Genomic DNA, 50,839 nt, shown 5'->3' on the forward strand with positions numbered 1-50,839 from the left:
GAACTCGGCGGAGTTGGTGTAGCTGCGGCCCTTGGCGAGCCCGCCATACCAGGGCCAGACCGCAATGTCGGCGATCGTGTAGTCGGGGCCCGCGAGATATTCGCTCTCCGCCAGCCGGCGGTCGAGCACATCCATCTGCCGCTTGGTCTCCATGGCGAAGCGGTCGATGGCGTATTCGATCTTTTCGGGCGCATAGGCATAGAAATGGCCGAAGCCGCCGCCGAGATAAGGCGCCGAGCCCATCTGCCAGAACAGCCATGAGAAGGTTTCCGCGCGCGCCGCGCGTTCGGTCGGCAGGAATGCGCCGAACTTCTCGGCGAGGTAGGTGAGGATCGAGCCGGATTCGAACACGCGCACCGGCTTCGGCTCGCTATGGTCCATCAGCGCCGGGATCTTCGAATTAGGATTGACCTCGACAAAGCCCGAGCCGAACTGGTCGCCGTCGCTGATCTTGATCAGCCAGGCATCGTATTCCGCACCCTTGTGGCCGAGCGCCAGAAGCTCCTCCAGCATGATCGTCACTTTCTGGCCATTGGGCGTGGCCAGCGAGTAGAGCTGCAGCGGGTGCTTGCCGACCGGCAGTTTCTTGTCATGCGTGGGGCCTGCGATCGGCCGGTTTATCGAGGCGAACTCACCGCCATTTGGCTTGTTCCAGGTCCAGACTTTCGGCGGGACGTATTGGTTCATGTTGAAGGCCTTGTGTTTCGTGAAGGGCGGCATCTGCCACGGATGCCGATAGACTTAGGTGCGGTTCCGCGCGCGTCAAAGAAAAAAGTTCAATCTTCATTGAACTAGCGCTTATGCCAGCTTGGGCGAGGGGGAATCCGCCCTTGCACGGCGCTCCTTCGGCCATACTTATAGGCAGAGACCCGCAATGCAGGATGGATCGATGACCATCGAGAAAATTTCGCGCTCCGTAATCGCCGTGCGCGCCACGGTTCCGGACGACGCCTTCACCGCCAATGCGCTGGGCACGCGCCGCGAGGGCAGTGGCGTGGTGATCCGCGACAATGGGCTGGTGCTCACCATCGGCTACCTCATCACCGAGGCCGAGGAAGTGTGGCTGACCGACCAGGATGGCCGTGTGGTGGCCGCGCATGCGCTGGCTTACGACCAGGAGACCGGCTTCGGCCTCGTGCAGGCGCTGTCGCCGCTCGGCCTGCCGGCTGTCCAGCTCGGCAATGCCAGGAAAGCCAAGATCGGCGATGCCGTGACGCTCGCCGACGGAATCGGCCAGCAGGTCGATGCCCACATCGTGACCAAGCAGGAATTCGCCGGCTATTGGGAGTATCTGATCGACGAGGCGATCTTCACGGCGCCCGCGCATCCGTCCTGGGGCGGCGCCGCGCTGTTCGACCGCGCCGGCAAGCTGCTCGGCGTCGGCTCGCTGCGCCTGCAGATGAGCCGCGCCGGCGAGGTAGCCGACATCAACATGGTCGTGCCTATCGATCTTCTGACGCCGATCCTCGACGATCTGATCAAGCGCGGCCAGGCGGCGAAGGCGCCGCGTCCGTGGCTCGGCGCCTTCTCGGCCGAGTCGAACGGCATGGTGGTGGTGATGAGCGTCGCCGAAGGCGGCCCGGCCGCACAGGCGGGCCTGCGCCAGGGCGACATCATCTCCGATGTGCGCGACGGCGAAGTCGATGGTCTGGCCGATTTCTACAGAAAACTCTGGCAGAACCCGGCCGGTGCGGAAATTCCGCTGCGCGTCGTGCGCGACGGCCGCGAGACATGGCTGCGCGTCAAATCCGCGGACCGCAATTCCTTCCTGAAGAAGCCGCAGCTGCAGTAGGCTCGGAGCGCCGGTGCATCCCAGGTTGCTGAAGACCTTTCTCGCGGCCGCGCGTACCCGCAACGTCACGCGCGCGGCGCAGGAGATCCATCTCGCCCAGTCGAGCGTCAGCGACCAGATCCAGGCGCTGGAGACTGAGCTTGGCGCCAGTCTCTTCACCCGCTCGCGGCAGGGGCTCACCCTGACGCCGGCCGGCGAGGCGCTGAAACCCTATGCCGAGGAACTGCTGGCGCTCGCCGGCGACGCGCGGGCCGCCATCGATGCCACGAGGGCCGGGACGGCCGGCACAGTGTCGATCGGCGCGCTGGAAACCATCGCCTCGGCAACGCTTGCCGGCTGGCTTGCCGGCTTCCGCGCCGGTCATCCGGACATCGACATCAAGCTGAAGATAGCCGGAAGCGGCGAGTTGCTGCGCAGGCTGGGCGACGGCGAGATCGACGTCGCTTTCTGCTTCGAGCGGCCCCCAGAGATCGATGTTGGTGAGACGGACCGCCGCCTTGCCAGGCGCGTCGTGGCGGTCGAGCCGCTGGCGCTGATAGCGCCGCCCGGCGACAACCGGGCGGATGTCGATCTGGCGACGCTGGCCGAGAAGCATTTCGTCGCCACCGAGACAGGCTGCGTCTACCGCGCCATGGTCGACAAGGCATTCGCCGAAGCAGGCCTCGGCAATCCCAACCTCGCCGCCGAAGCCGGCAGCATCGACGCCATTGCCGGGCTGGTGGCGGCCGGCGCCGGCTTCGGTCTCGTTCCGCGGATCGCGGTCGCCGCCGCGATCGATCGCGGCGAGGTGTCCGAGCTTGCCTGGCCTGGGGCGGTCCGCTCGGCGGACGTGGTGATGATCTGGCGCCGCCGGCGCGTCCAGCCGCCGGCGCTTAAGGCACTGCTCATCGCTTTACGGGAGGGGTTCGCCTTGGTCACGCCAGGCGGTGCCCGCCCTCGACATGCAGCGTCTCTCCCGTCGTAAAGCCATTGCCGATCAGGAAGCGGATTGCGTCGGCGATGTCCTCCGGCTTTCCGACCCGACCTACCGGCAGTCGTTTCGCCATCGCCGCAAGCGTGTCGTCCTTTTTGTCGCCGGCGACGAACTCCCAGATCGGCGTGTCGACCCAGCCGGGCGAGACGGCGTTGACCCGGATCGGCGCCAGTTCGACGGCCAAAGCCCGCACCAGCCCTTCCAATGCGGCGTTTACGGCGGCGACGACCGAGCCGCGCGCCGCCGGCCGGTGGGCGGCAATGCCCGAGACGAAGGTGAGCGAGCCGGCTGACGGCAGCTTCGGCGCGCCGTGCTTGGCGAGCAAAAGCGGCCCGTAGAACTTGCTTTCCACCACCTTTTGCGCGGCTGAAAGCTCGATGTCGGGCAACAGCCGGTAGGCGCCCTCGATGTCGGCCGCCGTGCTGACGATGTGGTCGAGCCTGCCGATGCGCTGAAACAGTGCGGCGACCTCATCCTCGCGGCTGATATCGACCACGGCTGTTTCGAGCGTGCCCGGCTGGCCGAGTTTTTCCCGCGCAGCGTCCAGCTTCGCTTCGCCGCGCCCGGCGATGATGACGTGCGCGCCTTCCTCAAGGCATCGCCTGGCGAGCGCCAGCCCCATGCCCGAGCTGCCGCCGACGATCAGGATTTTTTGCTTCTCCATGTCCATGCCTTTCCTTTGCATGGAGGAGGTTTGGCAGACCCAGGCGCGAAGCGGAAACGGAAGAAACCGATGGTGGTATCGGAGCCTCCGATGGCGGTTCAGCCGATCTCCCCTTGTGGGGGAGATGCCCGGCAGGGCAGAGGGGGGCGCGAAGGAATGCGACCTTTCAGTTTCGTCTCGATCGGATAGAACGAACGTCATTGTCGGTCGGCGGGACAGCGCCCCCCTCTGCCCTGCCGGCCATCGCCCCCACGAGGGGGGAGATTAGCAGCTTCGGCGCCGCGCAAGGAGGAACAACGATGGCCCCCATCAAGGTGGATCCGAACAAGGTGCGCGAATTCGCGGATGCCGAAAGCTTCTATGCCTGGCTTGCCGACAACCACGCCAGCGAAAGCGAGGTCTGGATCAAGATCCACAAGGTCGGTTCTGGTCTCGCCTCGATCACGCCAAAGGAGGCGATCGACGTCGTGCTTTGCTTCGGCTGGATCGACGCGGTGCGCAAGTCGCTCGACGAGAAGAGTTTCCTGCAGCGCTACACGCCGCGCGGCAGGAAGAGCATCTGGAGCAAGATCAACATCGACAATGTCGCGCGCCTGATCGAGGCGGGCCGCATGACCGAGCATGGCCTCAAGCAGGTCGAGGCCGCCAAGGCCGACGGTCGCTGGGACCGCGCCTATGGCGGATCGAAGGAGATGACCATCCCGCCCGACCTGCAGGCCGCGATCGATGCCGAACCGAAGGCGAAAGCGATGCTGGAGAAGCTTTCGGCACAGAACCGCTTCGCGCTCGCCTTCCGCGTCCACAACATGAAGACCGAGGCCGGCCGCAAGAAGAAGATTGCTGATCTGGTGGCGATGTTGAAGCGCGGCGAGACGATCCACCCGCAGAAGAAGTAAGGCATGATCCCGAAATGGTTGCAGGGTTGCCCACTAAGTCCCGCAAACAAAAACGCCGCCCGGGAGGGAGGGCGGCGTTTTCGGGAAGCGATGATCCTGAACCCTTAGCAAGCGGTCTCGGATCATCCGGTCATGAAGGCCGCAACGCGTCAGGCCTTATGCGGCCTTCTTCGCAACATGCTTCTTCATCACATGGTGCTTGCGCACGTGGTGCTTCTTCACGTGATGATGCTTGCGAGCATGATGACGGTGGTGCTTCCTGAGCTTCTTGTGCGGGCCATTGGCGGCAGGCTTCGCCGTCTCGGTGGCCGAGGCCGGAGCAGTGGTCGTGGCAGTCGTCGTGGTCGCAGCGGGTGTGGTTGCTGCGGCGTTGGCTTCGGTGGTGCCGAGCGCCGGCACCGCGAAAGCGAGAGCGACGGCGAGGCCGAGTGCGGAAAGAAGGGTCTTTTTCATAATCGGCATTCCTTGGGTTCGGATCAATGTCTGTTGTTGCGCGCCGTAGTGGGTCGGCTGCTGCGGGTACCGTTATGACACCGGCTCTTTTCGGGAGTTTTTCCCGACTGTTGAATCTTGTTTCCGGATTGTGTCTGGCGCTTTCCTCTTGTGGAATAGGATGGCCGCTTCGCAAGCGCGGGCCGCAACGGTCGCCTGGCGATCAAGCACCCACTTGTGATGAAGGCGGCGGTGCCCGGCTGGGAGCTTTCATGAACCCAATCGCACGACGCGTGCGAATTCCGCGCCCTAATCATTCGATCCGATCGATGCCATCTTGCTGCCGACATACCGAACAGGAGCAAGAACAATGACCACCAACACAGATCATTCCGGCAAGGTGGCGCTCGTCACCGGCGGCAATCGCGGCATCGGTCTGGAGACGGCGCGCCAGCTTGCGGAAATCGGCTTCACCGTGCTCATCGGTGTGCGCGACCTCGCCAAGGGCGAGACGGTGGCAAGGACACTTGGCAGCGCCGTCGAAGCCATCGAGCTGGATGTCGCCGCGTCCGAGGCCGCAGACCGCGCCGCGGCCGAGGTCGGGAGCCGGTTCGGCCGGCTGGACGTTTTGGTCAACAACGCCGCCATCCATTACGACCCTTCGGCGCAGGCGCTCAGGCCCGACTGGACGGTGATCCGCGAGGCATTCGAGACCAATGTCTTCGGCGCCTGGCGCGTCGCTGCCGCCTTGGCGCCGCTGCTTGGCGCTTCCGGCCACGGCCGGCTGGTCAACGTTTCGTCCGAGGGCGGCTCGCTCGCCTCGATGGGTGCCGGCGCGCCGGCCTATTCGACCAGCAAGGCGACGCTCAACGCGCTGACTCGCATCCTGGCCGCGGAATTGCGCGGCGCCGGCGTCCTGGTCAATGCGATCTGCCCTGGCTGGGTCGCGACCGACATGGGCGGCCCAGGCGGCCGTCCGGTCGCGCAAGGGGCGGCCGGCATCGTCTGGGCCGCTACTCTGCCGGACGACGGTCCGACCGGCGGCTTTTTTCGCGACGGCAAGCGGCTGGCATGGTGAGCAGAAAATAGAAGCTTAAGACAAGCCGTTGAAAAGTATAAATTTTCCACTCGGGCGTCGAAAAGTGAGCGTGAGAGTGGAAAAGCCAGACAATGCAAGCACTTAGCCTGCATATCGCCTGTCTGCTTGGTAAACGCTGGTCTGCCGATAGCCATGCTACGAAAATAGCATTCTCGGCCCGCGACATGTGGTGCTAGGCTCGCGCCCGTGCACCCAAGGCACGCTGCGGCCCAGCCCGCAAACAGGAGGGCCCGCCAGAGGAGGAGCGGCAGAGCGGGATCGAGGCTCCAATCCAAAATCCGAAGGAACTGTTGAACCATCGCGAGGCAGCCGCGTTTCCCGTGGTTGCCACATGGGAGGAACCACCAGTGAAAGCATCCTATCTCGTCTCGGCCGCGCTCCTTGCGGCATCCGCAATGCCGGCCGCGGCTGGCGAAATCTCCGATGGCAAGGTCAAGATCGGCATCCTCAACGACCAGTCGGGCGTCTATGCCGATTTCGGCGGCAAGTGGTCGGTCGAGGCCGCCAAGATGGCGGTCGATGATTTCGGCGGCAAGGTGCAGGGCGCGCCGATCGAGATCGTCAGCGCCGATCATCAGAACAAGCCTGACATTGCCTCCAACATCGCGCGCCAGTGGTACGACACCGAGCAGGTCGACGCGATCATGGAGCTCACCACCTCGTCCGTGGCGCTGGCCGTGCAGGGGCTTTCCAAGGAAAAAAAGAAGATCGATATCGTCACCGGGGCGGCTTCCACCGACCTCACCGGCAAGCAGTGCTCGCCCTATGGTTTCCATTGGGCCTACGACACGCACTCCCAAGCGGTCGGCACCGGCGGCCAACTGGTTAAGCAGGGCGGCGACAGCTGGTATTTCATCACCGTCGACTATGCCTTCGGCTATTCGCTGAAGGACCAGACCGCCAAGCTCGTCGAGGCGAGCGGCGGCAAAGTGCTGGGCGAGGTGCGCTATCCGCTCGGCTCCACCGACTATTCCTCCTTCCTGCTGCAGGCGCAGTCCTCCGGCGCCAAGATTGTCGGGCTCGCCAATGCCGGCCTCGACACCTCGAACTCGATCAAGCAGGCAGCCGAATTCGGCATCGTCGCCGGCGGCCAGCGGTTGGCCGCGCTCCTCTTCACGCTCGCCGAAGTGCATGGGCTGGGCCTGCAGGCAGCCCAGGGCGTGGTGCTGACCGAAGGCTTCTACTGGGATCGCGACGACAAGAGCCGTGAATTCGCCCAGCGCTTCTTCAAGCGCACAAACCGCATGCCGAACATGATCCAGGCCGGCACCTATTCGGCCGTGACGCAGTATCTGAAGGCCATCGACAAGGCCGGCACCGACGGGACCGAGGCGGTTGCCAAGGAGCTGCATGAGATGCCGGTCAACGACGTCTTCACCGCCAACGGCAAGGTGCAGGCCGACGGCTCGATGGTGCACGACATGTATCTCTACCAGGTCAAGAAGCCGGAAGAGTCGAAGAAGGACTGGGACTATTACACCTATCTGGCGACCATTCCGGGCGACAAGGCCTTCATGAAGGCCGAGGACAGCGGCTGTCCGCTCGTCGCCAAGTGACGCTCGACACCGCCACCGCTGTCCGCCCGGACAGCACGGACCAGATGCCGCGGGTGGTGCTTTCCGCCCGCGGCCTGCGGCGCGACTTCGCCGGCTTCGTCGCGGTGAAGGATGTCGACCTCGACGTCCATCACGCCAAGATCCATGCGCTGATCGGCCCGAACGGCGCCGGCAAGACGACCATCTTCAACCTGTTGACCAAATTCCTGCAGCCGACCAGCGGCAGGATCGAATTGCTCGGCACCGACATCACCCGCACGCCGCCGGCGAAAGTGGCGCGCATGGGGCTCGTCCGCTCCTTCCAGATATCGGCGATCTTTCCGCACCTCTCCGTGCTCGACAATGTTCGCGTGGCGCTGCAGCGTCCAAGCGGGCTGGGCTACCAGTTCTGGCGCCCGGTCTCGGCGTTGGATCGGCTTACGCCGAGGGCGCGCGAGCTGCTCGCCATCGTCGGCCTCGATGACGCCGCGCATCGTCTCGCCGGCGATCTCTCCTATGGCCGCAAGCGCGTGCTGGAGATCGCCACCACGCTGGCTCTCGAACCGAAGGTGCTACTGCTTGACGAGCCGATGGCCGGCATGGGGCATGAGGATGTCGGCACCATCTCCGGCATCATCCGCGCGCTGGCAAAAGACCGCGCCGTGCTGATGGTCGAGCATAATCTGACCGTCGTTGCCGATCTCTGCGACTGGATTACCGTCATGCAGCGCGGCCAGGTGCTGGCGGCTGGCGACTACGCCGCCGTCAGCCAGGACGAGCGCGTCCGCGTCGCCTACATGGGAACCGAGCATGAGTGAGCCGCTGCTTGCCGTGCGCGATCTCCACGCCTGGTACGGCGAGGGCCATGCGCTGCATGGCGTCAACCTCGACGTCATGCGCGGCGAGACCGTGACGCTGCTTGGCCGCAACGGCGTCGGCAAGACGACGACGCTGCGCGCCATCATGGGCCTGATCCGCAAGCGCACCGGCTCCGTAACCTTCAACGGCAAGGACCTGATCCGCCTGCCGTTGCACCGCGTCGCGCATCAAGGCATCGGCTTCGTGCCGGAGGAGCGCGGCATCTTCGCCACGCTGACGGTGGACGAGAACCTGATCCTGCCGCCGGTCGTGGCCAAGGGCGGCATGAGCGTCGAGGAGATATTCGAGCTTTTCCCGAACCTCAAGGAACGCCGCAACAGCCAGGGCACGAAGCTGTCTGGCGGCGAGCAGCAGATGCTTGCCATCGCCCGCATCCTGCGGACCGGCGTCGAGATGCTTTTGCTCGACGAGCCGACCGAGGGCCTGGCGCCCGTCATCGTCCAGCGCATCGGCGAGTTGCTGGCGACGCTGAAGAAGCGCGGCATGACCATCCTGCTGGTCGAGCAGAACTTCCGCTTCGCCGCCCGCATCGCCGACCGCTTCTACCTGATGGATCACGGCAAGGTGGTGGAGGGTTTTGCCGTCGGCCAGCTGACCGCGCATACCGACAAGCTGCACGAGGTGCTGGGGGTATGATGGTGCCATGACCATGATCTTCGGCATCCCCATCCAGGCGCTCCTCGGCCAACTCCTCGTTGGCCTGATCAACGGCTCTTTCTACGCCATGCTCAGCCTCGGGCTCGCCGTCATCTTCGGCCTGCTGCGCATAATCAATTTCGCCCATGGCGCGCTCTATATGCTGGGCGCCTTCATCGGCTATCTGCTGCTGGTGCATTTGGGCATCGGCTACTGGCCGGCGCTGGTCCTGGTGCCGCTTGGCGTCGGCCTGTTCGGCATGGCGGTCGAGCGCCTTGCTTTGTCGCATCTCTACCGCCTCGACCCACTCTATGGCCTGCTCTTCACCTTTGGCCTGGCCTTGGTCATCGAAGGCGTATTCCGCTATTATTACGGCGTTTCCGGCAATCCATACGCCGTGCCCGCGCTGCTTGCCGGCGGCACCAATCTCGGCTTCATGTTCCTGCCCAACTATCGCGGCTGGGTGGTGGCGGCTTCGCTCATCGTCTGCATCGGCACCTGGCTGCTGATCGAGAAGACCAGGCTAGGCTCCTACCTGCGCGCCGCCACCGAGAACCCGGAACTGGTCCAGGCCTTCGGCGTCAACGTGCCGCTTCTGCTCACGCTCACCTACGGGCTGGGCGCGGCGCTTGCGGGCTTAGCCGGCATCCTCGCCGCGCCCGTCTACCAGGTCAGCCCGCTGATGGGCTCGGACCTGATCATCGTCGTCTTCGCCGTCGTCGTGGTCGGCGGTATGGGCTCGATTCTCGGCGCCATCGTCACTGGCTACTTGCTCGGCCTCGCCGAGGGCCTGACCAAGGTCTTCTATCCCGAGGCCTCGAACCTCGTCGTCTTCGTCATCATGGCGATCGTGCTTTTGCTCAGGCCCGCCGGCCTGTTCGGAAGGGACGCCTGAGATGAGCCAAGCGACCCTTCACGCAGAACGCGCCGCCGCCTCCTTGAGGCTCGAACGGGCGCTGGCGGTGCTGGGCATCGTGGCGCTGATCGCCGCGCCCTTCGTCATCTACCCGATCTTCGTCATGAAGATGCTGTGCTTCGCGCTGTTCGCCTGCGCCTTCAACCTGCTCTTGGGCTACACCGGCCTGCTTTCCTTCGGCCATGCCGCCTTTTTCGGCGGCGCGGCCTATTTTTGCGCCTATGCAGTGAAGGCCTGGGGCTGGCCGCCAGAGGCCGGCATCCTGCTCGGCACCGCAGGTGCCGCGGGCATGGGCCTCGTCATGGGCTTCCTCGCCATCCGCCGGCAGGGCATCTATTTCTCGATGATCACACTGGCGCTGGCGCAGATGTTCTATTTCTTCTGCGTCCAGGCGCCCTTCACCGAGGGCGAGGACGGCATCCAGGGCGTGCCTCGCGGCCACCTGTTCGGCGTCGTAGACCTCAACGTCACGATGAACATGTATTTCTTCGTGCTCGCCGTCTTCCTGATCGGCGTCTTCGCCGTCTGGCGCATCGTCAACTCGCCTTTCGGCATGATCCTGCGCTCCATCCGCGAGAACGAGAACCGCGCCATTTCGCTCGGCTACTCCGTCGGCCGCTACAAGCTCGCCGCCTTCGTCATGTCGGCCGCGCTCGCCGGCTTTGGCGGCGCGACCAAGGCGATCGTCTTCCAGTTCGCCACGCTCACCGACGTCACCTGGCAGATGTCGGGCGAAGTGATCCTGATGACGCTGCTCGGCGGCATCGGCAGCATGGCCGGCCCGGCGGTCGGCGCCGGCCTTGTCGTCGGACTGGAGAATACGCTCGCGACATCCGGCTTTCCGGTGACCATCGCCACGGGGCTGATTTTCATGGTCTGCGTGCTGGTATTCCGGCGTGGGATTGTCGGAGAGATCTATGCAAGATGGCTGGGGCGGAGGGCGGGCGGCAAGAACTCCTAAGCTGCGGCCGCCCCGAACCGCTCAATCTCTTTGAGTTCATCCCGTATGGAGGTGCCCTCGACGGCGAGGTCATAGCTGGCCTGCATGTTCATCCAGAACTGCGGAGTCGTTCCAAAGAACTTTGCGAGGCGCAAAGCGGTGTCTGGCGTAACAGGCGTGGTCTCGTTGGCAAGGCGTTCGATACGCGTACGTGGGACGTGAAGCTTCTTCGCCAAAGTGTAGGGCTTCAGGCCAAGTGGTTCGAGGAACTCGGCCCTCAATATCTCGCCGGGATGGATAGGCTTGTCGAGGTTGATCATTTGGTTCCGCTCATGTCGGGATAGAGCTGGTTGGTTCAGCTAATGATAGTCGGTGATCTCTACATCGTCCGCTCCGCCATCCGTCCACCGAAAGCAAACGCGAAATTGGTCGTTGATACGGATCGAGTACTGACCGGCGCGATCGCCCTTCAGCGCTTCAAGCCGGTTTCCCGGTGGGACCTTGAGGTCGGCCAGTTCGAGAGCGTTGTCCAACATGAACAGTTTCCGTTGAGCGACACGAACGAGATCTGCCGGGAATCCTTTCGGAGCTTTGCCTGTCGAAACCGCCTCAGTGATCCTGTCTCTGAACGAGCGTATCATCCACTTCCCCCGAAACGTATCTTCTCATGATGCGGCTCCAAGATCAAGCGTAAAGTATCATGTCGTGATACGAAACGCCTCGAAGGGATTATATTGAGGCAAGGTGCGCCCGCCGGCACTTCCAGCCACCTTCACCCGGTCCATCGCCATAAACGTGCGACAGCCAAGGTGGTGCCCGGCTACGCCGCGCGCTTCGGTTCGACCGCGAACGGGCTGAGCCCGAGCCAGCTTTGCATCTTCCTGCCAATAGCCTTGTCGCCGGTCAGGACGACCTTCACGCCGGCCTTCTCGACAGTCAGCACGCCCATCCAGATTGCGGTCATCGTGTGGAGATCGGTCGAGACGTAGAGGTCGACCTCGAAGCCCGGATCGTACCAGCACAAATCGACCTCACCATGCTTCTCGACGATCAGCCACCACGAGCGTTTCGAGGCTGGGAGGTCCTGATACAGAAATTGTATCACGGTTCTTCCATCAGGCAGCGGCGAGGGGTTCAGATTACGCCGCATATCCCACATCAGCAGCGACGGATCGAGGTTCTTCAACGACAGCCGGGACTCGACCCATTTCTGTCCCCAAAAACCCATCGCCTCGACAACAGGGCGCAAGTCGCGTCCCGCCTCGGTCAGCCGGTAGTCGAAGATACCCTTCTCGCCGGGGACTTCCCGCCGCTCCACGATCCCTGCCAACTCCAGCTCCTTCAGCCGTTGCGACAGAAGGGTCGGCGACATTTTCGGCACACCGCGGCGCAGGTCGTTGAAGCGGGTCGAGCCCGCCACCAGCTCGCGCATCAACACCATCGTCCAGCGGGTGCACAGCACCTCGGCGGCCATCGATAGCGGGCAGAACTGCTTGTAACCGTGCTGGGTCATGATCGGCGCCTCCTCCAGAGTTGGCCGGACATTAGACCTTCATGAATGAAGCGGCGAGTACAGAAACTGTACCGGGCCGGTACAGATCCAGGACTGGTTGGCGCGAGCCCTGTCGTGCGAGCCGTTTGGCCGACGCACGGGATATCCCTGTGCGCAGCAACCAGGAGAATGACCATGACCGCTTACCTTATCGCGGATATCAAGGTGAAAGATCCGAAATGGATACCGGACTACGCCGCTACCGTGCACGACCTCGTTCACAAGCACGGCGGCAGGTATCTGGCGCGCAGCGGCAATGTGAAGACGCTCGAGGGCAAGCCGCTCGACACGACGCTGATCGCGCTGATGGCCTTCCCATCGGAAGCGGCGGCGCACGCCTTCACCAATGATCCGGCCTACGCCCCCTTCGTGTCGGCCCGCCAGGGCGGCAGCGACAGCCGCTTTCAGCTGTTCGACAACACCGACCTAGCCGGAACGATTTCATACCTGCCGAAGGGATGATCGGCGGCCGCCGCATCGAACCCGGGATCATCAAGCACAAACAGCCACGGCGCTTGCACCTTCGCCGACATGAACCCGAAGGTGTCGTGCGAACACGCGGCGTCGCCGACCCAGTAGAGGTTGGAGATTAGCGAAAACCAGGACGGCAGCCGATCTCCCCACTTGTTGGGGAGGTCGGCAGCTTCGACGCCTCACCCCACCGGCACTTCCAGTCCCACCTTCACCCGGTCCATCGCCACGAACGTGCGAAACCTTTTGACGTTGTTGTTCTCGAAGAACAGCCGCCTGGTCAGCGCCTCGTAATCGGCCATCGTCGCCACCGTGACGACGAGGATGAAATCGGCCTCGCCGGTGACGTAGTAGCATTGCTGCACTTCGGGCACTTGGGCAAAGCCGCGCTTGGCGGCGTCGATCAGCTCGGCGCGTTCGCTCTCCACCTCGACCTCGACGAAGATCGTGATCGGGTGGCCGACCTTGGCCGGATCGACCAGCGCTACATTGGCGCGGATGACGCCGGTCTCCTCCATGCGCTTGATGCGCCGCTGAACGGCGGGCGCCGACAGGTTGACCCTCTCGCCGATCGTGCGCTGCGGCGTGGCGTTGTCCTTCTGCAGGATGGCGAGGATGGCGCGGTCGAAGGCGTCGAGTTCGGGCGAAATGGACATGGCAGCGTTTCCCAACGAAACAAACTTGCAATTCAAGCGCCAAAACAGAGCGCCTTTCTCGCTTGGCCTGCAATAAATTTCAGTCATCAAGAGGAGAAAGCCGACCATGTTCCTGCTCAACCGCCACCCGGACCATCGCCATCCGCTGACCGAGGAGGACGCCGCGACGCTTGGGCTCGCCGGGGCCGACGAGGCCGAGCGCTTCCTTGCCGCGCGCGACAACCATGCCGAGACGCCGCTGCACGCCCTGCCGGCGCTGGCGGCCGAGCTCGGCATCGGCGCGCTGCACGTCAAGGACGAGGGCAAGCGCCTCGGCCTCGGCAGCTTCAAAGCGTTGGGCGGCGCCTATGCCGTCATGCATCTGGTGCTGGAGCAGGCAGGCAGGCAGCTCGGCCGCGCCGTCGCGGTCGAGGACCTGCACAAGCCTGAGGTGAAGGCGATGGCCGGGCAGATGACTTTCGCCTGCGCCACCGACGGCAATCATGGACGCTCGGTGGCCCAGGGCGCCAGCCTTGTCGGCGCGCGCTCCGTCATCTTCGTCCACTCCGGCGTCAGCAACGAACGCGTGGCGGCCATTGCCCGCTTCGGCGCCGAGATGGTGCGCGTCGCCGGTGATTACGACCAGTCGGTCAGGGAGGCCGCCCGCGTCGCCGCCGAGCGCGGCTGGACCGTCGTCTCCGATACGTCTTGGCCGGGCTATGAGCGCATACCCGGGCTTGTGATGCAGGGCTACACGGTGATCGTGCGTGAAGCACTGAAGCGTTTGCCTGAGCCACCCACCCACGTCTTCCTTCAGGCCGGCGTCGGCGGCTTCGCCGCAGCTGTGGGTGGCCATCTCGCCATCATGCTTGGCGAGGATCGCCCGAAGGCAATCGTGGTCGAGCCGGCGCGGGCGGCCTGCGTCTATGAGACGGCCAAGGCCGGACGCCCGGTCACGATCGCGCACAGCAAGCCCACTGTCATGGCGATGCTCGAATGCTACGAGCCGTCTCTGGTCGCCTGGCGCGTGCTGTCGCGGATCGGCGATGCCTTCATGACCGTGGACGAGGAAGATGCCGTCGCGGTGATGAACCGTCTGGCGAGACCTGCCGGCAACGATCCGGCGATCGTCTCGGGCGAGAGCGGCGGGGCAGGGCTCGCCGGTCTGATCCGCGCGGCCGCTGACAAGACGATGCGCGCGGCGCTTGGTCTCGATGGGAATTCCCGCGTGCTGATCATCAATTCCGAAGGCGCGACCGATCCCGGCCGCTATGCCGAGCTGGTCGGAATGGCGCCGGAAGAAGTCGCGCAAGCGAGGCTGCCGGCATGAGCAATCTGATGATCAACGCCGACCGGCTTCTCGGCCGTATCCAGGAACTCGGCAGTATCGGCCGCGATGCGCAGGGGCGGCTGGTCCGCGTCGCCGCCTCCGAGATGGACCGGCTCGGCCGCGACCGCTTCGTCGGCTGGCTGGAAGAGGCAGGGCTCGAGGTCGCCGTCGACCGCATCGGCAACATTTTCGGCGTCTGGCGGGACGACGCCAATGCGGGCCAGCCGCCGGTCATGCTCGGCTCGCATATCGACACGGTGATCGACGCCGGCATCTATGACGGCTGCTATGGCGTGCTTGCCGGCCTCGAAGCGATCGAGAGCCTGAGGGAGGCCGGCTTCGCGCCGGCGCGCCCGATCGTGGTTGCCGCTTTCACCAACGAGGAGGGCGTGCGCTTCTCGCCCGACATGATGGGCTCGCTGGTCTTTGCCGGCGGTCGGAACCTTGAGGAAGCGCTGGCCTCGGTCGGCACCGACGGCACGGTGTTGGGCAAGGAGCTGGAGCGCATCGGCTATGCCGGTCGGCATCAGCCCGGCTTCCTCGAGCCGCATGCCTATGTCGAGCTGCATGTCGAGCAGGGGCCGGTGCTCGAGCGCGAGGGCATCGCCATCGGCGCGGTCGAGAACCTGCAGGGCATTTCCTGGCAGCGCGTTACCATCGACGGCGAGGCCAACCATGCCGGCACCACGCCGATGTCGATGCGAAAGGACGCAGGCGTCGCCGCCGCTCGCGTGATCGGCTTCTTGGCGGACCGGGCCAGCGCCTCATCGACGCGCACCGTTGCCACCGTCGGCACCATCGCGTTCGAGCCGAACGCCATCAACGTCATCCCGTCGCGGGCGATCTTCACCATCGACCTGCGCGATCCCGACGAAACGCATCTTCGCGAAGAGGAGGCGGCGCTTGCCGCCTTCCTCGACAAGCTGGCCGCAAGCGCCGGCGTCACCGTCCATGCCGAAAGCCTGGCGCGTTTCGAGCCGGTGACCTTCGATGCCCGCATCGTCTCGCTGATCGAGGACGGCGCCAGGGCCGCCGGCCTTTCGTGCCGGCGCATGACCTCCGGCGCCGGCCACGACGCGCAGATGATCGCCCGCATCGCGCCGTCCGCGATGATCTTCGTGCCGAGCCGGGGCGGCATCAGCCACAATCCTGCCGAGTTCACCGGTCCCGACGAGCTGGTTGCCGGCGCCAACATCCTGCTTAGCGTCGCCGCCCGGCTGGCGGCCGACTGATCGCGGGAGGAATCAGATAGGCGTGCCGCTGGGGGTGAAATACCACCAAAAATAGTCATGCTGGCTGTATCTGGTCGTCCCGAAGCGAATATCCGGCGACATCCAATCGAAACAAACTTCAATCACTTAGCCAATTAAAGCATCCAAAATCGCGCCCGAATCGCGCCCGCCGACAGAGTTCAGTGCCTCGCAGGAAGACTAGCATGCTGCTTCTCAACCAACGTCCCGAACACAACCAGCCGTTGGTTGCCGCCGATGCCGAGTCGCTCGGCATTGCGGGGGGCGAGCGGGCCGAGCGTTACCTCGAGGCGCGCGACGATCATGCCGAAACGCCGCTGCACACCTTGCCGGCGCTGGCCGATCACCTCGGCGTCGCGGCACTTTATGTCAAGGACGAAGGCCAGCGTCTCGGCCTTGGCAGCTTCAAGGCGCTGGGCGGCGCCTATGCCGTCATGCGGCTGGTGCTGGAGGAGGCCGGCAAGCGCTTCGGGCGCGATGTCGATATCGGCGAGATCAACGATCCCAAGCTGCGCGCCATCGCTGCTCAGATGACATTCTGCTGCGCAACGGATGGCAACCATGGCCGTTCGGTGGCGCAGGGGGCCGGCCTCGTCGGCGCGCGTTCGGTGATTTACGTCCATGCTGGCGTAAGCCGCGAGCGTGTCGCGGCCATCGCTCGCTTCGGCGCCGAGATTGTCGAGGTCGAGGGCGGCTATGACCATGCGGTGCGCGAAGTCGCCCGCGTCGGTGCCGAGCGCGGCTGGAAGATCGTCTCCAACACGTCCTGGCTCGGCTATGAGCGCGTCCCCGGACTGGTCATGCAGGGCTACACGGTGATCGTGCGCGAGACGCTGCGGCGCTTGGCCGAGCCACCGACGCATGTCTTCCTGCAGGCTGGCGTCGGTGGCTTCGCGGCGGCGATCGCCGGCCATGTGGCGGTCATGCTTGGCTCCAGGCGGCCGAAAGCCGTGGTGGTCGAGCCGCGGCGCTCGGCTTGCGTCTACGCCTCGGCTGAGGCCGGACGTCCGGTGACGATCGCCCAGCAGCAGCCGACCGTGATGACGATGCTCGAATGTGCCGAGCCGTCCTTGGTCGCCTGGCGCGTGCTGGCGCGCGTCGGCGATGCCTTCATGACGGTCGAAGAAGAGGACGCGGTCGCCGTAATGAAGCGGCTGGCGCAGCCCTTGGGCAACGATCCGGCCATCGTCTCCGGCGAGAGCGGCGGCGTCGGGCTCGCCGGACTGGTCCGCGCTGCGGGCGACGGGCAGATGCGCGCGGCGTTAGGTCTCGATACCGGCTCCCGCGTGCTCGTCGTCAACTCGGAGGGCGCCACCGACCATGGCCGCTTTGCTGAGCTGGTCGGGATGGCGCCGGCAGAGGTGTTCCTGCAGACTGCCTGAGAGCAATTCCAGGAAAAGTTGCGACGGTGGTGCGAAGAAGGTTGGCAGCGGCTAGGCGATCGGCAACGGCGGTCGAGCGCTAGTTCCCTCCAAGAGGGGAGATGCCCGGCAGGCCAGAGGGGGCGCTGTCCCACCGGCGTTTCAGTTTTTTGCAGTCACAGCCAAGCCGGTAGCGACCAGCTCCACCCCAACAAAATCAACGTCGCGATCCTTCACGCCCCCTCTGGCCTGCCGGCCATCTCCCCCTCTTTGGGGGGAGATTAACTGAACCACTCCCGGTAACCCTTTTTTCTCTGCTTTCATGCAATATTGCCGGGACGGGATGGCAAGAACAAAGAATGGCGGACGACGATAAACGCAACGGTAAGTTCTGGGCGCTGGCGCTTGATCGCGCTCATCTCGGCCTATGGGACTGGAATTTGTCGACCGGCGATTGCTACTATTCGCCGACCTGGTCGAAGATGCTGGGCTATGAGGCTGACGAGCTCGCCAACACGTCCGACCTCTGGCTGAAGCTGACCCATCCGGATGACCGCCAGCGTGCGCAGGAAAGCGGCGACCGCCATATTGCGGGCCTCGCAGGTTTCATCGAGACGGAGCTGCGCCTGCGCCACAAGGACGGCCACTGGGTGTGGGTGCTCGACCGCGGCGGCATTGTCGAGCGCGACGCCGACGGCAAGCCGCTTAGGATGATGGGCGTGCAGACCGACATCACCCGGCAGAAAGAGGCCGAGGCGGCGCTCGAGCAGGTCAACATCCGCTTCCGCCTCGCGATTGCCGCCAGCGGCACGGGCATCTGGCACCACGATATCGGTACGAAGAAGAGCTATTGGGACGCGCGCACGCGCGAGATCTTCGGCCTGGTTGCCGATACCGATGAGGTGACGGCCGACCTGTGGCACACCTACCTTCATCCCGACGACAAGGAAGCCACCGAGCGAGCGCATCTGATCGCCCCCGGCTCGAACAGCGTCGTCGCCTCACAATACCGGATCGTCCTGCGTGACGGCCAAGTCCGCCATCTCGAATCGCTGGTGCGTTTCATTGCCGGCGTCGGCTCGGCCGGCCAGATTTTGGGCACGGTACGCGACATCACCGAGGAGAAGACGCGCGCCGAGGAGCTTGCCTTCGCCGCGCGTCACGACGCGCTGACCGGGTTGCTCAACCGTTCGGCCTTCGACCGGCTGCTTGCCGAGAACATCGCCATGGCCGGGCGCCTGCCGCTTGCCGTGTTCTATGTCGACCTCGACTACTTCAAGGCGCTCAACGACTATGCCGGCCATGCCGCCGGAGATCTCGCGCTGAAGAGCGTCGCGGCGGGCATCCTCGCCAGCCTGCCCGCGTCGGCGCAGGCGGCGCGCCTCGGCGGCGACGAATTCGCGCTTTTGGTGCCGAACTGCAATGACGCCTGTGCCGAGCACCTTGCCCGCGCGGTGCTTACCGCGGTGCGCGACGCCGATATCGGCACTGCCGTCACCTCGCGCAGGCTTGCCGCCAGCATCGGCATCGCCTTCGTGCGCGACCCCAACATGAGCGTGGCCGACGCGCTCGCCTGCGCCGACGATGCCTGCTACGCCGCCAAGGCCGGCGGCCGGGACCGCTTCGCGGTGTTCTCGCCGGAAACGACGTCGGGCGCCGGCCTCAATGCCGCGCGGCTGGCCGCGGACCTTGTCGATGCGATGGAGGACGGCCGGTTGAAGCTGTTCGGCCAGCAAATCCATCGGCTCGGCCAGCCATGGGAAGATAGCCGCCACGTCGAGGTGCTGGCCAGGCTCGAGGCCCGCAACGGCAAGATGATCCCGCCCGGCGATTTCATGCCGGTCGCCGAACGCTTCGGCCTTGCCGCCCGGCTCGACCGCTGGATCATCCGCACCGCGCTGACGCGCCACGGCGAGGCGATGCGCGCGGGCGCCATCTCGCTCGACTTCAATTTGTCGGCGCAGACGCTTTCCGATCCGCAGCTCTGGGATTTCGTCGACGAGGCGATCGCCGACGGCGGCGCGCCGGCCCCGGCCATCGGCTTCGAGATCACCGAAACCGCCGCCGTCACCAATTTCGATGCCGCGGCCGAGTTCGTGCGCAAGGCCAGGCAACGCCGCTGCCGCGTCAGCCTCGACGATTTCGGCGCCGGGATGAGTTCGTTCGAATATCTCAGGCGCTTCCCCGTCGATGCTATCAAGATCGACGGCTCCTTCGTCGAGCACATCGCCGAAAGCCGGTTCGACCGCGAGATCGTTTCGGCGATCACCGGTATCGCCCGCTCGATGGGCGCTGCCGTGGTTGCAGAGAAGGTCGAGGACAGGAACGCGCTGGATATTCTCATGGACATGGGCGTTGCCTATGGCCAGGGCTATTTCCTGCACCGGCCCGAGCCGCTGGAGGCGATCGTGGCGAGAGCCGCAAGCGGCACTGCTTCACCGTCGCGGCCGCATGCTAGGTCGGCACAAAAATAAGACGTTTCTAAAATTGCAATCACTCATTTAAGGGCGCCGTAATCCGGCGCGACGATGATCCGATCTCACAAAACGGACCGGAGCGCGTGGATGAAAACCCTTCCCTTGTTTGCGGCAACTGCAATCGGCCTGCTCGGCATCTTCGCCACGCAGTCGTCCTATGCGGGCTCCGACAATGGCGGCGGGTTGACGGCGGCGTCCGCAGCCGACCCTGACGACGATCAGGTCAATACATCCAGCGTCAGCGACGACAATGAAGCCGCCGACAATGATGAGGCCGGGCACAAGGGCGACGGCGCCGCTACCGGCTCGCATGAAGGCGACCAGGACGGCGATCATCAGGGCGACGATCATGACGGCGACGATCATGATGGCGATCACGAAGGCGGGGACGGTGCCAGCCATGACGGCGGCGCAGACTTCGGCGGCCATGACGGTGGCGGGGACGAATGACTCTTGGGGTGATAACGCGCCCATCGTTAAAAGGTGAGCCATCCTTCTATCGAACTCTTAGGACAACTGGGCTAATTGCCTGTGAAACGCTTTGCTCGGGACATGACGTCTTGGCTCGACTGTCCGGCGTCCGAACCATGACGGAGGGCCGCCTGCGAGACCCGTAATGTCCTCGACCGTCAACATCGCCATTGTGACCCTGCAGCCGCAGCGCCTGTTGCCGACGGCCAGGCCGGCTGCCAGTAGCCACAGCGCCGTCGGCGCCGCGGCTTCGCCGCTCATGCAGGCGGAGCCCACGGCCCCAGCATCCAAGTTCAGCCTCGACAACCTCAATATCACAGCGACGAAGGTCCGACTGATGGAACGTGCGGGCAATGAGTTCCGCATCGATCAGGCCGAATATGAGTCAGTGTCGTCCTACGGTACGGCGATCAAGAACGCCGTCGAAGCGTTGAAACGGCAATCGCCGTCGGCGATCGCCGAGATCGAGAGACAGCTTGGCCTGGACCAGCTTGGCGTTTCTCTCGATAGGCTCGTCGACGCGATAGCCGATCCGCGAGGCAGCGATAGCAAAAGGCTGGATGCCGCGTTGAAGCAGCATGCGGACGGACCTGGCGAAGGCGACGCCGCATCGATCCAGCTGGACGAGCTCGGGCTTTACGGCGGTTGAGGCAGCTAGCCTATCAGCCATCTCAGCATGCCCGCCGAAGCCACCCCGATCACCACCGTCGGCAGCATCGACAGCCGTGTCGCCGCCAGCACCGTTATTGCAAGCGCCGCCAGATCGGCCGGATTCTTCGAGACGAAATCCGGCGCGATCACCGAGATCAGCACGCAGCCGGGCGCGGCTTCCATCACCGCCGTGGCGCGTGGGCCGAGCGCGCGGTTTCTCAGCACCACATAGCCGCCGATGCGGGTGAGATACGTCACGCCGGCCATCGCCAGGATGGCGAGCACGGTCATCGGATCGATCATCTCTCACCTGCCAGGAACCACGCGGCCACCAGGCCGGACAGCGCACCGGCCGCCACATACCAGGCGCCGGGCACGACGAGATAGGTGAGCGCCGCCACCACCAGGCTGACGAGCCAGGGCCGGGCCGCGGCAAAGCCCGTCCACATGCCCCGAAGCAACACCAGGAAGACAGCAGGGAAAGCCAAGGCAAAACCATAGGTCTCGACGTCGCCGAGCAGCGGCCCGAGTGCCGCGCCGCAGGTCGTAAACGCCACCCAGGCGAGATAGAAGGGCAGCGCGGCGCCCAGATAAAAGGCCAGGCTGAAGGCCGGCCGCATGCCGACGTCGGCGCGCCGCCGCGCATCCGCGAGGCCTACGGCCCAGCTCTCGTCGCACATCAGAAACAGCGCCGGAAAAACCTGCCGCTTCGGCAGATGGTTGATGAACGGCGCGAGTGCGGCGCCCATCAGGAAATGCCGGCTGTTGACCAGAAAGGTGATGGCGGCGATCAACAGGATATGCGGCGGCGAAGTCCAGAGCTGGATCGCGGCGAATTCTGAGCCGCCGGCGAAGTTGAGGCCGGTCATCAGCGGCACCTCGGCCACGCTCAGGCCCTTCTGCGCGGCCTGCGCGCCGAGCACCAGCGCGTAGGGGATGATGCCGAGCAGCACCGGCGTCGAAGCGGCGAGCCCGCGTCGGACCTCGCCGCCGCGTCCATCGGCGCTTTGACCCTCGGCGAGGGCGATCTCGGAAACGCTCATGGCTTTGCTTTCGGCTGGCCTCGCGGCCGCCGTTCTCCCGCTCGGTTGTGGGTTGCTATCGGTGCGGCACTATAGCCGAATTGCCTCGCAATCGGGTTGCGAAGATGCCCCGTTTCTGCCAAAATCTAGCATTGAATAGCGCGTTCAAGCAAAATATTGGAATTTGGCACTATGAAGCTGGATGAGATCGACAGGCGCATTCTGCGCGCCCTGCAGCGCGACGGGCGCATGGCCAACAACGATCTGGCCAACGAAGTCGGCCTCTCTCCGTCGCCTTGCCTGCGCCGCGTCAAGTTGCTGGAGGAGGCCGGCGTCATCGACCGCTACGTCGCGGTGCTCAACCCGGCCAAGATCGGCCGCGGCCAGACCTTCTTCACCCGCATCTGGCTGAAGCAGCAGGATGAGGATACGATCGAGCATTTCGCCGCCGAGGTGGCGAAATTCCCCGAAGTGATGGAGTGCTATCTGATGCTGGGCGACTGCGACGCGATGGTACGGATCGTGGCGGCCGGCATCGACGACTACCGCCGCTTCCAGTCGGAGCATCTGAGCCGCATCAAGGGCGTGCAGAACGTCAAGACGGATGTGCCAAGCCAGACGATCAAGCAGACCTCGGAGATGCCGCTGTGAGGCTCTTGCCTTCTCCACAAGAAGGGGAGAAGGCAAAGTCCTCAATGATGGGCGTGGTGCTCCGCATTGCGCTTGCGCGTGGCCGCTGCCTTCTTCGCGGAAGCGGAGCGCGCGGCCGCCGATCGCTCGCCCGAAGCCTTGCCGCCAGCTTTCCCGCCCTTATGCGCCGCCGGATGGCCAGTGTGCTTGCCGCGGCCGGAGCCGCCTGCCTTCTTGCCGCCGGCGTCGTCCTTGTTGACCGTCGCCCAGGCGCGCCGCTCGGCTTCTTTCTCGGACACGCCGCGCTTCTCGTAGCCTTCGGCGATATGGTCGGCCTTGCGTTCCTGCTTGTCGGTGTATTTCGATTTATCTCCGCGTGGCATTGTCCTGCTCCTTGTTGCGCTGAGTGATTGAGAGTCTCAGGAACCCTTTTTCTTGGCGACGTCGCCGAGGTCGGCCCGTTCCGGATCCTTGTTGTTCTCGTCGGCCGCGTCGCGATCCTCGTCGGGATCATCCTTGGCCGGTAGATAGCCGCGCGGCTTGTTGGCTTTCGGGCCTTCCCAGCGCGGCCATTGATCGGAGGTTCCGGGACGTCCGGTATTGGGTGAATTGCTCATCTTAACCTCGCTTTCGAGAAGGCCGGTTGCCTCCGTCCTTGGAGAACCGTCAGCCTTCCGCTTTCATGGTCCGTGCGATCTTCAAGAGTTTGTCGCGGTCGTGCCCGTGCTCCCGGATCAGTTCACGTGCCTGCTTCGGCGACAGATCGGTGTTCTCCGCCAGGAAGCGCACGTCGGGATCGTCGCCGCCCTTGGTCGGCAAATTGCCGGTCGCCGTCGCATCGGCGGCGCCCGGCCGGTTCGGTATATTGTCGTTCGCCTGGGTCATCGCAGGCCTCCTTCGATTTCCGCCGTATCAGTTCGCTGTCTGGGAGTGCCTGCGGCGCGCTTCCTTCTTGCGGCGCAGCACCTCGTCGGTGCCGACGATGTCCTTCGAGCCGCCGGTGATCGCAGTCGAGACCACGGCCGGCGGATCGCTTGCCGGAAAGGAGTCCTCAAGGCCGGACTGCAACTGCTCCTCCAGCGTATCCGGGTCTTCCGAACGGCCTTCGGCGCGACGTCCGTCGATCTCTTCCAGATCTTGCTTGGCGTCGGGATGCTCGCGCACATTGCGCAGCGTCGACACGACGAGTTCTACGGCGAATTCCTTCATCTCCTCGCCGTGCGGGGCGGCGACGTCGGTCTCCTCGACCAGGCGAACAAGCGATTGTTCGAGCTTGTCCAACTCGCGCATGCCCTGGCAGTGCCCAAGTTTCTGCGCCAGTGCTTGGATCAGCAACGGACCGAAGGTCGAGTAGGCTTGCATGCGGGTCTCATCCACCTGTTCGGGATGAAGTGTTTGCAGCGACATTGATGCCTCCGTTCAAACATCCTGCGGCGGCAGCCTGGGCAACCGACTGAAGAGGAACTGGAGGGCGGGGCAGAAGTTCCATCGCGGGGTCGATCCCGCGGGCAGATGAAATGGCGTCCGTGAAGGACACGGACGCCATTGAATTCAGCGCTGACCGCCTTTACGGCCGGCCTCGGAGGCGCGCTGGCGGTCTTCGGCGAAGTTGCCGCTGCCACCTCGGTGCTGGCCGGCGCTCCGCTGACCCATGTTGCGGTCCTCGGCCTGCTGCTGCCCGCTGCCGCGATGCTGGTCTTCGCGGTTCTTGTGGCTCTGCTGGCCGGCCTTGACGTGCTGTTCGTGGGTTCCGCCTTGATTGGGCATATCGAATTCTCCGTTAATTCGGATTTTTCTTGAGGGTGAATTCAAGGACGCGTCCAACATCCCTGAGTAAGGGCAACAGGCGTCGGCAACCGATGTTCCGGTCGAAACATTTTGTGACTCGTCAGACTGAAGTCCGATCCGGCCAGCGCATTGGGCTGGCTTGTGCAACCAAACCTCCTTTTGCGAATTGGTGAGCGGCCGACGAGAAAGCCCCCTCCATCGCCGGCTATCATGGTGCCCGCCGGTCAGCCCCGCGCAATTCCGGCGGGCACCGTTATCCATAAACAGAAGGCCGCGCAGCCGACCTCGGAGCGAGACGACGTTTTGACCTATATCTCTGCAAAGCCCGCTCGGCAGGATGCCGAAAGCCTGCCTGCCAATGACAACCAGCGTACCACCCTTGCCGATCTTTCGTTCCTCGACATCATCAATGACGAGGACGAGGTCGCCGATATTGCCAGGCGCGCAGAGCGTCTCGGCCATGCCGCGCTCATCACAATGGCGATCGGCCTGGCGGCCCTGCCGTTGCTCTGGCTGATGCTGAGGTGAGCCAGGCCGACCGGCCGCTTCGCCGGCCGGCGCCATCTGCCGGAAAGGATCGTCTCTATCTTCCGGAAAAGAAGGCGTCGAGCGTGGCCGCCGTTTCGATCGGCGATTCCTCCGGAAAGAAATGGCCGCCGGGCATCGCCCCGCCGCTGGCATCGTCGGCCCAGTTCCGCCATATGCCCAGCGGTCCGTCTTCGTCCCGATACCATTCGGCCAGCGCGCCATGCTGGCTCCACAGCGCCAGCACGGGGCAGGATATACGCCGGCCGGCCTCGCGGTCCGCATGGTCGTGCAGCCGGTCGAGCGAAGCCGCCGCGCGATACTGTTCGCAGATGGCGTGGATATGCGCCGGATCGCGCAGCGCATCGACGTAAGCCTGCCGCACGCCGGGCGGGAACGCGTCGGCTGCGGATCCCCAGCCGGAAAGCGCATTGTCGACGATTGCTTCGGCCGTCGCCGCCAATATCGTCTCCGGCAGCGGCTCGGGCTGCGCCAGCAGCGACCATGGCCAAAAGCCTAGCGCCAGCTTGGCATCGGCCCGGTCCCAGACCTCGGCGGTAGGGACGATGTCGAGCACGGCGAGCTTCTCGACGCGGCCCGGATGATCGAGCGCCAGCCGGTAGGCGACGCGCCCGCCGCGATCATGGCCAGCGACCAGGAAACGTTGGAAGCCGAGGTCCTCCATGAGCGCCGCCATGTCGGCGGCCATGGCGCGCTTGCCGTAGGGCGTATGGTCGGCGGCCGATGGCGGGCAGGAGCTTTGCCCATAACCGCGCAGATCGGTACAGACGACGCTGAAATCCCGCGCCAGGCTGGGCGCAATGTCGCGCCACATCGCATGCGTTTCGGGAAAGCCGTGCAGCAGGAGCAGGCCGGGCCCGCTGCCGCCATAGCGGACGAAGATACGCGCCTCGCCAGTGTCTACTTCCAATGTGTCAAAATCGGCGAACATGCTTGGCTCCGGCGGGATGCGATGCTGATGGCAAAGGCCTCACTTCCAGGCTGAGTCCAGCGTCAGCGACGCCTCGAATATCTGCTCCTTCTCGGTGCGCAGCTTCACGGTGATCTTCAACTGTTCGGTCCCGGGCGCCTCGTCGCGGGCAATGTCGTGCAGGATGCGCAACGCCTCAAGACGGGCACGCTCGCGGTCGGCAAAAAGCTGCCCGTGGTCGTCAATCTGGCCATGCTCGGCGTTATGGAGGTCGAAATAATAGCGTTCCATCGGTGAAGCACTCCGGGCGTTTGGCAAGTTCAATCCCTGGCCCCGATCATGGTTCCAAGCGGTTGATCCTCAGGGAAATCCGCGGCGCGCCGGCCCTTGCTGCGCGGCCGACTGCAACCGGCCCAGCCCTGCGGCGTTAGCTGTTGCCCATGGAGAACCGCGGATGCTGGAATCGCTTTACCTCAACCTCGGCCAGCATGACGTCCTGTCAGAGGAAGAGAAGGCGCTCCTCGCCGGCGCCATGTCGCTCGAAAGATACGTCGCCGCCGGCGAGGATATCGTCACGGAAGGCACGCGGCCGATCTACAGCACGCTCATCATCGACGGGTTTGCCGCCCGCTACAAGGTGTTGGAGCATGGCGGCCGCCAGTTCACCTCGCTGCAGGTCGCGGGCGATTTCGTCGACCTTCATGCTTTTTTGCTGAAGACGATGGACCATGGCATCGTCGCGCTATCTCCCTGCCATGTCGCCGCAGCGGAGCATAGCAAGCTCAAGACGATTACCGAGCAGGCGCCGCACCTTACCCGGCTGTTGTGGCTGGACACGCTGGTCGACGGCGCCATCCATCGCGAATGGATCGTGGCCATGGGGCGCCGCTCCAAGACCTCTCATCTCGCGCATTTGATATGCGAGCTGTTCGTCAGGCTGCAGGTGGTGAAAAAGACGCGCGAGATGACCTTCCATCTGCCGCTGTCGCAGGCCGAGCTCGCCGACGTGCTCGGCCTCTCCGTCGTCCATATGAACCGGGTCATCGGCACGCTGCGCCGCATGAACGTGGTCAGCTGGACGAACCATATGATCACGATCCTTGACTGGGAGCGGCTGGTTGCGATCGCCGAATTCGATCCAACCTATCTCAGCATGACGCGCGAGCCGAGATAGGCATCTAGCTGCGCGGGGTCTTGGAGCGCGACCACAACTCGTCCAGCATGGTAAGCGCGGCACTCGGCTGGGCCGGCCTCAGCAGGCCCTGCTGCGCGGCGACCTTCTTGAAGGCGGCAAAGGCGATGGCCGGGCGGCAGGTGCCGGCGATCGCGTCGTCCACCAGCCGGGCCGCTTCGAGATAGGCTGGCGCCTCCTTGTTCTTCCAAGCGCCTCCAAGCGCCTTCTTGGCCTCGGCAACGGTGGTGACCACCATCGTGCCGCCGCTGACGAAGCGGATGGTGAGGGGCAGGAAACGGCTCATCGGTCCTTCACCATCCGAGCCACTCGCGCGTGCGCCACGCAAGACCGACAAAGGGAGCGGTCGTGATCATGGTGGCGGCGAGAATAAAAAGCGTGCTGTTCGTACGCATGGATTTCATGTTTCACCGTAAAAATTGCGGATGGCAGTAAACGATGACTTCGGCAGTCGGTTGCATCCGGCCGGCTGGTCCGAGGCTGCAAATCCGAGGCTACATATTGCTCGCGGGCCGGGCCGGCGGCGCCGGGCGGTGCGGCGGACGTGGGCGCGGCCTGAGCGGCACCTCGGCCAGCGAAGCGCGGATCACCCTGACGGGGACTGGTGGCGCTGCGGCGCGCCGGCGCAGCATTGCGGCCGAGAGACTGCCGATGAGAGTTCGAACGTCCATGTGGACTCCTCCTGAAGAGTCCCCCAGCGACCAAGCGTTAGCACCGCGGCCCGGCGGCCGCATTTAACTTTGATGTACGCGCAGGCATCTTGGCGAGGTGCGGCGATCCAAGGGCCAACCTTTTCCGTTGGCATGCGTTGTCCTCCGAAAGGAGATGACCATGCCGACCAGCAGCCGAACGAAAACCGATACAGCCAGAAAATCAGCGACCGCCAAGAAGACAGACACGGCGAAGGCCGCGAACAGGCAGCGCGGCGTGCAGCGCAAGGTCGATGCCACGGACCGCAGCAAGCCGAAGCCGGAAGCGCCGGGCGCCATGCAGGCCGGCGCGCGCAAATACCCCACGCCGCCTTTCCCCAGGCAGCATCATCCCAAGCCCGGTGAGGAATGGGCGATCGAGCCCGCGCCGCTTTATGATGCGCCCTTCTGGCAAGGGTCGGGCAAGCTCAAAGACAAGGTCGCGCTGATCACCGGCGGCGATTCCGGCATCGGCCGCGCTGTGGCCGTGCTGTTCGCACGCGAGGGTGCCGATGTCGCCATCGCCTATCTCAGCGAGGACCGCGATGCCGAGGCGACTAAGCATGCGATCGAGGCGGAGGGCAGGCGCTGCATCACCTTGCGCGGCGATGTCGCCGAACGCGCCTTCTGCCGCAAGGCGGTGGCGGAGACGCTCAAGGCCTTCGGCAAGCTCGACGTGCTGGTCAACAATGCTGCCTTTCAAATCCACTCGGCCGATTTCGCCGATCTGACCGAGGAGCATTTCGACACCACGCTGAAGACCAATCTCTACGGCTATTTCCATATGGCTCAGGAAGCTGTGCTGCACATGGCGCCCGGTTCTGCCATCATCAACACAGGTTCGGTCACCGGCATCGAGGGTTCGAAGGAACTGGTCGACTACTCGATGACCAAGGGCGGCATTCACGCCTTCACCCGCGCTCTCTCCGGCAACCTCATCTCGAAGGGCATCCGCGTCAATGCGGTGGCGCCGGGTCCGGTCTGGACGCCGCTCAACCCATCCGAAAAACAAGCGGAAGACGTTTCGCAGTTCGGCGCCAAGACGCCGATGAAGCGGCCCGCCCAGCCGGAAGAGATCGCGCCGGCCTACGTGTTCCTGGCCTCGCCGCAATGCTCAAGCTACATCACCGGCGAAATCCTGCCGATCATCGGGGGTTACTGACACCCATGAGGAGGATCTCATGAAGAAAGCGCTTCTCATTGCAGTCGTCACCCTGATCCCGGCCCTGCCGGCGGTGGCCCAGAATGCCGCCCAGCCGAACGACCAACAGGCGCAGAACTGCCAGGCCAAGCCCGACGCCAACGACCAGCAGCAGAAACAGAAGCAGCAGGCCGACACCGATGAGCTGTCGAAAAAACTCGGCAATTGCGGCGGCGTGCTGAAGCCGCCGCCGACCGGCGACAAGAACGCGACGCCGCCGCCCCCGACAGGCAGCGACATGCCGGTGATTAAGCCGGGCGAAATTCCGCCGCAGACCGGCCAATGAGGCCGTCTTCAACAACAAGGGTTCAATGCTTGCGCTTCTCGCCCTCGGTCGCCTTGGCGGCCGGCAAGTTGTGGGCCTCGCGTATCATCTGCAATGCCTCCTCACGCGTGAGGCCGCATTTGCGGGCAAAGTAAGCCGCTTCGAGGATCTCGGCCTCGGAAGCCGCCGAAACAGTGGAAGCCGGCCGTGTGTGCTTCTTCTTGGCCATCGGTTCACCGCGCCATGAATCACTTAGTCAGCTAAATATAGGCCCGTTGTTTCTCATTGCAAATTCACCGCTGCTTTTGGCGATCCTGCTGGGCTGCCTGTGCCATTGGGAACCATTGCACCGGCACAGGATTGTGACTTGCGGGCCGCGTCAGCCGGACCTGGTGGCAAAGAGAACAGGGCTGGTTTCTCCGGCTTCCCGCCCTGGCCAACGAAAAGGCAGTCGAGCTCTTGTCCCACCCGGCCCGCTCCGAGCTTGGGGCAGTACATGGCAGTGGACACGGAATTAAACGGTGGCGGCGTCGAACCGCGCAAGGGCATGCCCAGCCCGCGTCTCGGCGAGAGCGAGTTCAAGCAACGCTACAGGAAGCTGTTCTACGATCCGGCCTTCGAGCCGGAGGCCGAAGCCATAGGCAGGCTGGCCGAAATCGCTTGGCAGGCCTATAGCGAGGAACGCAAAAGTCCGGTGACCCGCAAAGCGGGGGAGGGTTTTCACGACCCGAGCTACGATCTCTCCGTCGAATGGATCGCCGCTCACGATGCGGTCAAGGCCGCGCAACGGCGCCACGAGGACAGAACTGCACCGTCGCGCATCCTGATCATCAACGGCTCCTCACGCAGCGAGCATACTTGCCCGGGCGAAATGTCGAAAAGCTTTCGTCTCGTCGAACTGGCGCGCCGCGCCATTGCCGGCAGGCCGGGCTTTTCCGTTGAAGTGCTCGATCTGTCGCGGCTCGCTTCCGAATATGGCCGCAGGATCTACCCTTGCAAGGCCTGCTTCTCGACAGCGGCGGCGCTCTGCCACTGGCCGTGCTCGTGCTATCCGAACCATTCGCTCGGCCAGGTGCACGACTGGATGAACGACATTTATCCCCTTTGGGTCGAGGCGCATGGCGTGATGATCGTCACGCCCGTCAACTGGTACCAGACCTCCTCGCCGGTGAAGTTGATGATGGACCGGCTGGTCTGCGCTGACGGTGGTAATCCCGATCCGTCTTTGACGCAGGGCAAGGATGCAGCGCTTGCCAAGCAAGCCGAACTCGCTGGCTGGAGCTATCCCCGCCATCTCGAAGGCCGGTTGTTTTCGGTTGTCGTTCATGGCGATACGGAAGGCGCTGCGAACGTGCGGCATGCGCTTGCCGACTGGCTGCGTTCGATGAAGCTCGATCCCGTCGGCGAGATTGCCGAACTCGACCGCTATATTGGCTACTGGAAGCCCTATGCAACCAGCCATGACGAGCTCGACGCTGACAAGGACGTTCAGGTTGAAGTAACCAACGCCGCGCTAGCCCTGGCCGAAGCGGTGGCGAGGCGCCGGGCAGGGGAATTCCCCACCATCGGAGCCGACCTCAAGGATCCACGCCCAAAATAGAGGAAGAAGATGCCGCGCTGGGCCAACGAAGGCTGGACAATCCTCAAGGAAAGCGTCTCCGGCTATATTGCCGACAATGCGCTGAGCCACGGCGCGGCGATGGCCTTCTACGCCACCACCTCGCTGGCGCCGATCCTGCTGATCGTGGTCGCGATCGCCGGCTTCGTCATCGGCAACGATGCCGCGCAACTGGCGCTCTCGGCACAGATATCGGGCGTCATGGGACCGCAGAGCGCTGATCTTCTCAAGGCAACGGTCGAGACCGCCTCGCAGCGCGGGTCCGGTACTTTGGCCGCCTTGATCGGGCTGGTCACGCTTTTGATCACCGCGTCCGGCGTCTTCGGCGAGATGCAACAGACATTGAATGAGATCTGGAAGGTCAAGCCCACCAGCGTGTCGTTTTCGCGCCTGGTGCGGGCGAGGGCGGTGAGCCTCGGACTTGTGGCGGCGCTCGGCTTCCTGCTGCTGGTGTCGCTTGCAGCCAGCACTGCAATCGCCGCGCTTGGCGAGGTCATTAACCGCAGCCTGCCGTTTGGAACGCTGATCGTCAGCGGCATCAACACGGTCGTCTCCTTCGCATTGATCGCTCTGCTCTTCGCCGCCATCTACAAGGTCCTGCCGGACCGGGAGCTCAAATGGCGTGACGTGGGCGTCGGGGCGTTGGTCACGGCGCTGCTCTTCACCATCGGCAAGTCGCTGATCGGCTGGTACATCGGCACCAGCGCCATAGCGACGTCCTACGGAGCGGCGGGCGCACTGATGGTGGTGCTGGTCTGGGTCTATTATTCGGCACAGATTTTTCTTTTCGGCGCCGAGATTACCCGCGCCTATTCGGTACGGCGCGGCAGCCGGCGCGACCTCGCGCCGGTCGTTGCGAATGCAACCGACCGGGCTGCGCCGCACCATGCCGAAGAAGTAGCCAAACCGGGGACGACGATGCCGGCCGACGCTGGTGCAAGTGTCGGCGCGGCGGCGCCTCGGGCATCCGGCGGCGGGATCGTCCTATGGATTGTCCTCGGCAGCCTGATCACTCTGCTTGTCACGCGGGTCTTGCGCCGCTCAGGCTGATACGACCTCGTCGCCAGGCTCGTGCCTTACCGCCGTTCTTCCTGCCGTTTCTCGATTTCGTAGGACAGCCAGCGGCAGAACATGCCGATAACCGAGGTAGCGGCTCCGCCGAGCAGACAAGCAATCAGCAACGGACTTTTCGAGGCACTGTCCCAGCTGACGATCGCCAGCAGCGCCACGCTCACTGTGGAAATCAGATACCCTGTACCCTTGAGAAGATGAAGCGACGATCTGGTCATGTTGGCCCGCCTTCCAATGAACAGACAATCAGGATCGAAGTTCCATTTAGTCGATGTTCCTCCAGACGGTGGCGGCATGAGGCACTTGCTGGAAACCGGAAAGGCAGGCTGGCCCGGCCGCGACATACAACTCACTTGGACTGAAGTCGCACGCAGCGCCGCTTTGGTCCAAGCAGTGAAACCTTGGCCCGCCGTGGTGGTTGTGGGACGGTTTGACGGATATTTGAGTCCCTTCATCGTCAACTGTTTGAACGCCCATCATTCCCGCGACTGGTGGGCGTTCATTCGAGGCCAACGATCCAGTGCCAAGGGGCGGACCGGATGACATGCGGCACGCTGTGAGGCGCCCCGACAGCGGTCGCGGGGCGCGCCCCGATCCTTATCGGTAATCTGACGGCCGAGCTTTTTCTATCGCGGGGGGGATTGGTCCGTCCTCGACAAGGATATCCTTCTTGCGCGCGAATGCGGCGAAAACGCCTCGCGCGGTTTCCGCGTCGACTTCGCCGACCAAAGCCGCCTTGCAGGCACGGATAGCCGCTTTCTGCTCCGGGCTATTGCCGCACCAGTCGGTCGCGAACTGATAGGCATCGACGACGGTGTTCAGTTGCCGGGGAAAGCCCAGTCCGACCCAAACGCGAAGGGGTTTCTCGAAAGGTTTGGAAAGCATCGCGAACTCCCATAACCGCGAAACTTTCAAACAGTCAGTCCGCCGCCGCGGCCGCCTTTGCCGGTCATCCATGGCAAGGGCATACTCACGTCCTCGAGAATTTTGACCGACCTTGCGAAACCGCTAAAAGCATCTCTGGCGGCAGTCAGCGGATAGCCGCTGTCGAATGCCCGCTGGCAGGCACGAAGTGCCGTTTCAAAGATGGTTCCGCGCCTGTTCTTGGGCCACGCGTAGAGAAATTCCAGGGCATCTTCCAGGCACGCGATTTCCTGGATGAGGCTGTCTCCGCTCTTCACGAAAACAGGGCTGTCGAACATGCGATCGTTCATAACGTCCTCCAATCGAACGAACAATTGAGTTCAGGCAACGGCTTGGTGCCGACAGCGGCCCAAGCTCAGCGGCGATATGGGTTTGTAGATCTTGACCGTCAAGAGGCCCGGGGTCGCTGCAAGAACCGGCGCGCCAATTCTGCCATTCACGACGAATTATCGGTCCAACAAACAGCTAAGATCGTTGGTGGCGCGGGCAGCAGCGGCCGCCGACGTTCGATTAGACCTGCAATGTGGCAGAGAGCTCTGGCAAGCTGCCGGGGCTCGGCGACCGTCAGCGGATCGTCCGCTATGCGGCTTCAGCCGCCACGTTGACCGCGGATTCGGCAAGCTGGGTGAGCGCGGCGTCCGTTTCCTTTTCTTCGTTCAGCGTCTTGTCGAGCAAGGTGACGGCCTCCGTCAGGCCGAGTTCCTGCGCCCAGGTCCTGAGCGTGCCGTAGCGAGAGATCTCGTAATGCTCGACGGCTTGGGCGGCAGCCAGCAGGCCGGCGTCGAGCGAGGGCGAGCTCTTGTACTCGTCCATGATCTCGGCACCTTCCTCGGTGATGCCTATGATGGCGGCACAAGTCTTGCCCGCCGGTTTCTTATCGATTACCTCGAACACTTCCTCGAGACGGGCGACATGTTCCTCCGTCTGGTCGCGATGCTTCTCGAAGGCCATTTTCAGCGCGTCGTCCTGCGCCGCCTTCGCCATCTTGGGTAGCGTCGTCAGGATTTTCTTCTCGGCGAAATAGATATCCTTCAGCGTGTCATGGAAAAGTTCGTTGAGGCCCTTGTTCGAGGCCGCTTTCGTCGTCGCCATTCTGAATCTCCTGGTGCGGTTGGATTACCACCAACACGGCCCGACCAAAGTTGTTCCAGAAAGAAATACATGCGGCGACACAGCTAAAAGCATCAATTGTTATTGACGGCGACAAAGCACCGCCGCGGCCAGGCAATTGGCCGGACCGACGCATGAATCGCCTGACTGTCGCATCTGAAAGGCCGCTTTCCCCTGCTCAGGATTCACGCAAACCACTGCGCGATAAGGCCCACCGACGAGGCTGCCATTGTGATTGTCGTTAGCCATCCCATCGCGCGCAGCCAACCCTGAACCGGGAATTCACCCATGATGTCCTTGCGGCCGGCCATTCGCATCATGACGATCAGCACGGGAACGGCGCATATGCCGTTGATGACGGCGCTCCAGTAAAGCGCCTTGATCGGATCGATCGGGGTAAACATGATCCCGGTGCCAAGAGCGGTCGCGGCGGCGAGTGTGACGTAAAACGCCAACGCTTCCTTCGGCTTGCGCTGCAGCCCCACCGTCCAGTGCAGGGCTTCGCCGACGGCAAAAGCCGCTGACCCCGCCAGCACCGGCACAGCCAAAAGCCCGGTGCCGATAATTCCCATCGAGAAAATGATGAAGGCGAACTTTCCGGCGGCTGGCTCCAGAGCCTTGGCCGCGTCCGTGGACGAAGCAATATCGGTCACCCCCGCCTTGTGAAGCGTGGCGGCCGTGGTGAAGATGATCGCGACGCCTATCAAATTCGAAAACGCCATTCCGACCAGCGTATCGGCGCGTATCCGCCGGAATGCCCTGGAAGCTTGCCACGGCGCCCATCGCAGCGGCTTGGCGCTTGGCTTGAGTTCCTCCTCCTCGACCTCCTGCGAGGCCTGCCAGAAGAACAGATAAGGCGAGATCGTCGTGCCGAGGATCGCGAGCAGCGTGGTGAAGAAAGCGCCACTCCATTCAATGTGCGGAACAAGCAGGCCTTTGGCCGCATCGGCCCAGGCTACATTCGCGGCGACCATGGCAATGACGTAGGCGAAGAGGCTCAAAGTTGTCCATTTGAGCACTTTCGCGTAGCGGCTGTAGTCGATGAAGACGATCGCGCAGGTACAGACGATCGCGAATGCGATGACATAGAGCGGGCTCGGCCCGCCGATGAGCAGCTCCAACGCGTCCGCCATGGCGCTGAGGTCGGCACCAATATTGATGACGTTGGCAACGGAAAGCAGCACTACCACGACGTAGAGCAGCGGGGAGGGATAGTGTCTGCTGAGGTTGCCGGAAATCCCCCTGCCGGTGGTGCGGCCGATGCGGGCGGCGATCTCCTGGATCGCCGCCATCAGCGGGAAGGTGAACAGCATGGTCCAGCCGATATTGAAACCGAGCTGCGCGCCGGCTTGGCTGTAAGTTCCGATACCGGAGGGATCGTCGTCGGATGCGCCGGTGATAAAACCGGGGCCGATCATACGCAGGAACCGTTGCAAAGGTCCCTTCGCCGACGCGTTGCTTCGTTCTCTCTCGATGTGCGAACCGACTTCGGCCATCGTTGGTTCTTCCATGCCCGGCCGAGCGCTAGCGCAATGGCAGCCGAGGCCAGGGGTAATCGGAGCGACTTGCACGACAGGCTCGGACAGGTGTTTTGCGTAGATAAGCAAGAGCTAACGAAGATGGTGAGTAACTGGCGGCGATGACGTCGGTTCCGCCGTCATCGTCACTTTTGCATCAGAGGGCGGATCTGGTCGGGTGCCGAAAAGGGTCCTACATAAATATATCGGGGGTTGTCTTGCCGGGAGTCAGTTTAAACGCTATATGTGTGACATCGATCTTGTTGAACGAACGTTGTTTCAGGGCCTTTGCGCCCGACGATCTTCCCTCTCAATTTCGAAAGCCGTGACGTTTGGCATTCGGCCAAGCGGCGGTAATTTGCGTCGATTTGAAAGGAAATCGTATGACTACTGGAACCGTGAAGTTTTTCAACGCCACCAAGGGCTTTGGCTTCATCGAACAGGGCGGCGGCCAGCCGGACGTGTTCGTTCACATCTCCGCCGTGGAGCGCGCAGGGATGCGTTCTCTCGTCGAAGGCCAGAAGGTAAGCTTTGACGTCGTCAAGGACGCTCGCAGCGGCAAGAGCGCCGCGGAGAACCTCCAGGCAGCCTAAGCCATGCGTCGGCGCCTTTGACCACGGATGTACCGGCACTGGCGCTGGGGCTTTGAGGGAAGGTCGGGTTCGCCCGGCCTTTTTCGTTTGCATAGCGAGGTAGCACATGGCTGATACGAATGTGTTCAAGCCGAAAGGCGACGCCAAGAACGAGGCCACTACAAAAACCGCGCGCGCCATCATCGACAGCGAGGCGGCGGCCAGGGTTGCCAAAACGGCGCGTCTTCGCAAGGCCAGGCTTGCGCAGGAGCCGGTGGAGGAGCCGGTAAAGAAAGTGAAGAAGAAGGCCGCCGCCAAATAGGGGCGCGGCGTGAGCGGCGCCGTGGCGGCCGGGCTGGGTTCACCCTTTCCTGAGATGGTCGCCCCGGCTGCGGGAAAAATCCCGATAAGCCTTTGATCAGTGCCGTCCCTTGAGGAACCTCGCCTCTCTCACCAGTGAAGTCCAGTCAGGGCCGATAAGCTTGATCAGTTCGCGAGCTTCGTCCTCCGAGATGTCGGTATCCTTTGCCAGGCGGCGGGCAAGCAATTCCACATCGCCGTGTGCTGGTTGAGCCGCTTTGCCATCGCCGGGTTCGGCGCCGTCGCCTCGGTTGATCATGAGCCAACTCCTTCCGGGTAGGAACTTTCGAGGCGGCGGCATGTTTCATGCGTTTCTGCAATTTGATGTCCGGGGCGTCCCGCTGGCGGCGGACCATAAGGTCCGAGGCTGATCCCCGATGCCGCGCCTTTCTGGAACCGACGCAAGGCGGCGCGCCAGGCGCCTCGCGAAGGCAAGCCGATCCGGACAATCCAGCGCGCCTTCGGCGCGGGCGGAACTCGGCCATGGTAGCCCATCAGGGCCATTCATGCCGCCCGACCTGCAGGTCGAAACGGACACGCCGCCGTCGCGCGGGTGACCGGCTTCTCAAAGGCGCTGCCGCGAGGCAACCACCTTCGTTTTGGGGAGCCGGCTGTTACCAGCCCTGCATCCTGTACCAGTCGTCGATGTCGCGGCGCACGCGATCCTTCTCCAGGCCGTAGCGTTCCTGGATTACGCCTTCGAGCTGGTCGCGCTTTCCGGCGATACGATCGAGATCGTCGTCGGTCAGCTTGCCCCACTGTTCCTTCACCTTGCCTTTAACCTGCTTCCAATTGCCTTCGACGCGGTTCCAGTCCATGGCCGGACCTCCTGTTGGACACGGAGGGCTAACGGCAACACGACCGCGAAGTTCCTGTCGAAAGCTCTTTCTGCGTCGAGGCAGGCCTGAGCACAACGACACGGGCGAATGTGCCTTCATCTGGCCGTCATAATGAACCGCCAAATTAGCAAACGCTGAACGTGACCCCCGGTCAGCATGTTCCCAAGACCTCTCTTGCCCGGCTCCTGGTCCGGGCTTCTTTTTAATGCTGTCGCCCAGAATGCGCAGCGGGTCTGGGACGACGGGCATCAAAACAAGCGTGTCGTCTGAATTCATTTCAGCGACGCGCCTCAGGTGCTGGCATCCCGCCTGGAACGGGTGGCGCGGATTGGCGATGGCGCATCCTCAAAAATCCGGCAGCGTTGGAACATTAGGCCGGTGCCGAGGTTCTTGCGGCATGGATGGCGCGCAGTTTCCCCGAAGGCCCGTCATCCGGACCGGGTTCCGACCCGAGCAAGCCCGCCTCGGCCGTCCCTCGCCGGGACGGGCTCTATCGCGACGAGGAAGGACCATGCTTCACCAAGCCGCCAAAATCGCCGAGCAGGCCCATCGGGGTCAGAAAGACAAGACCGGCAGACCCTACATCGAACATCTGAGACGGGTTGCCGATGCGGTCGAAACGCTGGACGAAAAGACGGTTGCCTATCTGCATGACGTGGTCGAGAAAGGCGAGGGTTGGAGTCTCGAGCGGCTGCACGGCGCCGGCTTCGGCCTGCCGGTGGTGGCGGCGGTCGATGCGCTGACTAGGCGCATGGACGAGAGCGAGGAGGGTTTCATTTTCCGCGCCGCCTCGAACGAGCTTGCCCTGCCGGTTAAGATAGCCGACCTGCGCGACAATCTGTGGCAAGCTCATCAGGCGGGCGTTGCGCCGGACCGGTATGAGACGGGCCTCGACATTCTGGGCGAGTTGGCCGCCAGGGACTGAGCGGCGTTGGGGGCACTAGGCTGCTGCCGGCGTCGCCCCGCTATTCGTCGAGCTGCAGCAAATCGAGCCGTGCGTCGGGCAGCGCGTGCTCCCACAGGGCTCTTTCGAGGTCGTTGCGGTTGTCGCCGCCCGTGGCTTCCGGCAGGTCGAGCGCCGTTAAGGCCTGGTCGTCGAACTCGATCGGCGCCCCGTAAAGTTGGGCGATTTGCATCACCAGGCTTTCGATGTCCTCGCGGGCGATGTTCTCGGCGAGGTTCTTGAGCCTGATTTCTTCCGCAACCCGGATGATGTTGACGATCCCGTCGATCCGCAGGGCCTGCTGGACCTTGCAGTGAGAGTCGTCGCGCAGCCGGTTAGAAAATCCTCGCATCATTGGAAAACCCTCCTTTCGCGGGGGTCTATCCCTCTGTTGCAACCATGCGCTGGAGCAGTGCGGTTGGCAATACACAAATTTTAAAAACAATAAATAAATCAGCCGGTTAGCAAAGTATATCAAACGCGGTTTCACCACATCCTTAGCATCGTTGGCTTCATTGCCGGTCGGCAAATCATCCCCTCTTGACGCCTTATGGCCGCTTCCTATTTCTACTCACAGTTAGGTACATACTAACTCAAAGCATTTGGCTCGGGTGGAGGCGGAAAGTGGTTGAGCTTGAACGGCCGCAAAGATTGCAGATCATGCTGACCGACGAGGAATTGGCGGCGCTGGAAAACTGGCGTTTCGAAAAACGCATGCCAAGCCGCTCGGCCGCCGTGCGCGAGCTTTTGCGCCGTGGGCTAGCGTCCGACGGGTTTCTGACCGCTGACCTGGGCGCGAAGTCGCAGGATTTCGGCGTGATATCGCTGGATCGGAAGGTCGCAGATGGCTCCAGCGACTCGAAACCCTGAGCAGACGCACGCTCGCTCGCGGCAGATTGCCTTGACCTCGGCCGGCCCTAATTACCGTCCATGACCAATCCCGGGGGGACGTTCCGACACGATCCGAACGCCGATGCGCGCTTGGCCGCGATCGTCGATTCTTCCTACGACGCCATCGTTGGCAAGACTCTGGACAGCGTGATCACCGACTGGAACCACGCGGCCGAACGCATGTTCGGCCATACCGCCGAAGAGGCCATCGGCCGGTCGATCCTGATGCTGATCCCAGAGCATATGCAAGACGAGGAAACCGAGATCATCGGCCGCATTCGCAAGGGGGAGCGCATTCCGAGCTTTGAGACGGTGCGCAGGCGCAAGGACGGCTCGCTGATCACCGTTTCACTGACGATTTCGCCGATCAAGAACAATGCGGGCGAGATCATCGGCGCCTCGACGATCGCCCGCGATATCAGCGCTGCCAAGGAAAGCGAGCGCCGCATCCGGCTCTTGATGCGCGAGGTCAATCACCGCGTGAAGAACCAGTTCGCCGTGATCCTGTCGATGATCAGGGAAACCAGCAAGCGCTCCACCGATCCGGGCGAGTTCGAGGAACTGATCCGTTCGCGCATCATGGCGCTGTCGCGCTCGCACGATCTCCTGGTCACCTCCGAATGGGCCGGCGCCAGCCTGTTCGACCTGATCCAGGAGCATCTGAAGCCTTTCGGCCATGAGGAGCGCATCTCGCTTTCCGGGCCGCTCCTGACGCTGCAGTCCAACGCCGTGCAGAATCTCGGCATGGCCTTCCACGAGCTGGGCACCAACTCATCCAAATATGGCGCGCTGGCGGGCGAAGGCGGCCGCATCGAAATCACCTGGCAGGTCGAGCCCGGCCCGCAAGCGCAGCGGCGCTTTCATCTTCTGTGGCACGAGACATCCGGCGCGACGGCCGTTGGAGCTGAGAAGAAGACGAGTGAGCGCAAGGGTTTTGGCACCGTGGTGCTGCAGCGGGTGGCGCCGCAGTCGCTGAGCGGTTCCTCAAGCCTCGAACGCTCGCCCGGCAGCGTGAAATGGACGCTCGACGCGCCGCTCGAGGCGATCGTCGTTCCGCAGCTGGGGGCAGAGGGCGACACCGACTTCGGCGTCTGAGCGGCAGCCGGCGGGATTTCTGCCGTCCCACCCCGGGCGACGCGCAGTCCGGGCACGCCTGACCGCCACTTGCAGCCTGATAGAAACGTAATTACATCAATCGCTAAGCGTGCAATGTCCACGCGGATACAGTTGCTTTGGTCAAGCTTCGTCTATGGAGGTTGCCATGCCAAGCAAACTGATGGAAGCAAGAAAGAGTCAGGACTGGATCACCCTGATCCTGGCGATTTGCCTGTTCATCTCACCATGGGTCATCGGATTCACCGCAGCGACGGTGCCCGCGTGGAACGCCTGGATTGTCGGCGTTCTTCTCGGCGCGCTGGCGCTCGCGACGCTTTCGGTGTTCGCCGAATGGGAAGAATGGGTAAACGTCGTCCTCGGGCTCTGGCTGATCGTGTCGCCCTGGTTGCTACACTTCGCGGCTGACACGTATGTCATGGCCACGCATGTCGTTCTCGGCGTGCTGGTGGTCGCGGCATCGGCCTGGGCTGTCTGGGACTTCCGTCATCCCCACGCTCATGCGTGAGCGGTGATTGAGCGGGAGCCCGCCGCGCAAGCGGCGAGCTCCTGCTACTGCGGCGTCTGGGCATCGGGCTGAACGGCCATTGCAGCGTCTTCACGCGATTGCTGCAACGGGAAACGTTTTGGTGCATTCTTGGGAATGGTCTCGATGCTTAACCCCGACACCCCGGCCAAGTGCTGCTCCTACTGCGGCGGCCGCGACCATGATTTCGAGGAATGCCCGAAACGCAAGGCCGACGCTGAGAAGGAAAAGGTGGAGCGGGAGCCGGCCGTGATCAGGCTCCCATATTCTCGTCACGCGTCCTCCAACCAGTAGATCGCGCCTTGCGTCGCCATAAAGACACCATGCGGCGCGGGCCTGCGCGGCCCGCGTCCACGGCTCGATTGCCGACAGGGATACCGTCGAGCCGACGTCTCAATTTGGCGCTCGCCTTATCCCCTCAGCGCACGCGCCGCCGCCTCGGCGAACGAGATGTCGCCCTTGATCTCGCGCATCGCCATCGAAGTGACCGTGCGGCGCACGCCGGGCAGGCGGCTGAGTTCCTCGCGCAGCATCCGGTCGAGCGCCATCATGTCGACGGTGACGATCTGGAGCAGATAGTCGGCTTCGCCCGTGGTGGCGTAGCAGCGGCGGATCAGCGGGTGCTTCTTCACTGCCGCCTCAAAGGCATCCGACACCTCGAAGTCGATCGACACCTGAATGAAGGCCTCGATGCCGAAGCCGATCCTGGCCGGGTCGATGCGGGTCGAATATCCGCGGATAACGCCGGCCTCTTCCAACGCCTTCACCCGTTTCCAGCAAGGCGTCTTGCTCAAGCCGACCTCCTCGGCGAGTTCGCCGAACGAGATGCGTGCGTCGCGCTCAAGCGCGGCGACTATTCTGCGGTCGAGAGCATCCAGCGTCATTCGTTCTCCAATATGACAGAAGATATCGAAGATCGTCCTTCATTCCACGTCATTTGGATAACAGAAAGGAACAATGTTCAAGCCGAAAGCGCTACCCTTGCCGCCCGGTCGAAAACCTGCCGCGAGGAGGAGAAGCCATGGACAAGAACGATTACCACGCTCGCATCGAGGCGCCCGAGATGCGCGACTACGGCGTCTATCTGAAATGCGACAAGCTTCTGACCTGTCAGAAACCGCTCTCCGACATGGTCAACGCCGACGAGCTGCAGTTCCAGATCGTGCACCAGGTCGAGGAACTGTGGATGAAGCTCATCGCCTACACGCTGGTCGACGTCCTCGACTATCTGGAGAAACAGGACACGCATCGCATCGTCACGCTGATGGGCCGCGTACACCGGCTGATGCGCATGATGACGGCGCAGCTCGACCTCCTGGAGACCATGTCGCCCAAGGAGTACCAGCAGATCCGCCTGCAGCTCGGCAATGGCAGCGGCCAGGAATCGCCGGGCTTCAAGCTTTTGCTGCGCCTGCCGCCGGACCTTTGGCGGGCCTTCAGGCGTGCCTATCTCGACGGCCGCGGGCTGACCGTGGAGGATATCTATGACGAGCATTACGACCACGGCGATTCCTATGTCGTGGCCGAGGCGCTGATCGAGTTCGACGAGCTGTTCCAGAAATTCCGCGCCAACCACCTCTATCTGATCCACCGCTCGATCGGGCTCGGCGCGAAGTCGCTGAAAGGCAGGCCGGTGGAGATCCTCGAAGGCGGCGCCCGCCACCGCTTCTTCCCCGAGCTCTGGGACATTCGCTGCGCCATGACGGACCGCTGGGGCGCCGAATACGGCACCGTTCGGGATTCGATCAGCCATCCGCCGCAACTTTCTCCTTCTCCCCTTGTGGGAGAAGGTGGCCGCGAAGCGGCCGGATGAGGGGTGTTCCAGGGAAAGCCAGCGTTTCACTCCGCTGGAACACCCCTCATCCGTCTCGGCGCTGAAGCGCCGATCCACCTTCTCCCACAAGGGGAGAAGGAGAAAGTTGTGGCGCCTCGCCAAACAATTTTTCCAGCGCCTGTCGGAACCATCTCTCTCCGCCCGTCCTTGGGGCATCAACCGCTTCAACAATCCGGAGGACATCGTGGAAATGCAGTCGACCTGGCAGACCGCCGCCATTCTCATCGCCCGCCTGATCTTCGCCGCCATGTTCGCGATGGCCGTCGCCTTCAAGCTGATGGATATCGGCGCCACCGCAGGCTACATCGCGGCCGCCGGCTTCCCGTTCCCGCTGTTCCTGGCCTGGTGCGCGGCGATCCTCGAAGCGTTGCTGGTGATCGCCTTCCTCACCGGCGCTTATCTGACGCCGTTGGCGTTGATTGGCGCCGTCTACGTCACCTTCCTCGGCTTCGCCTTTCACGGCCCGTCGCACTGGGCCGGAAACCAGGCCGAGTTTGGCGCCTTCATGTCGCATTTCCCGTTCGCCGCCGGCCTGCTCTACGCCGCCGTCCACGGCCCGGGCAGCGTGCTGGCGGTCAAGCTGGGTTGGCCGGGCAGGGCATGAACTTTCCTTCTCCCGTTCTACGGAAGAAGGTAGCCGAAGGCCGGATGAGGGGCGGCGCCAACATTTCAAGACAAGGCGCCTTCCCACATGCTCACATCTGATCGTTATACGGCTCTTTCATCTGGCCGACCATGCGCGCCAGCTTCGAGAAGGACGGCATGTCGGCTTCCGGCTGGCATTGGTTGGCGAGTTCGAGCAGCCGGATCGGGAAGTTGACGGCGTCGCGGCTGGAGGCCGACATGCCTTCCGAGCGCTCCTCGCTGGTTTCGCTGGCCTCCGCCTTGCGCAGCGCGATGTCGATCTCCTCGACCGTCAGCACGCCCTTGCGCACCAGCACCTGGTTGACCGAAGCGACGGCCATCAGGAGGCCCTCGAGCTGCAGATTGGCGACATTCATGGCTTTTGCTCCCATTGACCGGGGTGAAACGCGCGAGCCGCGGTTACGATCCGGAGATGCGCGAGCCTCGCTTAGGCCTCCATCCACCGCTCTCCATATTCGCTCCAAAGCCGCCTGATCTCGCGGTTGCCGAGCGGCGGCGTCTGGCGGTCGCCGTAGAAGACAGCGACGGCGCTGAGGTCATATTGGCCCTCGGCCTGGGCGATGAAGCGGATCGCTTCGCCGAGCGGTCTCGAATGGAAGATCGGATCGGCCTGGCCCCGGCCCAGGCTGCGAACGCCCGAAATGCTTGCTGGCACATGCCGCATCCGAAAGACGGATGCCATGGCAGGTTTGTCCATGCCTGCTCTCCGCGATTCCCCTTAGGGAATGATCCCATAAGCACCGGCTAATGACCAGCCCGGGACGGCCGCCGGAACAGAGCAGGCCCAGCAGAACCTCGGAAACAGGCGGCGAGGAAAGAAAAAGGCCGGGCGCGAAGGCCTGGCCTTTCCTTCCGCGCGGTCGCCGCAAGGCAATCCTCGCTCACTATTGTTTTCCGGCTCGGCTCTCCAGCCGGGCCGGAAATGCCTACCTGTGCCAACGATGCAGCCAGTCCGGCTCGGGGGCGGAGCTTCGGCTGATCGCCATGCCGGCCAGCAAGCCGACCAGCCCGCCGATCAACATCGCGGTCGAGAAGGTGCCGGGGTTCTGCTGCACGGTTTCCGAAACGCTCTGCGCCTGGCTGCGCAACTGGCTCGCCGCGCGCGACGCGCGGTCGGAGGCGCCGCTGTAAAGGTTCGAAGCCCGGTCGGCCGCGCCCCGATACCAACCATGCGCGGTCTCTGCGGCTTCCCCGGCCTGTTCGGAAAGCGTGCGGTTCAGCCGGTTCACCTCACGCTTCAATTCGGCGATCTGCTTCTTCATCGCGTCTTCCGATGCCCGCGAGGCTCGTGCGCTGCTGCGGGACGCGGGACGGGTGCGCGTGGCGCGCGCGGCGGCGGTTTTCGCGTTGCCGTTGGCTGAATTGGTGGTGCTGGTGTCATTGTCTGCCATCGGTCTCTCCTTTTTGCCTCCTGGGAACGAACGGCCGAGCCGTGCCATTGTTCCCCCGCGGTTTTCCGCAGGCGCGCCGCCAGACCAAAAGACGAGGGCCGCGAAGCGAACTCCACGGCCCTTTGTCCAAGCTCCGATGCCCTTGCTTGCCGCAGTTACTTGCCGCAGTTGTTGTCGTTCACGTTCGGCTGCACCGTGGTGGCGGTGCTGTTATTGGCATCGCCCATTGCGCCCTGCGGATGATTCGCGCAGTTCTTGTCGGCGTTCGAATTCATGTCGCCGCCTGTGATGCTGCCGGTCGTGCCGGTATCGGGCGGAGCGGCCTGGTCAGGCGACGGCGCGGCCGGCGTCTTCGGCTCGACGGTAACGGTCTGGCCGCTGCCCGTGCCGTCATTTCCGGCGGTACCCGCGTTCTGGGCCATCGCCGCCGTCGCGAGGCCGATGGTCAAGGCCGAAGCTGCAAGAATCCTTGTAAGCATGATCTCTTCTCCTCTGTTGCGAGACGGTCATCTGTCGCGTTGCGACTAGGGGTGGAATCCGTCGGACCAAGGTTGGTTCCGACAAAAATTGTTGTGATCTGGCCCGGCGTTTCAATCTATAGGTGTGGCGCGCACGGGGGCTTTGCCGCCGGTATTTTGAGAAATTTAGGAAAATGTACCTAGAGGCTATTGCCTGGTGAAGGCAGCTATGCTACTATTTTGTCCATGGTGTTGATTTGCGCCAACGACCCGCCGCCGGCGGGTTTTTTGTTTTTCGCGCCATCCATTCTTTCGAAGCGCTGGCGGCGCCTTCCCTGTCCTGCGGCGCTTTCAACATTCTGCTGGAGGCCCAGATGCCACGCTATGCCACCATCGTCACCGCCGATGACGGCGCCGAGATCGTCAGCGCTATCGGCGAATTCGAAGGCGCAAGCCTTCCGCACCGCTCGGGCCGTTTCGAGCAGGTCGCGCCGGGCGTGCGCATCGGTATGGTTCGCGGTGGCCTTGATGAAGCCGTCGCCGGTTTCGGTTTCCCGCGCCAGGGCCTCGGCCCGTCCGCAGTCCGCACGGTAACGGCAAAGCTGAAGGCAACGGCCGCGCCGTCCGCCGATGCCCGGCCCGCCAGGCCGGCCATGGCAAGGCCGCGCAGGAAGCCGGCCCGCAAGGTCCGCAAGGCGAAGGCGGCGAAAGCAGCACCATCGGATTCTGTCACGCATGGCTGACGAAAACAGACGCCGCGAGCCCGTCGGCGCGAAGCCGGCGAGGCGAAAGCCGAAAGCTACCAAAGCCGCTGCCGCTCCGTCCCCCCGCCCCAAGCGCTCGCGAAGGACGCTCGTCGACGATTTCGCCGCCGCGCTTCGCGCCGATTTCCGCGTCCATGGCGCGGGCGTAATCGCCGCGGTGCGCGCCGAAAAACCCGAGCAGTATCTGAAGGTCGTGCTGACGCTGCTGCCCAAGGATTTCTCGGCCAAGGATTTCTCGGAACGTGTCGATGCCAAGCAAACCAGCCTCGGGCAATTGAGCGATGAGGAGATCCGCAGCCGTATCCGCGGCCTCGAAGCGAGCCTCCGGCCGCTCCTGGACAGCGATGCAAACCTATCTGGCGCTTCTGGAGGAGATGGACCGTAGGCGTCGCCGTAACCTTCTTGCAGCCTACGCGCCATACAAGCGGCAGGCCGAATTTCATTCGGCAGGCGCGACGCACCGCGAGCGTCTGTTCATGGCCGGAAACCAGCTCGGCAAAACCAGGGCAGGGGGCGCGGAATGGGCCATGCACCTCACCGGCCGCTATCCCGAATGGTGGGTGGGCAAGGTGTTCGACACGCCGGTCAGGCTCTGGACCGCCGGCGTCACCGGCGAGGGCACGCGCGACAATCCGCAGCGCGTGCTGGTCGGCCCGCCGCAGCAGCAAAGCGAGTGGGGCACCGGCATGATCCCGGCCGATGCCATCGCCGACACGGTAATGGGCCGCGGCGCGCCGGGAGCGCTGGACAGCGTCGTCGTGCGCTGGGGCGGTGGCGGCGATGTGCAGACCGGCGAGAGCGTGCTTTCCTTCAAGAGCTACGAAAAAGGCCGCGAGAAATGGCAGGGCGAGACGCTGCACGGCGTCTGGTTTGACGAGGAACCGCCGCTGGATATCTATTCCGAGGGCCTCACCCGTACGAATGCCACGGACGGCATCACGATCGTCACGTTCACGCCGCTGCTCGGCATGAGCGACGTGGTGCTGCGGTTTTTGAGCGCGGAGGCGGTTCAGGATTTGGGTTCCTCGCCCCCGCAAGGCGGGGGGAGAGGTGGCCGCGCAGCGGCCGGAGAGGGGGCTTCGTAGGGCGATAAGCTCTACGAATAGCTTTCCGCTCTTGCATCGAAGACCGGCGCTGCCGCCACTCCGTCGCCGCTTCGCCGCGCCATCTCTCCCTCACTTGCGTGGGGGCGACGAACTGGAGCTTGCCGTAGGCCCTGTCAAAACGATTTCCACCCCTTATGGTGCGCGAACGCGCGGTCGCGCGATTTGAATGCCGTAAGGGACTTCGGGAATGTATGTAGGCCGTTCTTACCGGTTGCTGGACTTCGCGCTCTGGTCGCGGCGCAGCGTCATCTATATGGTCGTGGTGAGCGGGTTGGCGATCGCCGTCTACCGCCTTCCGGCGACCGCGGGCTTTTCGGTGCCATGGTCGGTCGTGCTGGTGCTCGGCACCACGGTGTCGCTCGTCACCGGCTTCAAGAATTCGCAGGTTTTCACCCGCGCCAACGAGGCTCTGCAGGCTTTTTCGCAGATCACCGCCAGCAGCCGGATGCTGTCCGGCTTCTGCCGCGATTTCATGGATGCGGCCGCCGCCCGGCAGCTGATCCACCGCCATCTCGCCTGGCTGACGGCGCTGCGCTTTTCGCTGCGGCGGCCGATGCCTTGGGAATCGCTGGCGAAGGCAGCCAACATCGAGTTCCGGCGCCGCCGCTATCACATTGAGGAGGACAAGACGTCGCTTGCCGAGGAACTGCGCAGCCTGTTGGGCGAGGAAGCCGCAAGCGTGCTGAAATCGCCGCAGCCGGCGATAGAACTTCTCGACAGGCAATTGGCCGAGGTCAACGGCTTGTTGAAGAGCTCAGCCGTTCCGACACAGGTCTATTCCGAATTGATCAAGCTGATACGCGACTTCCAGGACCAGCAGGCGCGTTGCGATCGCATCAAGAACAATCCCTATCCCCGGCAATACGCGATCGTGAGCTCGATGTTCATGATCATCTTCTGCACCTTGCTGCCCTTCGGCGTCGTTCCGGTCTTTGCCGACATGGCCAAGCTGGGCGGCGTGCTCGGCTGGATCTCGATCTGGCTGACCATCCCGTTCAGCGCGCTGCTGGGCTGGGTCTACATGTCGCTGGACCTGGTCGGCGAAAGCAGCGCCAATCCATTCGAAGGCAACGCCAACGACGTGCCGATCTCGCAAATCTGCCGCGACATCGAGATCGAGCTGCGCCGTGGCCTTGGCGAGGCCGCGCTTCCCGCGCCGCTGGCGCCGGTCAACGACATCGCGACGTGAAGTTCTTTCCTTCTCCCCATGCGGGAGAAGGTGGCCGCGAAGCGGCCGGATGAGGGGTGCTCCAGGGAACGCCAGCGCGTCTCTCCGCTGGAACACCCCTCATCCGTCTCGGCGCTGCGCGCCGATCCACCTTCTCCCACAAGGGGAGAAGGGAAAGGTTTGCCATGTCCCGCCACGTTACCTTCATGACCATCGACGATGCCGGACATTATTCGCCCGGGCAGCGCGCCGAGATCGTCGCGGCCTATCCCGAGCATGAGCGCGAAGCCCGCGCGAAAGGTATCCCTGTTCTCGGCTCAGGCCGCATCTTTCCGGTGGCGGAGGAGACGATCGCCTGCGAGCCGTTCAAATTGCCGCGGTGGTGGCCGCGCATCGGCGCGCTCGATTTCGGCTGGGACCATCCGTCGGCCGCGGTCGAGCTTGCCTGGGATACCGAAGCGGATGTCGTCTACGTGACGAAAGCTCATCGCGCCTCCCAGCAAACGCCAGCGATGCAGGCGCTGGCGCTGAAGGCCTGGGTGAATGGCTCCCCTTCGCTTGGCCGCGCGACGGCCGCCGCGAAACGCTGGAAGGCGCCGGTGTGGCGCTGGCAAAGCAATATGCCGCCCACGGGCTGAACATGCTGACCAGCTACGCCCGCTTCGCCGACGGTTCGGTTTCGGTCGAGGCCGGGCTGATGGATATGCTCGACCGCATGCAGTCCGGCCGCTTCAAGGTGTTTTCCACCCTTCACGCATGGTTTGAGGAATTCAGGCTTTTTCATCGAAAGAACGGCCAAGTGGTGAAGCTGCGTGACGATCTCATGGCCGCGACACGCTATCGGAAGCTTACGCTCGCCTATGTCAGCGGTGCCGGCACCTTGCCGACCAGCACCGACGGCATCTGGCTGATCTTCACACGCGCTGGCGACAAGGGTGCGGATGGCACCGGCGTGGGTGACTTCACAGGCCCGGCCTCCTCGGTGACCGATAACATCGTCACCTTCGCCGGCACCACGGGGAAGGCCGGTAAGGACAGTGGCGTGGCAGTGGGAAGCCTTGTGGCAGGGCCGGCCTCGGCCGCGGCCGACAACATCGCCACATTCAACGGCACGACGGGCAAGCTGGTGAAGGACGGCGGCGTGGCGGTGGCAAGCCTGGCGCCGAAAGCCAATGCCTCTTTCACCGGCACCTTCAGCCCGCCGACGAACGCCATAGCACTGAATACCCTGGCTGACAGCGCTGCGGTGTCGGTCCTCGGCCGATCGGCCAATTCGAGCGGCACGCGCGCGGATATCGCGGCCGGGTCCGACGACACTCTGCTGCGGCGCGTGTCCTCGGCGCTGGGTTTCGGCCAGTTGACGGCAGGCATGGTGCCGGCCGGGCTGGTGACTTATGCCATGCTCGCTTCGGCGGCGATCGCTTCGAACAGCGAATTCCAGCTCGGCACGGCAAACAAGCTTCTCACGGCGGCCGCATTAAAGTCGACCGTAGCCTACCAGACACTTACGTCCGGCGCGTCGGTCTCGTGGGATATGTCGCTTGGCAACAACGCTTCATTGGCTGCGTCGACGAACGTGACGATCGGCAATCCGACAAATGCGGTGCCCCAGTTCGGCTTCGTGCTCAAGATCACCGCCGTGACGTCCGCACGCACCGTGAGCCTAAGCGCAAATCTTGTGCCAGCGGCCGGCATCGAGAGCTTTCCGATCACCATCCAGACGACGGAAACCGTCTTCCTGGCCGGCTTTGTCGACACGGCGAGCCGCCTTGTCATCACCAGCGTTTTGAGAACCTAACAGGAGAACCCGATGTCCCTTCTCGTTCGTAAGATCAATGACGTTTGGCAGGAGTGGCACGCCTCCTCGATCGTGACCCAGATGGTCGGTACCTATACCGCCATCTACGGGGATGGCCGGCAAGTGGAGACGCCATGCGATCCTTATCCTGTTGAAATCCAGATGAACGGCGACAGCCTGCGCTGCTTCTACGACCAGGGCCTTTGGACGATCGACGAAGTCGAGGCGGTGGGCGGCAGGATTGCCGTGCCGTTCGTAGTGCCGGAAGGAAAACAGGTCGTCGGCGCACCGTCCTATGTGGAAACCGGTGAAGTGATCCAACAGGTCTACCAGGTCGAGGATACCCCGCCGCCACCGGAACCGCCGACGGCAGAGGAGAAGGTGGGCACCATGCTGGCGGGATCCGGCGTCTCGATCAGCGAACTGAAGTCGGTCCTCGGGCTGGGAATCTAATGTATCCCGGTATCATCCCAAAGATCGTCGCGCCGCCGCCGAAGAAGGCGACCATGCTTTTGCATTTCGACGGGGCCAACGGATCGCAAGTTTTTGTCGATAGCTCGCTCAACAATCTCGCCATAGGGTTTGGAGGTAACGTTCAAATCGACACGTCTACGTCGGTCTTCGGAGGAAGTTGCTGCACCTTTGATGGGATTGGCGACTACCTTTACTGCGACCATCCGACGGCACTCAAATTGCCGGGGGATTTCACGTGTGAGGGTCGCATGCGATGCACTGCGGAAACCACAAACTCGCGCCCGGTATTCGATATACGAGGCGGCACGAACAATGCTGGGTTCTTCATCAATCTCAATCCGAGTGAGCAGTTAGATATCTTCATTGATGCAAATGATGGCGCCGGGGGCGTCAAGCGCGCCACGTCCGGCACGCTCACCGCCGGTACTTGGTATCATTGGGCAATCTGCCGCGCCTCGGGTGTGATCCGCTGCTTTCTCAACGGCACGCAATTTGGAAGCAACTTCTCCACCTC

70 protein-coding genes and 1 pseudogene (2 of these 71 cut by a window edge) are annotated in these 50,839 nt (G+C 63.5%); 40 read left to right on the plus strand and 31 right to left on the minus strand.

The genetic code is table 11. The features are described from left to right. Positions 1-687 carry the 5' portion of a glutathione-dependent disulfide-bond oxidoreductase gene (yghU, locus tag FJ423_RS08015; protein ID WP_095768495.1) on the minus strand. Its footprint begins 183 nt before the window's first position, so the window shows 687 of its 870 coding nt (coding positions 1-687); the start codon lies at positions 685-687; its stop codon lies beyond the left edge, outside the window. 202 nt (positions 688-889) lie between these two features. Between yghU and FJ423_RS08020 the strand changes: the two genes are divergently transcribed. Then, positions 890-1,792, plus strand: a complete 903-nt coding sequence (locus FJ423_RS08020; protein ID WP_140840637.1) for a S1C family serine protease — start codon at positions 890-892, stop codon at positions 1,790-1,792. A gap of 13 nt (positions 1,793-1,805) precedes the next feature. Continuing rightward, a complete protein-coding gene (locus tag FJ423_RS08025) occupies positions 1,806-2,756 on the plus strand; it encodes a LysR family transcriptional regulator (protein WP_140840639.1) in 951 nt (316 codons plus the stop codon). On the opposite strand, the gene FJ423_RS08030 is transcribed toward FJ423_RS08025, so the two are convergent. Then, positions 2,707-3,435, minus strand: coding sequence for an SDR family oxidoreductase (locus tag FJ423_RS08030; protein WP_140840641.1), 729 nt, complete (start codon positions 3,433-3,435; stop codon positions 2,707-2,709). The genes FJ423_RS08025 and FJ423_RS08030 overlap by 50 nt on opposite strands. Before the next feature lie 293 nt (positions 3,436-3,728). Here FJ423_RS08030 and FJ423_RS08035 point away from each other — a divergent pair, with 293 nt between their 5' ends. Next, positions 3,729-4,325: a YdeI/OmpD-associated family protein gene (locus tag FJ423_RS08035; RefSeq protein ID WP_140840643.1), complete on the plus strand. Its 597-nt coding sequence runs from the start codon at positions 3,729-3,731 to the stop codon at positions 4,323-4,325. 156 nt (positions 4,326-4,481) lie between these two features. On the opposite strand, the gene FJ423_RS08040 is transcribed toward FJ423_RS08035, so the two are convergent. Then, positions 4,482-4,778: a hypothetical protein gene (locus FJ423_RS08040; RefSeq protein WP_140840645.1), complete on the minus strand. Its 297-nt coding sequence runs from the start codon at positions 4,776-4,778 to the stop codon at positions 4,482-4,484. 349 nt (positions 4,779-5,127) lie between these two features. On the opposite strand from FJ423_RS08040, the gene FJ423_RS08045 reads away from it, so the two are divergent. The 6 genes from FJ423_RS08045 to FJ423_RS08070 all read left to right on the plus strand — a co-directional run bounded on the left by FJ423_RS08045 (position 5,128) and on the right by FJ423_RS08070 (position 10,783). Next, a complete protein-coding gene (locus FJ423_RS08045; RefSeq protein ID WP_140840647.1) occupies positions 5,128-5,835 on the plus strand; it encodes an SDR family NAD(P)-dependent oxidoreductase in 708 nt (235 codons plus the stop codon). 368 nt (positions 5,836-6,203) lie between these two features. Beyond that, positions 6,204-7,412 carry an ABC transporter substrate-binding protein gene (locus FJ423_RS08050; protein ID WP_140840649.1) on the plus strand — a complete coding sequence of 403 codons (1,209 nt, stop codon included), beginning with the start codon at positions 6,204-6,206 and terminating at the stop codon, positions 7,410-7,412. Positions 7,413-7,456: 44 nt separating this feature from the next. Next, positions 7,457-8,209 (plus strand): ABC transporter ATP-binding protein, encoded by a 753-nt coding sequence (locus FJ423_RS08055; RefSeq protein WP_140841060.1) that lies wholly within the window; start codon positions 7,457-7,459, stop codon positions 8,207-8,209. Continuing rightward, positions 8,202-8,906, plus strand: a complete 705-nt coding sequence (locus tag FJ423_RS08060; RefSeq protein WP_140840651.1) for an ABC transporter ATP-binding protein — start codon at positions 8,202-8,204, stop codon at positions 8,904-8,906. Before FJ423_RS08055 ends, FJ423_RS08060 begins: the two co-directional genes overlap by 8 nt. Before the next feature lie 7 nt (positions 8,907-8,913). After that, positions 8,914-9,801 (plus strand): branched-chain amino acid ABC transporter permease, encoded by an 888-nt coding sequence (locus FJ423_RS08065; protein WP_140840653.1) that lies wholly within the window; start codon positions 8,914-8,916, stop codon positions 9,799-9,801. A gap of 1 nt (position 9,802) precedes the next feature. After that, positions 9,803-10,783: a branched-chain amino acid ABC transporter permease gene (locus tag FJ423_RS08070; protein ID WP_140840655.1), complete on the plus strand. Its 981-nt coding sequence runs from the start codon at positions 9,803-9,805 to the stop codon at positions 10,781-10,783. On the opposite strand, the gene FJ423_RS08075 is transcribed toward FJ423_RS08070, so the two are convergent. The 3 genes from FJ423_RS08075 to FJ423_RS08085 form a co-directional block, all read right to left on the minus strand. Continuing rightward, the gene (locus FJ423_RS08075) at positions 10,780-11,082 is read right to left on the minus strand and encodes a HigA family addiction module antitoxin (protein WP_140840657.1); all 303 of its coding nucleotides are present in this window, start codon (positions 11,080-11,082) and stop codon (positions 10,780-10,782) included. The genes FJ423_RS08070 and FJ423_RS08075 overlap by 4 nt on opposite strands. Before the next feature lie 39 nt (positions 11,083-11,121). After that, positions 11,122-11,403: a type II toxin-antitoxin system RelE/ParE family toxin gene (locus FJ423_RS08080; RefSeq protein WP_140840659.1), complete on the minus strand. Its 282-nt coding sequence runs from the start codon at positions 11,401-11,403 to the stop codon at positions 11,122-11,124. Between the two features lie 179 nt (positions 11,404-11,582). Next, positions 11,583-12,275: a helix-turn-helix domain-containing protein gene (locus tag FJ423_RS08085; RefSeq protein ID WP_140840661.1), complete on the minus strand. Its 693-nt coding sequence runs from the start codon at positions 12,273-12,275 to the stop codon at positions 11,583-11,585. Between the two features lie 174 nt (positions 12,276-12,449). On the opposite strand from FJ423_RS08085, the gene FJ423_RS08090 reads away from it, so the two are divergent. Further along, on the plus strand, positions 12,450-12,776 hold the full coding sequence (locus FJ423_RS08090; protein WP_140840663.1) for a DUF1330 domain-containing protein: 327 nt from the start codon (positions 12,450-12,452) through the stop codon (positions 12,774-12,776). A 191-nt stretch (positions 12,777-12,967) separates the two neighbouring features. Here the strand turns inward: FJ423_RS08090 and FJ423_RS08095 are convergent, their stop codons facing one another. Next, positions 12,968-13,441, minus strand: a complete 474-nt coding sequence (locus FJ423_RS08095; protein ID WP_181174745.1) for an Lrp/AsnC family transcriptional regulator — start codon at positions 13,439-13,441, stop codon at positions 12,968-12,970. 106 nt (positions 13,442-13,547) lie between these two features. Here FJ423_RS08095 and FJ423_RS08100 point away from each other — a divergent pair, with 106 nt between their 5' ends. The 6 genes from FJ423_RS08100 (at position 13,548) to FJ423_RS08125 (ending at position 20,958) form a co-directional block, all read left to right on the plus strand. Next, positions 13,548-14,750, plus strand: a complete 1,203-nt coding sequence (locus tag FJ423_RS08100; protein ID WP_140840665.1) for a diaminopropionate ammonia-lyase — start codon at positions 13,548-13,550, stop codon at positions 14,748-14,750. Continuing rightward, complete coding sequence (locus tag FJ423_RS08105; RefSeq protein ID WP_140840667.1) at positions 14,747-15,982, plus strand: Zn-dependent hydrolase; 1,236 nt, start codon at positions 14,747-14,749, stop codon at positions 15,980-15,982. Before FJ423_RS08100 ends, FJ423_RS08105 begins: the two co-directional genes overlap by 4 nt. 203 nt (positions 15,983-16,185) lie before the next feature. After that, positions 16,186-17,382, plus strand: a complete 1,197-nt coding sequence (locus tag FJ423_RS08110) for a diaminopropionate ammonia-lyase (protein WP_140840669.1) — start codon at positions 16,186-16,188, stop codon at positions 17,380-17,382. A 338-nt stretch (positions 17,383-17,720) separates the two neighbouring features. After that, positions 17,721-19,835 (plus strand): EAL domain-containing protein, encoded by a 2,115-nt coding sequence (locus FJ423_RS08115; protein ID WP_140840671.1) that lies wholly within the window; start codon positions 17,721-17,723, stop codon positions 19,833-19,835. Between the two features lie 90 nt (positions 19,836-19,925). Then, the gene (locus FJ423_RS08120) at positions 19,926-20,288 is read left to right on the plus strand and encodes a hypothetical protein (protein ID WP_140840673.1); all 363 of its coding nucleotides are present in this window, start codon (positions 19,926-19,928) and stop codon (positions 20,286-20,288) included. Positions 20,289-20,481: 193 nt separating this feature from the next. Then, positions 20,482-20,958 carry a hypothetical protein gene (locus FJ423_RS08125; RefSeq protein ID WP_140840675.1) on the plus strand — a complete coding sequence of 159 codons (477 nt, stop codon included), beginning with the start codon at positions 20,482-20,484 and terminating at the stop codon, positions 20,956-20,958. Between the two features lie 5 nt (positions 20,959-20,963). On the opposite strand, the gene FJ423_RS08130 is transcribed toward FJ423_RS08125, so the two are convergent. Next, the gene (locus FJ423_RS08130) at positions 20,964-21,263 is read right to left on the minus strand and encodes an AzlD family protein (RefSeq protein WP_140840677.1); all 300 of its coding nucleotides are present in this window, start codon (positions 21,261-21,263) and stop codon (positions 20,964-20,966) included. Continuing rightward, entirely contained in the window at positions 21,260-22,003 is a 744-nt protein-coding gene (locus FJ423_RS08135) for an AzlC family ABC transporter permease (protein ID WP_140840679.1), read from the minus strand. The genes FJ423_RS08130 and FJ423_RS08135 overlap by 4 nt, the downstream gene beginning before the upstream one ends. A 171-nt stretch (positions 22,004-22,174) precedes the next feature. Between FJ423_RS08135 and FJ423_RS08140 the strand changes: the two genes are divergently transcribed. Then, positions 22,175-22,633 carry an Lrp/AsnC family transcriptional regulator gene (locus FJ423_RS08140; RefSeq protein ID WP_140840681.1) on the plus strand — a complete coding sequence of 153 codons (459 nt, stop codon included), beginning with the start codon at positions 22,175-22,177 and terminating at the stop codon, positions 22,631-22,633. 41 nt (positions 22,634-22,674) lie between these two features. On the opposite strand, the gene FJ423_RS08145 is transcribed toward FJ423_RS08140, so the two are convergent. The 5 genes and pseudogenes from FJ423_RS08145 to FJ423_RS08165 form a co-directional block, all read right to left on the minus strand. Then, the gene (locus FJ423_RS08145) at positions 22,675-22,995 is read right to left on the minus strand and encodes a plasmid stabilization protein (protein WP_095768382.1); all 321 of its coding nucleotides are present in this window, start codon (positions 22,993-22,995) and stop codon (positions 22,675-22,677) included. Positions 22,996-23,031: 36 nt separating this feature from the next. After that, the gene (locus FJ423_RS08150; protein ID WP_140543043.1) at positions 23,032-23,229 is read right to left on the minus strand and encodes a hypothetical protein; all 198 of its coding nucleotides are present in this window, start codon (positions 23,227-23,229) and stop codon (positions 23,032-23,034) included. Positions 23,230-23,278: 49 nt separating this feature from the next. Further along, on the minus strand, positions 23,279-23,497 hold the full coding sequence (locus FJ423_RS08155; RefSeq protein WP_140840683.1) for a hypothetical protein: 219 nt from the start codon (positions 23,495-23,497) through the stop codon (positions 23,279-23,281). Between the two features lie 27 nt (positions 23,498-23,524). Continuing rightward, entirely contained in the window at positions 23,525-24,019 is a 495-nt protein-coding gene (locus tag FJ423_RS08160) for a hypothetical protein (protein WP_140840685.1), read from the minus strand. A gap of 150 nt (positions 24,020-24,169) precedes the next feature. Further along, positions 24,170-24,265 (minus strand): annotated as a pseudogene (locus FJ423_RS08165) (KGG domain-containing protein); the annotation flags it as partial. Positions 24,266-24,703: 438 nt separating this feature from the next. Between FJ423_RS08165 and FJ423_RS08170 the strand changes: the two are divergent. Beyond that, positions 24,704-24,928: a hypothetical protein gene (locus tag FJ423_RS08170; protein WP_140840687.1), complete on the plus strand. Its 225-nt coding sequence runs from the start codon at positions 24,704-24,706 to the stop codon at positions 24,926-24,928. A gap of 55 nt (positions 24,929-24,983) precedes the next feature. Here the strand turns inward: FJ423_RS08170 and FJ423_RS08175 are convergent, their stop codons facing one another. Together FJ423_RS08175 and FJ423_RS08180 are read right to left on the minus strand one after the other, a co-directional pair. Next, positions 24,984-25,877 (minus strand): alpha/beta hydrolase, encoded by an 894-nt coding sequence (locus FJ423_RS08175; protein ID WP_140840689.1) that lies wholly within the window; start codon positions 25,875-25,877, stop codon positions 24,984-24,986. Positions 25,878-25,916: 39 nt separating this feature from the next. Further along, on the minus strand, positions 25,917-26,147 hold the full coding sequence (locus tag FJ423_RS08180) for a hypothetical protein (protein ID WP_095768388.1): 231 nt from the start codon (positions 26,145-26,147) through the stop codon (positions 25,917-25,919). A 163-nt stretch (positions 26,148-26,310) separates the two neighbouring features. Here FJ423_RS08180 and FJ423_RS08185 point away from each other — a divergent pair, with 163 nt between their 5' ends. Then, complete coding sequence (locus FJ423_RS08185) at positions 26,311-27,030, plus strand: Crp/Fnr family transcriptional regulator (protein WP_140840691.1); 720 nt, start codon at positions 26,311-26,313, stop codon at positions 27,028-27,030. A 4-nt stretch (positions 27,031-27,034) separates the two neighbouring features. On the opposite strand, the gene FJ423_RS08190 is transcribed toward FJ423_RS08185, so the two are convergent. After that, positions 27,035-27,334 carry a DUF982 domain-containing protein gene (locus FJ423_RS08190; RefSeq protein ID WP_095768390.1) on the minus strand — a complete coding sequence of 100 codons (300 nt, stop codon included), beginning with the start codon at positions 27,332-27,334 and terminating at the stop codon, positions 27,035-27,037. Between the two features lie 545 nt (positions 27,335-27,879). Between FJ423_RS08190 and FJ423_RS08195 the strand changes: the two genes are divergently transcribed. Further along, a complete protein-coding gene (locus FJ423_RS08195; protein ID WP_140840693.1) occupies positions 27,880-28,899 on the plus strand; it encodes an SDR family oxidoreductase in 1,020 nt (339 codons plus the stop codon). Positions 28,900-28,918: 19 nt separating this feature from the next. Next, complete coding sequence (locus FJ423_RS08200) at positions 28,919-29,224, plus strand: hypothetical protein (RefSeq protein ID WP_095768391.1); 306 nt, start codon at positions 28,919-28,921, stop codon at positions 29,222-29,224. A gap of 22 nt (positions 29,225-29,246) precedes the next feature. Here FJ423_RS08200 and FJ423_RS08205 read toward each other — a convergent pair whose 3' ends face one another. Beyond that, the gene (locus tag FJ423_RS08205) at positions 29,247-29,432 is read right to left on the minus strand and encodes a hypothetical protein (RefSeq protein WP_140840695.1); all 186 of its coding nucleotides are present in this window, start codon (positions 29,430-29,432) and stop codon (positions 29,247-29,249) included. Positions 29,433-29,699: 267 nt separating this feature from the next. On the opposite strand from FJ423_RS08205, the gene FJ423_RS08210 reads away from it, so the two are divergent. After that, positions 29,700-30,803, plus strand: coding sequence for a flavodoxin family protein (locus FJ423_RS08210; RefSeq protein ID WP_095768393.1), 1,104 nt, complete (start codon positions 29,700-29,702; stop codon positions 30,801-30,803). A 9-nt stretch (positions 30,804-30,812) separates the two neighbouring features. After that, positions 30,813-31,871, plus strand: a complete 1,059-nt coding sequence (locus FJ423_RS08215; RefSeq protein WP_140840697.1) for a YihY/virulence factor BrkB family protein — start codon at positions 30,813-30,815, stop codon at positions 31,869-31,871. Positions 31,872-31,897: 26 nt separating this feature from the next. Here FJ423_RS08215 and FJ423_RS08220 read toward each other — a convergent pair whose 3' ends face one another. The 5 genes from FJ423_RS08220 to FJ423_RS08240 form a co-directional block, all read right to left on the minus strand. Continuing rightward, positions 31,898-32,110 (minus strand): hypothetical protein, encoded by a 213-nt coding sequence (locus tag FJ423_RS08220; protein WP_140681722.1) that lies wholly within the window; start codon positions 32,108-32,110, stop codon positions 31,898-31,900. Positions 32,111-32,489: 379 nt separating this feature from the next. Then, positions 32,490-32,807, minus strand: a complete 318-nt coding sequence (locus FJ423_RS08225; RefSeq protein ID WP_224610576.1) for a DUF982 domain-containing protein — start codon at positions 32,805-32,807, stop codon at positions 32,490-32,492. Beyond that, positions 32,804-33,106 carry a DUF982 domain-containing protein gene (locus FJ423_RS08230; protein ID WP_140840699.1) on the minus strand — a complete coding sequence of 101 codons (303 nt, stop codon included), beginning with the start codon at positions 33,104-33,106 and terminating at the stop codon, positions 32,804-32,806. Before FJ423_RS08230 ends, FJ423_RS08225 begins: the two co-directional genes overlap by 4 nt. A 289-nt stretch (positions 33,107-33,395) precedes the next feature. Then, positions 33,396-33,908, minus strand: a complete 513-nt coding sequence (locus FJ423_RS08235) for a ferritin-like domain-containing protein (protein ID WP_140840701.1) — start codon at positions 33,906-33,908, stop codon at positions 33,396-33,398. A gap of 203 nt (positions 33,909-34,111) precedes the next feature. After that, positions 34,112-35,422: an Nramp family divalent metal transporter gene (locus FJ423_RS08240; RefSeq protein WP_140840703.1), complete on the minus strand. Its 1,311-nt coding sequence runs from the start codon at positions 35,420-35,422 to the stop codon at positions 34,112-34,114. Positions 35,423-35,826: 404 nt separating this feature from the next. On the opposite strand from FJ423_RS08240, the gene FJ423_RS08245 reads away from it, so the two are divergent. Further along, positions 35,827-36,036: a cold-shock protein gene (locus tag FJ423_RS08245; RefSeq protein WP_095768399.1), complete on the plus strand. Its 210-nt coding sequence runs from the start codon at positions 35,827-35,829 to the stop codon at positions 36,034-36,036. A gap of 106 nt (positions 36,037-36,142) precedes the next feature. Then, the gene (locus FJ423_RS08250; protein WP_140543027.1) at positions 36,143-36,337 is read left to right on the plus strand and encodes a hypothetical protein; all 195 of its coding nucleotides are present in this window, start codon (positions 36,143-36,145) and stop codon (positions 36,335-36,337) included. Between the two features lie 96 nt (positions 36,338-36,433). Here FJ423_RS08250 and FJ423_RS08255 read toward each other — a convergent pair whose 3' ends face one another. Both FJ423_RS08255 and FJ423_RS08260 read right to left on the minus strand, forming a co-directional pair. Beyond that, positions 36,434-36,634 carry a hypothetical protein gene (locus tag FJ423_RS08255; protein WP_140840705.1) on the minus strand — a complete coding sequence of 67 codons (201 nt, stop codon included), beginning with the start codon at positions 36,632-36,634 and terminating at the stop codon, positions 36,434-36,436. A gap of 355 nt (positions 36,635-36,989) precedes the next feature. Further along, complete coding sequence (locus FJ423_RS08260; protein WP_095768401.1) at positions 36,990-37,193, minus strand: CsbD family protein; 204 nt, start codon at positions 37,191-37,193, stop codon at positions 36,990-36,992. 532 nt (positions 37,194-37,725) lie between these two features. Here FJ423_RS08260 and FJ423_RS08265 point away from each other — a divergent pair. Beyond that, positions 37,726-38,139 carry an HD domain-containing protein gene (locus FJ423_RS08265; RefSeq protein WP_140840707.1) on the plus strand — a complete coding sequence of 138 codons (414 nt, stop codon included), beginning with the start codon at positions 37,726-37,728 and terminating at the stop codon, positions 38,137-38,139. 40 nt (positions 38,140-38,179) lie between these two features. On the opposite strand, the gene FJ423_RS08270 is transcribed toward FJ423_RS08265, so the two are convergent. Beyond that, positions 38,180-38,512, minus strand: a complete 333-nt coding sequence (locus tag FJ423_RS08270) for a hypothetical protein (protein ID WP_095768403.1) — start codon at positions 38,510-38,512, stop codon at positions 38,180-38,182. A gap of 269 nt (positions 38,513-38,781) precedes the next feature. Between FJ423_RS08270 and FJ423_RS08275 the strand changes: the two genes are divergently transcribed. The 4 genes from FJ423_RS08275 (at position 38,782) to FJ423_RS33485 (ending at position 40,981) form a co-directional block, all read left to right on the plus strand. Further along, a complete protein-coding gene (locus tag FJ423_RS08275) occupies positions 38,782-39,027 on the plus strand; it encodes a hypothetical protein (protein WP_095768404.1) in 246 nt (81 codons plus the stop codon). Positions 39,028-39,087: 60 nt separating this feature from the next. Then, a complete protein-coding gene (locus tag FJ423_RS08280; RefSeq protein ID WP_140840709.1) occupies positions 39,088-40,143 on the plus strand; it encodes a PAS domain S-box protein in 1,056 nt (351 codons plus the stop codon). Between the two features lie 166 nt (positions 40,144-40,309). Then, the gene (locus tag FJ423_RS08285) at positions 40,310-40,669 is read left to right on the plus strand and encodes an SPW repeat protein (protein ID WP_095768502.1); all 360 of its coding nucleotides are present in this window, start codon (positions 40,310-40,312) and stop codon (positions 40,667-40,669) included. Between the two features lie 144 nt (positions 40,670-40,813). Next, positions 40,814-40,981 (plus strand): hypothetical protein, encoded by a 168-nt coding sequence (locus FJ423_RS33485; RefSeq protein ID WP_176477082.1) that lies wholly within the window; start codon positions 40,814-40,816, stop codon positions 40,979-40,981. A 116-nt stretch (positions 40,982-41,097) separates the two neighbouring features. Here the strand turns inward: FJ423_RS33485 and FJ423_RS08290 are convergent, their stop codons facing one another. After that, positions 41,098-41,571: an Lrp/AsnC family transcriptional regulator gene (locus FJ423_RS08290; protein ID WP_095768406.1), complete on the minus strand. Its 474-nt coding sequence runs from the start codon at positions 41,569-41,571 to the stop codon at positions 41,098-41,100. 137 nt (positions 41,572-41,708) lie between these two features. On the opposite strand from FJ423_RS08290, the gene FJ423_RS08295 reads away from it, so the two are divergent. Next, positions 41,709-42,500 (plus strand): tryptophan 2,3-dioxygenase family protein, encoded by a 792-nt coding sequence (locus FJ423_RS08295; protein ID WP_140840711.1) that lies wholly within the window; start codon positions 41,709-41,711, stop codon positions 42,498-42,500. A 211-nt stretch (positions 42,501-42,711) separates the two neighbouring features. After that, entirely contained in the window at positions 42,712-43,125 is a 414-nt protein-coding gene (locus tag FJ423_RS08300; RefSeq protein ID WP_140841066.1) for a DoxX family protein, read from the plus strand. Between the two features lie 91 nt (positions 43,126-43,216). Here the strand turns inward: FJ423_RS08300 and FJ423_RS08305 are convergent, their stop codons facing one another. The 4 genes from FJ423_RS08305 to FJ423_RS08320 form a co-directional block, all read right to left on the minus strand. Beyond that, the gene (locus tag FJ423_RS08305; protein WP_095768409.1) at positions 43,217-43,522 is read right to left on the minus strand and encodes a hypothetical protein; all 306 of its coding nucleotides are present in this window, start codon (positions 43,520-43,522) and stop codon (positions 43,217-43,219) included. Between the two features lie 71 nt (positions 43,523-43,593). Then, positions 43,594-43,863, minus strand: coding sequence for a hypothetical protein (locus FJ423_RS08310; protein WP_095768410.1), 270 nt, complete (start codon positions 43,861-43,863; stop codon positions 43,594-43,596). Between the two features lie 229 nt (positions 43,864-44,092). Continuing rightward, the gene (locus FJ423_RS08315) at positions 44,093-44,557 is read right to left on the minus strand and encodes a hypothetical protein (protein ID WP_095768411.1); all 465 of its coding nucleotides are present in this window, start codon (positions 44,555-44,557) and stop codon (positions 44,093-44,095) included. Between the two features lie 155 nt (positions 44,558-44,712). Then, positions 44,713-45,006: a hypothetical protein gene (locus tag FJ423_RS08320; RefSeq protein WP_318011945.1), complete on the minus strand. Its 294-nt coding sequence runs from the start codon at positions 45,004-45,006 to the stop codon at positions 44,713-44,715. Positions 45,007-45,389: 383 nt separating this feature from the next. Between FJ423_RS08320 and FJ423_RS08325 the strand changes: the two genes are divergently transcribed. From FJ423_RS08325 to FJ423_RS08355, 8 genes are all read left to right on the plus strand, one after another. Continuing rightward, complete coding sequence (locus FJ423_RS08325) at positions 45,390-45,758, plus strand: hypothetical protein (protein WP_140840713.1); 369 nt, start codon at positions 45,390-45,392, stop codon at positions 45,756-45,758. Beyond that, positions 45,751-46,164 carry a hypothetical protein gene (locus tag FJ423_RS08330; protein WP_140840715.1) on the plus strand — a complete coding sequence of 138 codons (414 nt, stop codon included), beginning with the start codon at positions 45,751-45,753 and terminating at the stop codon, positions 46,162-46,164. Before FJ423_RS08325 ends, FJ423_RS08330 begins: the two co-directional genes overlap by 8 nt. Further along, a complete protein-coding gene (locus FJ423_RS08335) occupies positions 46,124-46,864 on the plus strand; it encodes a terminase family protein (protein WP_246680107.1) in 741 nt (246 codons plus the stop codon). Before FJ423_RS08330 ends, FJ423_RS08335 begins: the two co-directional genes overlap by 41 nt. A gap of 208 nt (positions 46,865-47,072) precedes the next feature. Next, a complete protein-coding gene (locus FJ423_RS08340) occupies positions 47,073-48,074 on the plus strand; it encodes a bestrophin family ion channel (RefSeq protein WP_140840719.1) in 1,002 nt (333 codons plus the stop codon). A gap of 164 nt (positions 48,075-48,238) precedes the next feature. Continuing rightward, positions 48,239-48,691 (plus strand): terminase family protein, encoded by a 453-nt coding sequence (locus FJ423_RS08345; RefSeq protein ID WP_348642880.1) that lies wholly within the window; start codon positions 48,239-48,241, stop codon positions 48,689-48,691. Then, entirely contained in the window at positions 48,655-49,851 is a 1,197-nt protein-coding gene (locus FJ423_RS34775; RefSeq protein WP_348642881.1) for a hypothetical protein, read from the plus strand. Before FJ423_RS08345 ends, FJ423_RS34775 begins: the two co-directional genes overlap by 37 nt. A gap of 12 nt (positions 49,852-49,863) precedes the next feature. Next, complete coding sequence (locus FJ423_RS08350; RefSeq protein WP_140840721.1) at positions 49,864-50,304, plus strand: hypothetical protein; 441 nt, start codon at positions 49,864-49,866, stop codon at positions 50,302-50,304. Then, positions 50,304-50,839 carry the 5' portion of a LamG domain-containing protein gene (locus FJ423_RS08355; RefSeq protein ID WP_140840723.1) on the plus strand. Its footprint extends 175 nt past the window's final position, so only the first 536 of its 711 coding nucleotides appear in the window; the start codon lies at positions 50,304-50,306; its stop codon lies beyond the right edge, outside the window. Before FJ423_RS08350 ends, FJ423_RS08355 begins: the two co-directional genes overlap by 1 nt.

This window comes from Mesorhizobium sp. B2-8-9 (assembly GCF_006439475.1).
Classification (GTDB): domain Bacteria; phylum Pseudomonadota; class Alphaproteobacteria; order Rhizobiales; family Rhizobiaceae; genus Mesorhizobium.

Coding starts and splice junctions, on each gene's coding strand:
- FJ423_RS08145 (WP_095768382.1), bottom strand. CDS start 22,995: ATGCCACGCGGAGATAAATCGAAATACACCGACAAGCAGGAACGCAAG.
- FJ423_RS08330 (WP_140840715.1), top strand. CDS start 45,751: ATGGCTGACGAAAACAGACGCCGCGAGCCCGTCGGCGCGAAGCCGGCG.
- FJ423_RS08040 (WP_140840645.1), bottom strand. CDS start 4,778: ATGAAAAAGACCCTTCTTTCCGCACTCGGCCTCGCCGTCGCTCTCGCT.
- FJ423_RS08325 (WP_140840713.1), top strand. CDS start 45,390: ATGCCACGCTATGCCACCATCGTCACCGCCGATGACGGCGCCGAGATC.
- FJ423_RS08085 (WP_140840661.1), bottom strand. CDS start 12,275: ATGACCCAGCACGGTTACAAGCAGTTCTGCCCGCTATCGATGGCCGCC.
- FJ423_RS08110 (WP_140840669.1), top strand. CDS start 16,186: ATGCTGCTTCTCAACCAACGTCCCGAACACAACCAGCCGTTGGTTGCC.
- FJ423_RS08305 (WP_095768409.1), bottom strand. CDS start 43,522: ATGAATGTCGCCAATCTGCAGCTCGAGGGCCTCCTGATGGCCGTCGCT.
- FJ423_RS08250 (WP_140543027.1), top strand. CDS start 36,143: ATGGCTGATACGAATGTGTTCAAGCCGAAAGGCGACGCCAAGAACGAG.
- FJ423_RS08205 (WP_140840695.1), bottom strand. CDS start 29,432: ATGGCCAAGAAGAAGCACACACGGCCGGCTTCCACTGTTTCGGCGGCT.
- FJ423_RS08215 (WP_140840697.1), top strand. CDS start 30,813: ATGCCGCGCTGGGCCAACGAAGGCTGGACAATCCTCAAGGAAAGCGTC.
- FJ423_RS08340 (WP_140840719.1), top strand. CDS start 47,073: ATGTATGTAGGCCGTTCTTACCGGTTGCTGGACTTCGCGCTCTGGTCG.
- FJ423_RS08095 (WP_181174745.1), bottom strand. CDS start 13,441: ATGTCCATTTCGCCCGAACTCGACGCCTTCGACCGCGCCATCCTCGCC.
- FJ423_RS08070 (WP_140840655.1), top strand. CDS start 9,803: ATGAGCCAAGCGACCCTTCACGCAGAACGCGCCGCCGCCTCCTTGAGG.
- FJ423_RS08335 (WP_246680107.1), top strand. CDS start 46,124: ATGCAAACCTATCTGGCGCTTCTGGAGGAGATGGACCGTAGGCGTCGC.
- FJ423_RS08115 (WP_140840671.1), top strand. CDS start 17,721: ATGGCGGACGACGATAAACGCAACGGTAAGTTCTGGGCGCTGGCGCTT.
- FJ423_RS08210 (WP_095768393.1), top strand. CDS start 29,700: ATGGCAGTGGACACGGAATTAAACGGTGGCGGCGTCGAACCGCGCAAG.
- FJ423_RS08180 (WP_095768388.1), bottom strand. CDS start 26,147: ATGGAACGCTATTATTTCGACCTCCATAACGCCGAGCATGGCCAGATT.
- FJ423_RS08295 (WP_140840711.1), top strand. CDS start 41,709: ATGGACAAGAACGATTACCACGCTCGCATCGAGGCGCCCGAGATGCGC.
- FJ423_RS08230 (WP_140840699.1), bottom strand. CDS start 33,106: ATGAACGATCGCATGTTCGACAGCCCTGTTTTCGTGAAGAGCGGAGAC.
- FJ423_RS08130 (WP_140840677.1), bottom strand. CDS start 21,263: ATGATCGATCCGATGACCGTGCTCGCCATCCTGGCGATGGCCGGCGTG.
- FJ423_RS08280 (WP_140840709.1), top strand. CDS start 39,088: ATGACCAATCCCGGGGGGACGTTCCGACACGATCCGAACGCCGATGCG.
- FJ423_RS08150 (WP_140543043.1), bottom strand. CDS start 23,229: ATGAGCAATTCACCCAATACCGGACGTCCCGGAACCTCCGATCAATGG.
- FJ423_RS08310 (WP_095768410.1), bottom strand. CDS start 43,863: ATGGACAAACCTGCCATGGCATCCGTCTTTCGGATGCGGCATGTGCCA.
- FJ423_RS08055 (WP_140841060.1), top strand. CDS start 7,457: ATGCCGCGGGTGGTGCTTTCCGCCCGCGGCCTGCGGCGCGACTTCGCC.
- FJ423_RS08105 (WP_140840667.1), top strand. CDS start 14,747: ATGAGCAATCTGATGATCAACGCCGACCGGCTTCTCGGCCGTATCCAG.
- FJ423_RS08315 (WP_095768411.1), bottom strand. CDS start 44,557: ATGGCAGACAATGACACCAGCACCACCAATTCAGCCAACGGCAACGCG.
- FJ423_RS08260 (WP_095768401.1), bottom strand. CDS start 37,193: ATGGACTGGAACCGCGTCGAAGGCAATTGGAAGCAGGTTAAAGGCAAG.
- FJ423_RS08155 (WP_140840683.1), bottom strand. CDS start 23,497: ATGACCCAGGCGAACGACAATATACCGAACCGGCCGGGCGCCGCCGAT.
- FJ423_RS08090 (WP_140840663.1), top strand. CDS start 12,450: ATGACCGCTTACCTTATCGCGGATATCAAGGTGAAAGATCCGAAATGG.
- FJ423_RS08235 (WP_140840701.1), bottom strand. CDS start 33,908: ATGGCGACGACGAAAGCGGCCTCGAACAAGGGCCTCAACGAACTTTTC.
- FJ423_RS08270 (WP_095768403.1), bottom strand. CDS start 38,512: ATGATGCGAGGATTTTCTAACCGGCTGCGCGACGACTCTCACTGCAAG.
- FJ423_RS08065 (WP_140840653.1), top strand. CDS start 8,914: ATGACCATGATCTTCGGCATCCCCATCCAGGCGCTCCTCGGCCAACTC.
- FJ423_RS08285 (WP_095768502.1), top strand. CDS start 40,310: ATGCCAAGCAAACTGATGGAAGCAAGAAAGAGTCAGGACTGGATCACC.
- FJ423_RS08220 (WP_140681722.1), bottom strand. CDS start 32,110: ATGACCAGATCGTCGCTTCATCTTCTCAAGGGTACAGGGTATCTGATT.
- FJ423_RS08265 (WP_140840707.1), top strand. CDS start 37,726: ATGCTTCACCAAGCCGCCAAAATCGCCGAGCAGGCCCATCGGGGTCAG.
- FJ423_RS08120 (WP_140840673.1), top strand. CDS start 19,926: ATGAAAACCCTTCCCTTGTTTGCGGCAACTGCAATCGGCCTGCTCGGC.
- FJ423_RS08345 (WP_348642880.1), top strand. CDS start 48,239: ATGTCCCGCCACGTTACCTTCATGACCATCGACGATGCCGGACATTAT.
- FJ423_RS08245 (WP_095768399.1), top strand. CDS start 35,827: ATGACTACTGGAACCGTGAAGTTTTTCAACGCCACCAAGGGCTTTGGC.
- FJ423_RS08240 (WP_140840703.1), bottom strand. CDS start 35,422: ATGGCCGAAGTCGGTTCGCACATCGAGAGAGAACGAAGCAACGCGTCG.
- FJ423_RS08035 (WP_140840643.1), top strand. CDS start 3,729: ATGGCCCCCATCAAGGTGGATCCGAACAAGGTGCGCGAATTCGCGGAT.
- FJ423_RS08100 (WP_140840665.1), top strand. CDS start 13,548: ATGTTCCTGCTCAACCGCCACCCGGACCATCGCCATCCGCTGACCGAG.
- FJ423_RS08045 (WP_140840647.1), top strand. CDS start 5,128: ATGACCACCAACACAGATCATTCCGGCAAGGTGGCGCTCGTCACCGGC.
- FJ423_RS08200 (WP_095768391.1), top strand. CDS start 28,919: ATGAAGAAAGCGCTTCTCATTGCAGTCGTCACCCTGATCCCGGCCCTG.
- FJ423_RS08080 (WP_140840659.1), bottom strand. CDS start 11,403: ATGATACGCTCGTTCAGAGACAGGATCACTGAGGCGGTTTCGACAGGC.
- FJ423_RS08135 (WP_140840679.1), bottom strand. CDS start 22,003: ATGAGCGTTTCCGAGATCGCCCTCGCCGAGGGTCAAAGCGCCGATGGA.
- FJ423_RS08255 (WP_140840705.1), bottom strand. CDS start 36,634: ATGATCAACCGAGGCGACGGCGCCGAACCCGGCGATGGCAAAGCGGCT.
- FJ423_RS08300 (WP_140841066.1), top strand. CDS start 42,712: ATGCAGTCGACCTGGCAGACCGCCGCCATTCTCATCGCCCGCCTGATC.
- FJ423_RS08175 (WP_140840689.1), bottom strand. CDS start 25,877: ATGTTCGCCGATTTTGACACATTGGAAGTAGACACTGGCGAGGCGCGT.
- FJ423_RS08140 (WP_140840681.1), top strand. CDS start 22,175: ATGAAGCTGGATGAGATCGACAGGCGCATTCTGCGCGCCCTGCAGCGC.
- FJ423_RS08350 (WP_140840721.1), top strand. CDS start 49,864: ATGTCCCTTCTCGTTCGTAAGATCAATGACGTTTGGCAGGAGTGGCAC.
- FJ423_RS08290 (WP_095768406.1), bottom strand. CDS start 41,571: ATGACGCTGGATGCTCTCGACCGCAGAATAGTCGCCGCGCTTGAGCGC.
- FJ423_RS08075 (WP_140840657.1), bottom strand. CDS start 11,082: ATGATCAACCTCGACAAGCCTATCCATCCCGGCGAGATATTGAGGGCC.
- FJ423_RS08020 (WP_140840637.1), top strand. CDS start 890: ATGACCATCGAGAAAATTTCGCGCTCCGTAATCGCCGTGCGCGCCACG.
- FJ423_RS08190 (WP_095768390.1), bottom strand. CDS start 27,334: ATGAGCCGTTTCCTGCCCCTCACCATCCGCTTCGTCAGCGGCGGCACG.
- FJ423_RS33485 (WP_176477082.1), top strand. CDS start 40,814: ATGCTTAACCCCGACACCCCGGCCAAGTGCTGCTCCTACTGCGGCGGC.
- FJ423_RS08060 (WP_140840651.1), top strand. CDS start 8,202: ATGAGTGAGCCGCTGCTTGCCGTGCGCGATCTCCACGCCTGGTACGGC.
- FJ423_RS08195 (WP_140840693.1), top strand. CDS start 27,880: ATGCCGACCAGCAGCCGAACGAAAACCGATACAGCCAGAAAATCAGCG.
- FJ423_RS08030 (WP_140840641.1), bottom strand. CDS start 3,435: ATGGACATGGAGAAGCAAAAAATCCTGATCGTCGGCGGCAGCTCGGGC.
- FJ423_RS08185 (WP_140840691.1), top strand. CDS start 26,311: ATGCTGGAATCGCTTTACCTCAACCTCGGCCAGCATGACGTCCTGTCA.
- FJ423_RS08160 (WP_140840685.1), bottom strand. CDS start 24,019: ATGTCGCTGCAAACACTTCATCCCGAACAGGTGGATGAGACCCGCATG.